The organism is Streptomyces sp. NPDC050164 (assembly GCF_044459945.1).
In the GTDB taxonomy this organism is placed as follows: Bacteria; Actinomycetota; Actinomycetes; order Streptomycetales; family Streptomycetaceae; genus Streptomyces; species Streptomyces coeruleorubidus_A.
Window position 1 is genome coordinate 1 of sequence record NZ_JBITJK010000005.1, and the last position, 57,671, is coordinate 57,671.

The 57,671-nt window shown below is 70.8% G+C and carries 40 protein-coding genes and 2 pseudogenes (1 of these 42 running past the window's edge); 20 read left to right on the forward strand and 22 right to left on the reverse strand.

Going from position 1 to position 57,671, the window contains the following annotated elements:
• Window positions 1-79 precede the first annotated feature (79 nt).
• Genes ACIBNA_RS09890 through ACIBNA_RS09905 form a run of 4 tightly spaced genes read right to left on the reverse strand, consistent with a single transcriptional unit; the run spans window position 80 to window position 13,769 of the window.
• On the reverse strand, window positions 80-328 hold the full coding sequence (locus ACIBNA_RS09890; protein WP_399164725.1) for a hypothetical protein: 249 nt from the start codon (window positions 326-328) through the stop codon (window positions 80-82).
• 33 nt (window positions 329-361) lie between these two features.
• On the reverse strand, window positions 362-4,411 hold the full coding sequence (locus ACIBNA_RS09895; RefSeq protein ID WP_399164726.1) for an Eco57I restriction-modification methylase domain-containing protein: 4,050 nt from the start codon (window positions 4,409-4,411) through the stop codon (window positions 362-364).
• Window positions 4,411-7,383 carry a helicase-related protein gene (locus tag ACIBNA_RS09900; protein ID WP_399164727.1) on the reverse strand — a complete coding sequence of 991 codons (2,973 nt, stop codon included), beginning with the start codon at window positions 7,381-7,383 and terminating at the stop codon, window positions 4,411-4,413. Before ACIBNA_RS09900 ends, ACIBNA_RS09895 begins: the two co-directional genes overlap by 1 nt.
• Before the next feature lie 53 nt (window positions 7,384-7,436).
• On the reverse strand, window positions 7,437-13,769 hold the full coding sequence (locus ACIBNA_RS09905; RefSeq protein WP_399164728.1) for a protein kinase: 6,333 nt from the start codon (window positions 13,767-13,769) through the stop codon (window positions 7,437-7,439).
• 512 nt (window positions 13,770-14,281) lie between these two features.
• Between ACIBNA_RS09905 and ACIBNA_RS09910 the strand changes: the two genes are divergently transcribed.
• Genes ACIBNA_RS09910 through ACIBNA_RS09925 form a run of 4 tightly spaced genes read left to right on the forward strand, consistent with a single transcriptional unit; the run spans window position 14,282 to window position 23,842 of the window.
• On the forward strand, window positions 14,282-17,731 hold the full coding sequence (locus ACIBNA_RS09910) for a sigma-70 family RNA polymerase sigma factor (protein ID WP_399164729.1): 3,450 nt from the start codon (window positions 14,282-14,284) through the stop codon (window positions 17,729-17,731).
• A gap of 53 nt (window positions 17,732-17,784) precedes the next feature.
• The gene (locus tag ACIBNA_RS09915; RefSeq protein ID WP_399164730.1) at window positions 17,785-20,913 is read left to right on the forward strand and encodes a helicase-related protein; all 3,129 of its coding nucleotides are present in this window, start codon (window positions 17,785-17,787) and stop codon (window positions 20,911-20,913) included.
• Window positions 20,910-22,760 (forward strand): DrmB family protein, encoded by a 1,851-nt coding sequence (gene drmB / locus ACIBNA_RS09920; protein ID WP_399164731.1) that lies wholly within the window; start codon window positions 20,910-20,912, stop codon window positions 22,758-22,760. The genes ACIBNA_RS09915 and drmB overlap by 4 nt, the downstream gene beginning before the upstream one ends.
• Complete coding sequence (locus ACIBNA_RS09925) at window positions 22,757-23,842, forward strand: DNA helicase (RefSeq protein WP_399164732.1); 1,086 nt, start codon at window positions 22,757-22,759, stop codon at window positions 23,840-23,842. The genes drmB and ACIBNA_RS09925 overlap by 4 nt, the downstream gene beginning before the upstream one ends.
• Before the next feature lie 327 nt (window positions 23,843-24,169).
• On the opposite strand, the gene ACIBNA_RS09930 is transcribed toward ACIBNA_RS09925, so the two are convergent.
• Window positions 24,170-24,793 (reverse strand): HD domain-containing protein, encoded by a 624-nt coding sequence (locus ACIBNA_RS09930; RefSeq protein WP_399164733.1) that lies wholly within the window; start codon window positions 24,791-24,793, stop codon window positions 24,170-24,172.
• A 170-nt stretch (window positions 24,794-24,963) separates the two neighbouring features.
• Between ACIBNA_RS09930 and ACIBNA_RS09935 the strand changes: the two genes are divergently transcribed.
• On the forward strand, window positions 24,964-25,506 hold the full coding sequence (locus tag ACIBNA_RS09935) for a hypothetical protein (protein WP_399164734.1): 543 nt from the start codon (window positions 24,964-24,966) through the stop codon (window positions 25,504-25,506).
• Window positions 25,507-25,519: 13 nt separating this feature from the next.
• On the opposite strand, the gene ACIBNA_RS09940 is transcribed toward ACIBNA_RS09935, so the two are convergent.
• Both ACIBNA_RS09940 and ACIBNA_RS09945 read right to left on the reverse strand, forming a co-directional pair.
• A complete protein-coding gene (locus ACIBNA_RS09940) occupies window positions 25,520-25,912 on the reverse strand; it encodes an SCO5389 family protein (RefSeq protein WP_399164735.1) in 393 nt (130 codons plus the stop codon).
• Between the two features lie 55 nt (window positions 25,913-25,967).
• Entirely contained in the window at window positions 25,968-26,927 is a 960-nt protein-coding gene (locus ACIBNA_RS09945; RefSeq protein WP_399164736.1) for an AAA family ATPase, read from the reverse strand.
• A gap of 152 nt (window positions 26,928-27,079) precedes the next feature.
• Here ACIBNA_RS09945 and ACIBNA_RS09950 point away from each other — a divergent pair, with 152 nt between their 5' ends.
• The gene (locus ACIBNA_RS09950) at window positions 27,080-28,594 is read left to right on the forward strand and encodes an ABC transporter substrate-binding protein (protein WP_399164737.1); all 1,515 of its coding nucleotides are present in this window, start codon (window positions 27,080-27,082) and stop codon (window positions 28,592-28,594) included.
• Window positions 28,595-28,624: 30 nt separating this feature from the next.
• On the opposite strand, the gene ACIBNA_RS09955 is transcribed toward ACIBNA_RS09950, so the two are convergent.
• Window positions 28,625-29,026: a RidA family protein gene (locus tag ACIBNA_RS09955; RefSeq protein WP_399164738.1), complete on the reverse strand. Its 402-nt coding sequence runs from the start codon at window positions 29,024-29,026 to the stop codon at window positions 28,625-28,627.
• Between the two features lie 113 nt (window positions 29,027-29,139).
• Here ACIBNA_RS09955 and ACIBNA_RS09960 point away from each other — a divergent pair, with 113 nt between their 5' ends.
• Window positions 29,140-29,520, forward strand: coding sequence for a helix-turn-helix domain-containing protein (locus ACIBNA_RS09960; RefSeq protein ID WP_059421625.1), 381 nt, complete (start codon window positions 29,140-29,142; stop codon window positions 29,518-29,520).
• A 12-nt stretch (window positions 29,521-29,532) separates the two neighbouring features.
• Here the strand turns inward: ACIBNA_RS09960 and ACIBNA_RS09965 are convergent, their stop codons facing one another.
• On the reverse strand, window positions 29,533-30,294 hold the full coding sequence (locus tag ACIBNA_RS09965; protein ID WP_399164739.1) for a CDP-alcohol phosphatidyltransferase family protein: 762 nt from the start codon (window positions 30,292-30,294) through the stop codon (window positions 29,533-29,535).
• A gap of 108 nt (window positions 30,295-30,402) precedes the next feature.
• Here ACIBNA_RS09965 and ACIBNA_RS09970 point away from each other — a divergent pair, with 108 nt between their 5' ends.
• From ACIBNA_RS09970 to ACIBNA_RS09990, 5 genes and pseudogenes are all read left to right on the forward strand, one after another.
• Window positions 30,403-31,383, forward strand: coding sequence for a zinc-binding alcohol dehydrogenase (locus ACIBNA_RS09970; RefSeq protein ID WP_399164740.1), 981 nt, complete (start codon window positions 30,403-30,405; stop codon window positions 31,381-31,383).
• A 115-nt stretch (window positions 31,384-31,498) separates the two neighbouring features.
• Window positions 31,499-31,897 (forward strand): 6-carboxytetrahydropterin synthase, encoded by a 399-nt coding sequence (locus ACIBNA_RS09975; RefSeq protein ID WP_010043117.1) that lies wholly within the window; start codon window positions 31,499-31,501, stop codon window positions 31,895-31,897.
• Window positions 31,894-33,099 carry a glycosyltransferase family 4 protein gene (locus ACIBNA_RS09980; protein WP_399164741.1) on the forward strand — a complete coding sequence of 402 codons (1,206 nt, stop codon included), beginning with the start codon at window positions 31,894-31,896 and terminating at the stop codon, window positions 33,097-33,099. Before ACIBNA_RS09975 ends, ACIBNA_RS09980 begins: the two co-directional genes overlap by 4 nt.
• A 197-nt stretch (window positions 33,100-33,296) precedes the next feature.
• Complete coding sequence (locus tag ACIBNA_RS09985; protein ID WP_399165022.1) at window positions 33,297-34,310, forward strand: class I SAM-dependent methyltransferase; 1,014 nt, start codon at window positions 33,297-33,299, stop codon at window positions 34,308-34,310.
• Window positions 34,311-34,681: 371 nt separating this feature from the next.
• Window positions 34,682-35,557: pseudogene (locus ACIBNA_RS09990) on the forward strand (YbhN family protein); the annotation flags it as partial.
• A 155-nt stretch (window positions 35,558-35,712) separates the two neighbouring features.
• On the opposite strand, the gene ACIBNA_RS09995 reads toward ACIBNA_RS09990, so the two are convergent.
• Window positions 35,713-36,441: a creatininase family protein gene (locus tag ACIBNA_RS09995; RefSeq protein ID WP_399164742.1), complete on the reverse strand. Its 729-nt coding sequence runs from the start codon at window positions 36,439-36,441 to the stop codon at window positions 35,713-35,715.
• A 41-nt stretch (window positions 36,442-36,482) separates the two neighbouring features.
• Here ACIBNA_RS09995 and ribA point away from each other — a divergent pair, with 41 nt between their 5' ends.
• The 3 genes from ribA to ACIBNA_RS10010 all read left to right on the forward strand — a co-directional run bounded on the left by ribA (window position 36,483) and on the right by ACIBNA_RS10010 (window position 39,500).
• Entirely contained in the window at window positions 36,483-37,142 is a 660-nt protein-coding gene (ribA, locus tag ACIBNA_RS10000) for a GTP cyclohydrolase II (RefSeq protein ID WP_059421618.1), read from the forward strand.
• Window positions 37,143-37,291: 149 nt separating this feature from the next.
• Window positions 37,292-38,353: a saccharopine dehydrogenase gene (locus tag ACIBNA_RS10005; RefSeq protein WP_399164743.1), complete on the forward strand. Its 1,062-nt coding sequence runs from the start codon at window positions 37,292-37,294 to the stop codon at window positions 38,351-38,353.
• On the forward strand, window positions 38,343-39,500 hold the full coding sequence (locus ACIBNA_RS10010) for a saccharopine dehydrogenase family protein (RefSeq protein ID WP_399164744.1): 1,158 nt from the start codon (window positions 38,343-38,345) through the stop codon (window positions 39,498-39,500). The genes ACIBNA_RS10005 and ACIBNA_RS10010 overlap by 11 nt, the downstream gene beginning before the upstream one ends.
• 6 nt (window positions 39,501-39,506) lie before the next feature.
• Here the strand turns inward: ACIBNA_RS10010 and ACIBNA_RS10015 are convergent, their stop codons facing one another.
• Window positions 39,507-40,739 (reverse strand): serine hydrolase domain-containing protein, encoded by a 1,233-nt coding sequence (locus ACIBNA_RS10015; RefSeq protein ID WP_399164745.1) that lies wholly within the window; start codon window positions 40,737-40,739, stop codon window positions 39,507-39,509.
• A 585-nt stretch (window positions 40,740-41,324) separates the two neighbouring features.
• A pseudogene (locus tag ACIBNA_RS10020) lies at window positions 41,325-42,299 on the reverse strand (hypothetical protein); the annotation flags it as partial.
• Window positions 42,300-42,358: 59 nt separating this feature from the next.
• Between ACIBNA_RS10020 and ACIBNA_RS10025 the strand changes: the two are divergent.
• From ACIBNA_RS10025 to ACIBNA_RS10035, 3 genes are all read left to right on the forward strand, one after another.
• The gene (locus ACIBNA_RS10025) at window positions 42,359-42,652 is read left to right on the forward strand and encodes an ArsR/SmtB family transcription factor (RefSeq protein ID WP_399164746.1); all 294 of its coding nucleotides are present in this window, start codon (window positions 42,359-42,361) and stop codon (window positions 42,650-42,652) included.
• The gene (locus ACIBNA_RS10030; protein ID WP_399164747.1) at window positions 42,649-43,038 is read left to right on the forward strand and encodes a VOC family protein; all 390 of its coding nucleotides are present in this window, start codon (window positions 42,649-42,651) and stop codon (window positions 43,036-43,038) included. Before ACIBNA_RS10025 ends, ACIBNA_RS10030 begins: the two co-directional genes overlap by 4 nt.
• Before the next feature lie 104 nt (window positions 43,039-43,142).
• On the forward strand, window positions 43,143-43,553 hold the full coding sequence (locus ACIBNA_RS10035) for a VOC family protein (protein ID WP_399164748.1): 411 nt from the start codon (window positions 43,143-43,145) through the stop codon (window positions 43,551-43,553).
• Window positions 43,554-43,627: 74 nt separating this feature from the next.
• Here ACIBNA_RS10035 and ACIBNA_RS10040 read toward each other — a convergent pair whose 3' ends face one another.
• Together ACIBNA_RS10040 and ACIBNA_RS10045 are read right to left on the reverse strand one after the other, a co-directional pair.
• Complete coding sequence (locus ACIBNA_RS10040) at window positions 43,628-44,986, reverse strand: MFS transporter (protein WP_399164749.1); 1,359 nt, start codon at window positions 44,984-44,986, stop codon at window positions 43,628-43,630.
• Window positions 44,987-45,163: 177 nt separating this feature from the next.
• Window positions 45,164-45,835 (reverse strand): TetR/AcrR family transcriptional regulator, encoded by a 672-nt coding sequence (locus tag ACIBNA_RS10045; RefSeq protein WP_399164750.1) that lies wholly within the window; start codon window positions 45,833-45,835, stop codon window positions 45,164-45,166.
• A gap of 137 nt (window positions 45,836-45,972) precedes the next feature.
• Between ACIBNA_RS10045 and ACIBNA_RS10050 the strand changes: the two genes are divergently transcribed.
• Window positions 45,973-46,848, forward strand: coding sequence for a shikimate dehydrogenase (locus ACIBNA_RS10050; RefSeq protein WP_399164751.1), 876 nt, complete (start codon window positions 45,973-45,975; stop codon window positions 46,846-46,848).
• 14 nt (window positions 46,849-46,862) lie between these two features.
• Complete coding sequence (locus ACIBNA_RS10055; RefSeq protein WP_399164752.1) at window positions 46,863-48,668, forward strand: bifunctional sugar phosphate isomerase/epimerase/4-hydroxyphenylpyruvate dioxygenase family protein; 1,806 nt, start codon at window positions 46,863-46,865, stop codon at window positions 48,666-48,668.
• Here ACIBNA_RS10055 and ACIBNA_RS10060 read toward each other — a convergent pair.
• The 8 genes from ACIBNA_RS10060 to tkt all read right to left on the reverse strand — a co-directional run.
• Window positions 48,655-50,121, reverse strand: coding sequence for a membrane-associated oxidoreductase (locus ACIBNA_RS10060; protein WP_399164753.1), 1,467 nt, complete (start codon window positions 50,119-50,121; stop codon window positions 48,655-48,657). The genes ACIBNA_RS10055 and ACIBNA_RS10060 overlap by 14 nt on opposite strands.
• A gap of 123 nt (window positions 50,122-50,244) precedes the next feature.
• Window positions 50,245-50,832: a histidine phosphatase family protein gene (locus ACIBNA_RS10065; protein ID WP_399164754.1), complete on the reverse strand. Its 588-nt coding sequence runs from the start codon at window positions 50,830-50,832 to the stop codon at window positions 50,245-50,247.
• A gap of 4 nt (window positions 50,833-50,836) precedes the next feature.
• Window positions 50,837-51,721, reverse strand: a complete 885-nt coding sequence (gene gnd, locus ACIBNA_RS10070) for a phosphogluconate dehydrogenase (NAD(+)-dependent, decarboxylating) (protein ID WP_399164755.1) — start codon at window positions 51,719-51,721, stop codon at window positions 50,837-50,839.
• Window positions 51,722-51,727: 6 nt separating this feature from the next.
• Window positions 51,728-53,386, reverse strand: a complete 1,659-nt coding sequence (pgi, locus tag ACIBNA_RS10075) for a glucose-6-phosphate isomerase (protein WP_399164756.1) — start codon at window positions 53,384-53,386, stop codon at window positions 51,728-51,730.
• Window positions 53,379-54,314, reverse strand: a complete 936-nt coding sequence (gene opcA / locus ACIBNA_RS10080; RefSeq protein WP_399164757.1) for a glucose-6-phosphate dehydrogenase assembly protein OpcA — start codon at window positions 54,312-54,314, stop codon at window positions 53,379-53,381. The genes pgi and opcA overlap by 8 nt, the downstream gene beginning before the upstream one ends.
• Window positions 54,311-55,978 carry a glucose-6-phosphate dehydrogenase gene (gene zwf, locus ACIBNA_RS10085; RefSeq protein ID WP_399164758.1) on the reverse strand — a complete coding sequence of 556 codons (1,668 nt, stop codon included), beginning with the start codon at window positions 55,976-55,978 and terminating at the stop codon, window positions 54,311-54,313. The genes opcA and zwf overlap by 4 nt, the downstream gene beginning before the upstream one ends.
• Window positions 55,975-57,120 (reverse strand): transaldolase, encoded by a 1,146-nt coding sequence (gene tal / locus ACIBNA_RS10090; RefSeq protein ID WP_399164759.1) that lies wholly within the window; start codon window positions 57,118-57,120, stop codon window positions 55,975-55,977. The genes zwf and tal overlap by 4 nt, the downstream gene beginning before the upstream one ends.
• A 19-nt stretch (window positions 57,121-57,139) precedes the next feature.
• A protein-coding gene (gene tkt / locus ACIBNA_RS10095; RefSeq protein WP_399164760.1) for a transketolase crosses the window boundary here: on the reverse strand, window positions 57,140-57,671 show its final stretch. Its footprint extends 1,544 nt past the window's final position; only the last 532 of its 2,076 coding nucleotides appear in the window; its start codon lies off the right edge, out of view; it ends in the stop codon at window positions 57,140-57,142.

Below are 57,671 nucleotides of genomic sequence, written 5' to 3' on the forward strand. Positions count from 1 at the left end.
GAGGCGACATTCGGGCCCTGGGCCTGCACAGCCTTCGTCCACGGCACGAAAACGGTCCGCCGACGGAGCTGGCGGACCGTCATGAAAGGTCGAGGTTAGCAACAAGATCCTGCCCACGCGAAACCGCCGATTGGGCCCGCGGGTGGTTCTCCAGTTGTTTCGCGGCACGCTTGCCGAGTGCCGCGACGCCATTGGTCACGTGCTCGCCGGCGTTACTCATCGCTCGTGACAGTGGACGGCCTTTGAACTGCTGGATGGACTGCCATGCCGCAAACTCATAGTCCGACGGAAGCGGACTGGGCTGCTGCGGGTACTGCGGGTTGCTCATGGGTTGTGGCGCTCCTGTCTCCGGGGCGAGCTGTCAGGCGGGGTGGCGGGGGCCGTGGCCTGGGGGCGGCGTAAGGGTGGAGCTGTAGTTCTCGCCGTCGATGAGAGGGCGCTCCAAGGTGAGGCCGACGGCGGCCATACGGTCATACTCGGCGAGGATCAGTTCCTTGGTGCGGTATGTGCCGTACTTCGCCTCGTCCTTGCGGCGGACGATGGGGAAGGTGCCGAGGATATAGTCGACGTCTTCGCGGGAGACCCCGTAGAGGTGGAAAAAGAGGGCGTCGAGTTCGGCACGGATCACTTGTCGACGAGTCTCGTTCCACCGGAAGGGCTTTCCGGTGTCGTTCATCTCGCGCGCGAATCCCCGCATATCGTAAGCGCTGTATGCAAGTTCAAGCACTCGCGGGTTAACGAAGGGGGCGTGACGTTCGGCCTGCGACGGGAGCAGTGTGGGTAATTGTGCAAAGATGAAAAAGTTAAGGTTCACTCCTCCCAACTTTTGCCGTGCGAAATAATCGAAAACGAAGGAAGACAGTTGGGCGTAGAGAACCGAGGCATGCTCGATATCTCCGGGGAGGATCACGTTCGCTGAATCCGCTACCCCACCTCGTGGGGCGAGGAACGCGATTACGCTCCGTTCGTCCAGGGAGCTAGTGATTTTCCTGAATCCCATGACCCACTCGCTTCTCCACCCCTTCCCGGTTAGCTTCGCGTCAACCGATGCTTCAGGAACCCAGTAGCGAGGTTGCGTGAAGTAGTCTGGAGTGTCGAGTTGGGTGATTGACGGGGTGGGGAGTGCGCGTACGCCTTTCCCTGCTTGAATTTCAGTAAGAGCATAGTCGCCGAATCTGTGATTGTACTGATGTAGCATTTTTGCTTCATGTAGGGGAAGCATTCTCTTGGAGCCGGAGGTCAGTGTGTTCCCATCCCTTCGCCATCCTTCTTCGCATAGTTCGCCACCCTCCCTGAAAAGGTGGGAGTCGGTGTTAGTCATAAACATGAGCTGGAAGTCGAGGTTCCAGGAATTTCCGTGTTTGGCGCCCTCGTTGATTAGCACGGGCAGTCGCCTGTGCACGTCAATTGTGATTCGCGCGTCGCGTGAACTCCTGAAGATTGGGCATGTGCCCGTGTTGGGATTGACGAGTTGGATCTCTTCTGGAGTGACCCGGACGTGTCGACTTGTATCGTCAAGGTCTGCAACAGACTCTAGACGGAAGGCAAGGTTGAGGGGTTTGCCATGAGGTGCCGATTGGGAGACTAGCAAGCAAAACCTATTACCTTGAGCACCTGCGACGTCGCCAAAGAATCCGGTGTTCCGGAAATCGTATAGTGAGACAAGCGACTTCTTGTTAATCAAATCCTTAAAGTAGTGCTGGTTGAATGAGTCGGTGGCGATTCCGGATGGAATGATTTGCCCTACTGTGCCTTGTGGGCTCGCCAAATTTCGGGCAAGTTCAGAGAAGAGAGAATATGTGTTGAGGCGACCGTATGCGGTGAGTGGGAAATTCCCGGAGGAGTGAACAAAGTGCTTGAAGCCATCGTTGATGCGCTGTTCGTTCGCAAAAGCTGCATGCAGTTCAGGATCTTCGCTGGCCAGTTTTTTGATTATGCGGTTCCGGGCTGCCATCGTTGGAGCTTCTGCGATGTCTGCTCGCGTCGCCGCAAAAAATTCTCGTGCGTCAACCTGAACTTGGTCCCACGGGGGGTTCCCGAGAATGCAGTCGAATCCTCCAGTCCATCCAGTGGACTTTTCCGCCGGTGTGTCCAACTCTGGTACGGAGAACACATCAGGAAACTCCAGGTGCCAGTGGAAGAAGGTGTACTGGTCCTTTAGGTGCCTGATTTGATCATGTGTGGACTGCGGTGCCGCGTCGGTCGAGGGGTCCTGGAGGTTTTGGAAGACTTCCTCGGTGACCGCGAGTGGAGCATCGGGTTCTTTCGGCCACACGAACGCCGCGCACCAAGCATCGGCCACATGCAGGGCGTGGACATACTCGGCCGACCGAGACCAGTCGTGGTAGGCGGCCTCCTGGCGGCGGACTTCGGTCAGGGTGTTGGACTCGGCTGCGGTGATGCGGCGCAGCTGGGAGGCGAAGCGGGTGTTAGCTACCTTCTTCTCTGTTCCCAGATCAAATAGTCCGTGCTGGCCGCCGCGCTCCTGCCGGTTCTGCTTTTCCAGCGCCTTGGCGAACTTCTTGTCGTCGCCCTCGATCGGCTTGAACGCTCCGTCAGGAACGCCATTTTTCAGCAGTGCAGGCGGTGCGCCCATCAAAGCGTTACCGTGCTTGATGTGCGCGTCTAGGAAACTCAGCGGCTTGCCTGGCTCTAGCGCCTCCAGCCACAAGGACACCTTGGCCAGGTCCACGGCCATGAGGTTGAGATCAACGCCGTAGATGCACCGAGCGACGACCTCGTGCAGGGCATGGCGGACCGCGTCCAGGGTCGGCTCCGGGTTGCGCTCCCGTACAGCAGCTACCTGCTTGGCGATCCGGCGGGCCGCCGCTACCAGGAAGTGACCTGAACCGCAAGCGGGGTCGCATACCTTAAGTGACAGCAGCTCGTGCACGATTGACTCGGCCGGGTCAGTCTCATCCGACCGTGACGCCGCTTCCTCACCGCGCCGCAAAGCCTCCTGGATCACCGGATCCAGCGTCGAATCCAGCAGGCACTCGATGAGCGACGAAGGGGTGTAGTAACTGCCCGTCGTCTTGCGGGTGTTGCCCGCGACCTCGATGAGCGTGAAGGTGCGGTCGGCCGCGCTGTACTTCGGCTCCAGTTCCAGCAGGGACTCGTACACCGAGCCCAGCTCCTCAGCGTCGAGGTGCCGGTAGTCCACCGCCCGCCAGCGGCCCGAGCTGCCGTCCCGGACCTGGGACAGGTGGCGTACGGCCGTCAACAGCGCTTCGTTGGAGAGCTTCAGGCCGTGCAGCGGGGCGTCCGTGTCCGTGTCGTTGAACAGGCCGCCGAGTCCCGGCAACCCCAGCTCCGGACGGCCCTTCTCGTCACCGAGGGCCGTCAGGACGATGCGCAGGGCCTCGTACAGGTCGCCGTGTGCCGTGCCCCGCCGCTTCCGGGCGTGGGCGCGCAGTCGGGCCGACGAGAAGTACGTCTCGTACCGCTCGCGTGCGATCCCGTCAGCACCCGGCGAGAGTAGCGCCTCGCGGTCCTCCGCCACGAAGACGAACAGGAGCCGGTACACGAGGCGCAGCAGCGCCTTCTGCAAGGCCTTCGGGCGGACGTCCTCACGCAGCGAGCTGTTCTCCGGGTGTCGCAGGAAGCCCGTGCCCAGGGCCGTGATCGCCTCCTGGACGCCCTTCCGCAGCTGGTCGAGCGCCCGCGTACCGGATGCGATGGCCTCGGTGCGCCACTTCTCCAACCAGCACGAAGACGGCGCCGCCCCCTCCGCCACCTCGAACCGCGACACGTGCAGCAGCCGGTACAGCAGGACGAACTCGCTGAACAGCTCGCCGTCGAAGATCGCCTCCAGGTCGAACTCGACGTACGACGCCGTGGCCAGCGCGCTGGAGTCGCGCAGCAGGCGCACCTGGCGGCCGTTCGTCAGGACGCCCCACAGGTGGGCCTCCGTCCGGTTCAGGCACTCCTGGAGCATCGACTGGGGCGGGACCGTGCCCGCGCCGCCCGGGCGCTTGTCCAGCTCGGCGTTCCAGGCCGTCTGGTGGATCAGGGCGTGGCCCCAGCGGTGGGAGACCGGGAACTTCTTCTCCGCGTCCGAGTCGGCCGCGATGCCCGCCGGGCCGACCGGCGTCAGTCGGCCGAAACCCAACTCCCGCCACAGCGGCGCCAGCCAGTCCGTGCCGGCGCGGCCGGTCGGGTCCGTGGCCGGGACGCCCGTCTCCGTGTCCTCGGGCAGGTGCTTGCGCAGATCGCGCCAGAGCGGCTTCAGGTACTCCCAGCTGCGTTCGGCCTCGTCCCGTACTGAACGCGAGGATGGCAGGCCGTAGTCGGCGGGCTTGGAGCCGGGGACGTCCCTGCCCTCGGAGATGCGGACCAGCATGTCGGCCGGCAGCAGGCCGCCGACGGTGTGGACGGCGGTGAACACCTGGTTGCGGGTGGTGGCGGACATCAGGCGGACACTCCAGTGGAAACAGAGGCAGTGGAAGCGGAGACGGGGGAGGGAGCTGCGGGCAGGTAGACGTAGGTGCCGAGGATGTCGGCGGGCTTCTGGGCCGTGACGGACAGGCCCCGGACGATCTCGCCGGAGGCGGCGCGCACCCGGCGGTGGGAGGCGTCCAGCTCGGCGGCCAGTTCGGCGCCGTAGGACTCCAGGTGGGTTGTCACCTCGCCCAGTTGATCCAGGATGCGGGCCATCGTGCGCTCGCCGGCCGCCGCGGCCGTGTTCTCCGTCGCCCGCGCCTCCAGCAGCTCCACCGCGCGCTCCGGCGGCAGCCACACCGCGTTCTTCGGGGCGCCCTCGAAGGCCAGCAGGCGGGCGTCCTCCGCGACCACCTGCTTCTCGCCGTTGCGCGAGGGCAGGGTCAGGTGGAAGCGGTAGCGGACCAGTAGCAGCGTCGTACGCGTCGCTACCGCGTCCGTCGTCACGACGCCGCAGCGGCGGGCCGGGCGGGCGCCGTCCGCCTGCGTGTCCAGTGCCGCGTTCAGCACATGCGAAGCCAGCGCGCCCACCACCGGGTCAGTTCGGACCAGTGCAGCCTCGCCACGCGCCACCGCAGGACTCGACCGGAACGCGATCGGGCGGTCCCGTTCGACCGTCTCCGCTCCCACCACCGGGGCCAGGGCGTCCCGCAGGCCGATCGGCGTGCCGCCGACCTGGGCCGTGAAGTCCGCGCCGGAAGCACCGGAATCGCGAAGGACCGCGCCCAGCGCGTTCAGCGACTCTCGTACGAACGTGTCGATCTCGCCCGCGCCGCCCAGCGCCTCCCGTACGGCGGCGACCTCGCGGGCCACCTCCTCCGGGTGGATGGAGCGCTGCGCGAACCGCGAACGGGACGCCTTCTCCCGGTCGGCTGCCGAGTTCCAGTCCTTCTCCAGGTCCGCGAAGCTCTGCTGGAAGGACTCCGTCTCGAACAGCGCCTCCTGCTCGCCCTGCCGGCCGCGCAGCAGCAGCCATTCCACGATCGCGTCCGTCACGCCGGTCGACATCTCGTCGGGGACGGAGACGGAGACGCCCAGGTCCTTCTTGATCTGGCGGTGCTTCTTGATCAGCACCTCCAGGACCTTGCCGTCAATGCCGTTGTCCTCGCCGTACAGCGTGATGACGCGGACCTCGTCGCGCTTCTGCCCGTACCGGTCGACGCGGCCCTCGCGCTGGTCGTGGCGGGTGGGGTTCCAGGCCAGGTCGTAGTGGACGACGGCGTCGAAGTGGTGCTGGAGGTTCACGCCTTCCGACAGGCAGTCGGTGGCGATCAGGACGCGGCGCGCGGCGGCGTCCTCACCGGCCTCCGCGGCCAGCTCCTCGATACGGTCGAGGCGCTGCTGCGGTGAGAGCGTGCCGGTGACCGCCTTGACGACCGTCTTCGCGCCGAGCGGGCCGCGCTTCTTCGTCTCCGGGTCGTTGCCGAGCTGCTCGGCCAGGTACTCGGCGGTCGGGATGTAGCGGCAGAAGACGATCGGGTTGTGGCCGTTGGCCAGCAGGGCCTTGAGGTACTTGATGAGTGCCTTCAGCTTCAGGTCCTCGGCCGGGCCCTCCAACGCCTGTGCTCGCGCTGCGAGTTCGGCCAGGCGCGAGCCCGCGTTCTCCTCCGTCTCCGCGCCCGGGGCGACGTCCATGCCCTCCAGGGCGTCGCTGTCCGCCGAGTCGCTGGTCAGCGGAGCGCCCAGGCGGTCGGCCTCCTCCGCCGACGCGGCCACCGCCGCCGCGGACCGGGTGCGTAGGGTTTGCGCCGCCGCCCGCGGCGACGACACCATGGAGCGCAGCAGCGCGATCGCCGACCACCAGGCGATACGGGCCTCGCGCCGGCCCTGGCCGCCCGCCTCCTCCACGCGCTCGCTTGCGTACGCGATCGCGTCGTCGAGCAGCGCCCGGTACGCGGGGGACAGCTTGTACGTCTCGTCCTTGAAGTACCGGTCGGAGGGGAACGCCGTGCGCTCGGCGAGGGAGTCGTCCGCCAGGCCGTCCTCCTTGGTGAGGTACTGCCGCACGTCCGCCCGCTTGCGGGCCACGAAGTGCTGGGCGAGGAGCTTGCGGCCCTTCTCCGAGTCCAGGTCCACGTGCGCCAGTTCGGGCTTGACCAGGCCCAGCAGGTTGCGGAACGCGGACTCCTTGCCACTGTGCGGGGTCGCCGTGACGAGGAGCAGATGCCGTTCGGCGTCCTCGGCGACGCGGCGCAGCAGCTCGTAGCGGAGCTGGTTCTGCGTGCTGGTCTTCGTGTCGTCGGCGACCACGCAGGTGTGCGCCTCGTCCACGATCACCAGGTCGGGGCAGTGGCGCACGAAGTCGTCGCGGTGGCGGGTGGACTTGATGAAGTCCGTGGAGACGATCACGTGCGGGTACTTGTCGAACAGGGACTGGCCCAGGTCCAGACCCCGCTCCAGGCGGGAGACGGTCGACGACAGCACCAGTTCCGCGTCGATGCCGAACTTCGACCGCAGCTCCTGCTGCCACTGCTCGGCCAGCGCGGGCGAGCACAGCACCGCCAGGCCCGTCGCCTCGCCCTGCGCCAGCAGCTCGCTCGCGACCAGGCCCGACTCGATCGTCTTGCCGATGCCGACATCGTCGGAGATCAGCATGCGGACCGTCTTCTGCCGCAGTGCCATCAGCAGCGGGACGAGCTGGTACGCACGCGGCTCCACCGCGATCCCGGCCAGCGAGCGGAACGGACCCGCGCCCGAGCGGAAGCCGACGCGTAGCGCGGTGCGCAGCAGGCCCGCGGCCCGCTGGTCGCCGAGATCGCTCGGCTCCGGCTTGGCGAACTCGGCGCCCCTCACCGTCTCGAAGGCCGGGAACACGGCCGCGATGTCGTCGTCCGAGCCGCCCAGCGGGCGCAGCACCAGCAGGTCGGGCTCGCTCTCAGGGAGGACCACCCATTCCCGGCCGCGCGCGGTGACCAGGGAGCCTGCGGAGTACGTGAGTGCCATATCAGTCGTCAGATCCTTGAAACGGGGCGGAAGGGCGCGGGGCGGGTGGGCGGTCAGTCGGCGATGGGGGAGCCGAAGCAGTCGGCGTAGCGGTCGGCGAGCGCGTCCCAGTCGTCGCCGGGACGGAAGCGGACGGGCTCCCAGCCGGCGTCGAGGAGGCGTTCCTCGGCGTCCTCGTCGCGCAGGGCGGTCTGCTCCGTCTCCGGCAGGTCGACGAAGACGGCCAGGCGCATCCCCGGCTGCCGGTAGACGTAGTCGGGCATGGCATTGGCCTCGGTGAGGAGGGCGCCGGTCTCCGTCGGCAGGTGCAGGCCCTTCGCCTTCACCCAGCCGAGGAAGTCGCCCCGCTCGGCCAGCTCCGCCGCCGCGGCGGCCTCGACCGCCGTCGGCTCGGCCGAAGAGGGAGCGGTCTCGGTGACCAGGCGGCGGTACTGCTCCGACCGGGACTCCCCGCGCGCCTCCCGCGTCGCCGTCGCCGACGCGAAGCGGACCAGCAGGGACGCCACCGTGTGGCGGTTGATCCGGGCGTGGTCGAGCTGGTTGCCGTACGTCAGCAGGCACTCGTAGCAGCCGAGCGCGCAGGCGCGGTCGCCGCGGTGGGCCTCGTCGCCCTCGTCCGTGCCGTCGGCGGCGAAGTGGCAGATCTCCAGGGCGCGGCGGGCCGCCTTCGCCAGGGCGTCCTCCTCCGCCTGGAGACGGCGCAGCACGCCCGCGCCGCCCTCCGCGGCTTCCATGAACAGGAAGCGGCGGCGGGGTCCGTCGTCCGGCGGAAGCAGCTCCGCCGTCAGCTCCGCGTCCTCCAGCTCGAAAGCGGCCTCGATGCCCCGCTCCAGCGCGTACATCAGTGTCAGCGCGACCGGCTCGGGCACCGCCTCGTCCAGGGTGACGACGAGGATGTTGCGGCGGTCCTCCACGAACGGGATGACGCGCTTCTTGCGGCGCCGCTCGTTGCCGTCGGCGTCGATCACCGGGAGCTCGCTGGAGTCGCCGGAGGCCTCGGAGGCGTCCTTGTCGTTCATCCAGCGGCCGTCGGCCAGGTCGAGCCAGTAGCCCGGCGGCTCGTCCTTCTTGGCGCGCACCCGGCCGGTGTTGGTGATGCGGACGGTCGCGGAGTCGCCGTACGCGACCTCGGCGAGCTGCGCGCCCGCCGCGTCGGCGACCGTCGCGTTCAGGCGGCCCCGGCGGGCGCCGTGGTCGTGGAAGCGGTACGAGGTCTCCAGCCGGAAACCGGCCCGGCGCCGCTCCTCCTCGTCGGAGGAGATTCGCTCGCGGCGGGTGGTGTACACGGTGTGCAGGTGGAGCAGGCCGTAGGTGGCCGATCCCAGCGGCTCGTCGCAGAAGCCGCAGCGGTCCTCGCGGTCCTTCGGGTCGTGGTGGTAGCCGCAGTGGGCGCAGCGGCGGGCCTCGCCCGTGGTCAGCTCGCCGGAGGAGTCCGGCGGGAGCTGGATGCGGGTCACCTGGTAGCGGGCGCCCTCGTGGTAGATGAGCGCGCCGGGGCCGAACTCGCGGACGGCGAGGAAGCGGGGCCGCTGGAGGTAGTCGCCGTCGCCGCGGCGACGGCCGATCGTCGGGATGTACGCGGCGAGCGGCAGGCGCGGGAAGCTGTAGCCGGGCAGGAAGCCCTCGGAGGCCAGGTAGCGGTACGGGTTGAAGTCGGAGAGGACCGACTTGCTGTCGACGCTCTCGTTCATCAGCAGGTTCAGCTGGGTCTCGGCCTCGCGGCGGCGCGCGTTGGCGCGGTTGCGGTCGGTCTCGGTGAGGCTGTAGTCGAGGCGGCGCTTGTTCTGCACGTACTGGTCGTCGAGGGCGGCGCGGAACAGGCTGCGCCAGCGGTCGAAGGCGCGGTCGAAGCGCTGGGGGACCGTGCGCACCTTGTCCTGGATCCAGTCGTCGTGCCACCAGGTGGTGTCGGCGAACTCCTTCAGCAGCGGGCCGAGGACGGCCAGGGCCGCGTCGACCGTGCGGCGCTGGGCGCCGTCGTCGTACGAGGCCGCCTGGATCTCGGGCAGCAGTTCCAGGGCCGGGTCCGGGCGGTCGCCGGTGTCCGGGTACGACACGTCCAGCACGTCCGGGATGGAGCGGCCCAGCTTCAGGCCCGCCTCGGCGATCCAGATGCCTTGGAGGTGGGAGAGGACAAGGTCCTCGTTGGCCAGGTCCAGGCGGGGCGGGGCGACCGCGCCGGCGACCATGCGTTCGGAGCGGCGGAAGTAGTACTGGTCGTGGCTGTTGCCCGTAGCGCAGTACGTGGTGACCAGCGCGGGCTGGCCGCTGCGGCCCGCGCGGCCCGAGCGCTGCGCGTAGTTGGCGGGGGTGGGCGGGACGTTGCGCATCATCACCGCGTTGAGGGAGGAGATGTCGACGCCCAGCTCCATCGTGGGGGAGCAGTACAGCAGCTTCAGCTCCGCCTTGCGGAAGGCCTCCTCGCGCTTCTCCCGGTCCTCCGGCGCGACCTGCGCGGTGTGCTCGCGGGCGAACAGGCCGGCGAGCGCGTCGGCGGTCTCCCGGTAGAGCTTGAGGAAGAAGGTGTTGATGCGCGGGCCGTCGCCGCTCTGGTAGGTGCGGGTGAGCGGGTCGTGCGCGCCCGACTCGCCCCGACCGGCCCGCCAGACCAGGGACTGGGCGGCGACGCGGTAGCCGGTCGTCGTCGGGCCCGAGGGACGGCGGTAGCGGCCGGGGCGCTGCGGGGCGGTCTCGACCTCCTTCACCAGGCCGGCCTTGGCGAGGACGGTCAGCAGCTGGGCGATGACGGTCTGGAGGTCGTCCTGGTCCAGGTCCGCGAAGGAACCGTCCGCCCGCCGCAGGTACTTGCCGTACTTGCCGCGCGCCGACAGGAACAGGCTGGAGCGGTCGGAGCCCGGCCGGGACGGGTGCGGGTAGGCCGTGCCGACCCGCGGCTTGTCGCCGGTGGACAGCACCCAGGGATCCACCAGCCGTTCCTCGGTGGCCCGTTGCAGCGACTCGAAGGTGTCGTCGCGGAAGTAGGACACGTCGATCGCCAGCGACCGGCGCATCTCGTCGAGGAGCGCCTTGACGATCTCCGCGCGCAGCGCCGGGTCGGCGTCCCGCAGCGCCGGGAGCGTGGTCTCCCAGCGGTCCTGCTTGCCGGCCACCCAGTGCAGGTCCTCGTAGTCGATCTCCAGCAGGCCCGTCTGCTCCAGGTTGGGCATGGTGATGCGCCAGCCGCGCTCCAGGTCCAGGTAGAGCCGGAAGGCGACCACGTCGCGCAGGGTGCGGGCCGCGTTGCGGGCGAGGCCGGGGGAGAGGTCGGTGTCACCGGTGTAGTCGGCGGGGGCGAGCGCCAGGACGTTGGTCACCGCGGTGGCCAGCTCCTCGTGGTGCAGGCCGTCCTCGCCCGCGTCCAGCGCCGCCCGGTACAGCGCCCCGCGCAACTGGGTGATCTGCACGAAGTCGTTGAAGTGGCCCGCCTGGAGGGAGGCGTCCTGCCGGTTGTCGACGAAGGTGAGGAGCTTGCGCGCCTCCTTGTCGAGGGCCTCCTCGGGCACCGACTTCAGCGACCGCACGATGGACGCCGACACCAGTGAGGTCGCCGACGAGCGGCCCTCCTGGTCCAGCGTGGCCAGCTTGGCGAAGTCCTTGCCGCGGGTCTGCTCGTACGCCACCCCGCAGTGCAGGCAGAACAGGAAGGGGGAGGGGATGAACGCGGCCTTCAGCTCGCCCTGGCCTTCCCGGCCGAAGGGGTCGACGGTGACCGCGCGGGGCACCCGGTCGCGGTAGGTTCGCTTGACGACCTCCTGGCCCCGGTCGTCCAGCTCCAGCCAGGACTCGGGAAGCCGGCGGTCGTCCACGGCGTACTGCACGTTCGACGGCCACTCCCGCTCGTGGTCGACGTAGAGGTAGCCGTCGCCCTGCCGGCCGCCGGTCGCCGAGGTGTCGCGGCGGGCCTCGTAGCGGACATCGCCGTCCTGCTCCGTGCGCCACACCGTCAGGTACTCCTGGCCGCACTCCCGGCAGAACGCCAGCGGCATCAGCAACTTGCCGCCGCTGCCGGGCTGTTCGAGCTGGTAGGAGCGGGTGAGGTGGCGGGAGAGCTTGTCCTCCAGGGTGACGTAGACGGTGTCGCCCTTGGAGAGGAACTGGTGCAGCCGGAACGCGAACAGGGGGCGTTCGGTGAGCGGGTGGCGGGCCTGTGAACCCGCTTCCAGGGTCGCGCGGATGGCGGCGACGCAGTCCTTCTCGGGGACGCCGGACTGCTCGCTCAGCTCCTTCGCGGCGATTTCGATCTTCGCCGGCCGCTGCCGGACCAGGCGGCCCGACTCCGTGTCCTCGACCAGGCCGAAGCGGCTCTCGATCCAGCGGGCCAGCGGGTCGCGCACCAGGTCGTCGTAGGCACGCGGGGCGGCGGGGGAGGTGAGGCGCTCGGCCGGGACGCTGTCCGGTGCCTCGCGGGTCGCGCGGACCAGGGTCTCGCCGATGACGTGCTCGGGCCGCACCTTCGTGCCGAACAGGGTGCTCGCGACCTGCGCGACCACGCGGCGCTGGTCCTCCCAGGTGCCCTCGGTCGACATGGTCGCCGAGGTGCCGATGCACTGCAGGTCCTCGGCCTGGCAGGCCTCGCGGACGCGGCGGATGAGCAGGGCCACGTCGGCGCCCTGGCGGCCGCGGTAGGTGTGCAGTTCGTCGAAGACCAGGAACTCCAGGCTCCGCGCCATCCGGATCAGGCTCGCCCGGTCGGCGGGGCGGGTGAGCATCAGCTCCAACATGACGTAGTTGGTGAGCAGGATGTCCGGCGGGTTGTCGCGGATCTCCTTGCGCTTCTCGTCGTCCTCCTGGCCCGTGTAGCGGGCGAAGGTGACGGGCTCCCTGCCGGCGCCGTACCCGTCGCGCAGGTACTTCTCCAGCTCGCGCAGCTGGCTGTTGGCGAGCGCGTTCATCGGGTAGACGATGATCGCCCGCACGCGCTTGGGGGCGTTCGGGCCTTCCTCGTCCCGCTCGTGCAGCACCTTGTCGACGATCGGCACGATGTACGACAGGGACTTGCCGGAGCCCGTGCCGGTCGTCAGCACGTACGAGGCGCCGGAGGCCGCGGCGTCGATGGCGTCGCGCTGGTGGCGGTGCAGGGTGAGCGGGCGGCCGTCGCAGACGGTGCCGCCCTCGGTCTTCTTCGCCTGGAAGATACGGGCGCACTCGGCGTGCAGCACCTTCCGCTGGGCGAGCTCGACGACGGTGCCGCCGCCCTGGAAGAACGGGTTGAGCGACAGCCAGGGGTCCGGCCACTGCGACTTCTCGTCGAGATCCTTCTCCACGAAGTCGGCGATCCGGTCGTCACGGATGACGGTGCCGCCCTCGGTGAAGGAGCGGTAGTCCTTGATGAGGGCTCGGTGGACGCCGAAGACGTCCATGCCGGCTCCGGCGGCCGGGCCCTGCGCGGCGGTGGGCTCCTCGCCGTCGTCGTCGGCGGCGGCAGTGGGGGCGGAGGCCGGGGCGGCCGCTGTCTCGCGCACCGGCACGGTCGGGTCGAGCGCACCCCAGTGCGGCAGCAGCGGCGCCCTCGCGTCGGTCACTGCGAGCGGCAGTAGGGCCTCCCGGACGGTCGCCGCGTCGGCAGGGCGGTCCGCCGGGTCCTTGGCCAGCAGGCGCTCCACCAACCGGGCCAGCTCCACCGGGACCTCGCCGCGGATCGCGCGCACCGGCGCCGGCTGCTGGTTCACGTGCCGGTCGGCGAGTTCGTACGCGGACTCGCTGGTGAACGGGGGAACGCCGACCAGCATCTCGTAGAGCACGCAGCCCAGCGCGTAGAGGTCGGCGGCCTGGGTCACCTGCTTGGCCTGGCACTGCTCCGGAGCCATGTAGCGGGCGGTGCCCACGCTGACGCCCGTGCTGGTCAGCCGGGTCTGGTCCGGATCGTCGACGATGCTGCCCATGCCGAAGTCCAGGACCTTAACTGTGCCGCCCTGCGTGAGCATCACGTTCGCCGGCTTGAGGTCGCGGTGCACGACACCGGCGGTGTGGGCGGCGGCGAGGCCGGCGGCGATCTGCGCGCCGATCGCGGCGGCCCAGGAGACCGGCAGCTGGGACTCCTCCTGGATGAGGTCGCGCAGCGTCTCGCCGTCCAGGAACTCCATGGCCAGGTACGGCAGGCCGCCCGCCTGCTCGTCGATGCCGCCCGCCACGAGACGGGTCAGGTTGGGATGGCGCAGCCTGCGGGTGATGCGCACCTCGCGGGAGAAGCGCTGCACGGCCTTGGTATCGCCACCGGTGTCGATCTGCGTCCCGGTGCGGCGGCGCAGGATCGTCTTGACGGCCACGGCGCGCTCGGGGGTGCCCTCCGGTGCGTGCAGGTCCTCGGCCCGGTGGACCTCCCCCATGTTGCCCCTGCCGATGACCTGTCCGATGCGGAACCTGCCGTCGACCAGCTCCTGGCTCACTGCCCCTCGCTCCTTCGTCCCTCGCACGTTCCCGCGTCCTGCCCTGCCCGGGCGGACGGGAACCCCCTCACGTGTCGCTGCGCCCACTCATCGTGACAGGAGGCAAGCGGCAGTAGGCGCTACCGTACACGAATGACTGAGTAATCGGTAGCGATGTATCTGTTGACATCATCAACACATCGCCCCTAACATTGGGGTTGAAATGGTGGGGAGGGGGCAACATGGCGCGATGGTCGGACGATGGTGGGCCGTCCGGTCTGCGTGCGGCGCTCGGTGAGTTGCTGACGCAGTTGCGGAGTGCGGCCGTGGGTGGTGTCGTACCGGAACGCGTCTTCGCGGAGAGCGTGCGGAACCTCGCGCTGGGGGACTCCGAGCGGGAACGGTTGCGTCACGAGCTGGCCCAGCTGGGCCTGCCCGTGCGGAAATTGCACGTGCACACGGTAGGCGACCGCCGAGACGGTGAAAAGGTTGCACGGAACTGTGGGGAAAGTGTGTTCCCACGGTTGTCCCCGGTGCGGCAACTGCTCGCCCGGTACGCGGACGTCGGCGGCTACGTCACCCCGGGGGTCGTGGACGGCGTGGTGCGGCTCGCCGGGCTCAGTGCGCGTGAGGCCGCGCAGTTGCGGGCGGACACGTTGGTGCGGGCCCCGGAAGGGGAGCGGGGCGTCGGGGACGGAGAGGAAGCCGGTGAGACGGAAACGTCGGCGGCGGGAGAGGCCGCCGGTGATCCGGAGAGCTCCATAGCCGATGATCCGGAGGATGCCGAAGTCGACGGCCCGGACCTGAGGGAGCCGCCTCTGGGGTCGGCGGTGCAGGGGGACCTCGCGGAGTCGGTGGCCGCGGCGCACGCCGTCCTGGACACCGACCGACGCGTGCGGCATCCCGGCAGCCGGTTACTGAGCGCGCAGGCCGAGGTGGGTCTGGCCGTGCTGGTGCGTGGCGGTCCGGACCGTATCGCCGAGGAACCGACCGAGGACGAGCTGAAGGCCCTCCCGCCGGACGACCTCAGAATCCGAGCACGGGACTGCCTCGTCCTGCACAACCAACGACTCGTGCACGCGCTGGTGCGGCCCCATCTGGAGCAAGGGCTCGACTACGAGGACCTCCTCCAGCACGGCTTCCTCGGCCTCCTCAGGGCCGCCCGGAAATTCGATCCCGCCAAGGGCTTCAAGTTCTCCACGTATGCCACCTGGTGGGTCCGGCAGTCCATCACCCGGGCCATCGCCGACGAGGGCGCGCTGATCCGGGTCCCGGTGCACATGCACGAACAGATGCGGAAAGTCGCCAGGGCCGAACGTGCCCTGGCCGCCGAGGGGCGCCGCGCGGGCGACGCCGATGTCGCGGTGCGATGCGACATGACCCTGCAGAAGGTGCAGGAGATCCGACGCCTGACCCACCGCACCGACTCCCTGGACCGTGTCATCGGCGACGGGGCAACGCTGGCGGACTTCGTGGGGGAGACCCACACCCTGCCGCCGGTGGAGGCGCACGTGGTCGGTGCCCGGTATGTGGAGGATGTGCTGGCCGTGGTGGACACGTTCACCGAAAGGGAGGGGCGCATCCTCGTACGGCGGCTCGGTCTCGACGGGGACGAGCCCTCGACGCTGGACGAACTGGGGCGTGAGTTCCGGGTGACGAGGGAGCGCATCCGGCAGATCGAGGTCAAGGCGCGGCCCGCGCTGCGCGTCCGGCTGCGCGAGGCGGGCCTTGTGGGCCTGGACGCCGCGTGCGAGAAGGCCGAGCGCGCGGCGGAAGGCGCAGCCGAGGCCAAGAGGGCGGCACGGATCGCCCGCGCCAATCACGCGGCACGGACCGCCCGAGTCCGACTCGCCCTCCGCAAGCTGAGGGCGGAGCGCCTCGCCCGGCAGGAGGAACTACAGGTCGAGGAGACCGGCGGGACGTCGATCGCCGAGGCGGAGCCGGGACACGCGGTCACGACGGACGCCCATGACGACGCCCGCGCAGACACGGCTCCAGACACGGCCGTCGATGCAGAGGAGACGGTCGACACCAGTGCGGCCGCCCCCAGCGAGGAGGCCGTCAACGGCGATGCGGCGCCGCACGTCGTCACCGCCGACTGGCAGCGTGCCTGCCGACTGGCGGACACACCCGTCGACCAGCTTTGGTGGCTCGCCGACTATGCACGGGCGGCGCTTGGCGATGACGGTCTGGTGGCGCTGTTGGGGCAGCCGGCTGCCGACGCGGTGGTGCGGGACGCCCGAGCAGGCGGGCGCCTGTCACGTCCGGTGCTGACGGCGCTGGAAGTACTGCGCCGTGTCTTCGACGCCCTGGTGGCGGAGGGGCGGCGGCCAGACGAATTCTTCGACCGTCCCGCCGAGGCGCTCGTCGGGGCGACGCCCCGCGACTATTTCGAGCGCAGGCCCTTGGTGAACCGCGAGTCGCGACTGGCCGTACGGGACGCCCTGCGGGAGTTTCTCGTCGATGCAGCCGCCGAGAACCATGACACGGATGGGCGCGAGCAGGCACGAAGGGTGGGGGCGCACGTTCCTGAGGCGCTTCAGCCCGGTGCGAGAGCGGAGACGGTCACGGACATGGTGGAAGAGCCGTCCCACGTCGCGACCGACACACCCGTCGCACCCCCACAGATCACCGCCGACTGGGAGAAGGCCCTGGCGCTGACGGAGCCGCCGCTGGGCGGGGGAGCGGCGTGGCTCGCTGAGTACGCCTTGCTTGCCCTGGGGCATCTGCAGCTGTCCGTGCTCCTCGGCTCACCGGCAGCCGATGCCGTGGTGCGGGCGGCACGACATCGGGGCACGCTCGATCGCCCTGTCATCCAGGCCCTGGAAACGCTCGTCGACGTCTTCTCCGCGGTCAGGCAGAGGGGACTCAGGCCCGAGCACTTCTTCGAGTCGCCCGCCGGCACGCTGGCCGGGGCGACTCCCCGCGCGTACCTGGCCACGAGGCCCCTGGTCCACGCCGGGTCGCGCGTCGCCGTCCGCTCTGCGCTCCGGGGGTTCGTGGCGGCACCGCCAGAGCGGCCCGAGTCCCCGGCGGGAAGGGGCAGCCACGACGTCAATGCGCCTGATGCTCCGGCGGTCGACGCGAGGGACGAGAACCAGGCGTCGGCTCCCACGGACCCTGCGCCGGACGCACAGACGCCGGGCAACACCGAGCGGCTGTCCGCTGAGAACAGTGCCCCGGACGACGCCTGGCTCGCCTCACTGACGCGGGACCACGAGCGTCGGCTGAGCGAGGAGCGGAGCGCGGCGGACGAGCGTGTCGAGGCCGTCCGAGCAGAGGCCGAGCGGGAACTCGACGTGTGGGAAGAGGTGTTGTTCGCGCGCATGGACGCCCTGCTGCTCTGGCGCGAGCGGCGCGTCCGTGCCGAGGCCGAGGAACGTGTCGCGCAGCTGAAGGCGCAGCACCACGCGGCGTACCGGTCGGTGCTGGACAAGACCGAGAAGGCCGAGGAGGCCGCCCGGTCGGCGCAGGAGCAGCGGGACCGGACCGGCGTCCTGGAACTGCGTCTGCGCCAGTACCGCGAGGGTGCCGAGGCGCGCATCGCGGATCTCGAAGCGCGGCTGAGCGAGGCCCAGAAGGCTGCCGCCGAGCGTGAACGCGCCGCCGGGGCGTGGGTCGCCGAACTGGAGACCCGGGTACGGAGGGCCGAGGCTGCCGCCGGTGAGCGGGAGCGCGCTGCCGCGTCGGCGCGGGAGGAATACCGGCAGGGTGCTCAGCTGCGCATCACCGAGCTGGAGGCTCGGCTGCGGGACACCGAGGAGGCCCTCGCACAGCGGGACGCGTTCGTGGACGCGGCCCGCCGGCGCGCCGAGGAGGCCGAGCAGCAGGCGGCCCAGCGTGTCGCTCAGAGCGAGCACGATGCCTGGCTCCGTATCACCGAGTTGCAGACTCAGCTCGGCGAGGCGCAGGCACAACTGGGCGCAGTGCAGGAAGCAGACCGTGGTCGCGGATTCCTCCGGGATCGGTGGCGCCGTTCGTGATCCCTCCGGCCACCCACTTGTCCCCTCTGCCCTTCAAGAAGACCAGGAATGCCATGGACCCCAGACAGGAACTCGTCTCCTACCTGCGGAGGCAACTCGTCGGTCCGGTCGACGGCGACGACGAGACGCTCGACGCACCACCCGACCGGCAGTACCTCATGGGCACCCTCTACCCGCAGGAAGCCGATCTGCAGGGACAGCTGGATCTCGCCAGGGAGGAGTTCGACGGGGCCGGCACCGAGCGGGGAGCCGAGGACACCGCACCGGCGGGCGACCCCGTGCCGGAGTCGAACTCCTGGCTGCCGTCCTCGCTCGGTTTCAGCTTCTACACCGACGCCGAGATCCTCGAAGTCGAGTGCTCCGCCGCTCGCTACCTGACCCGGTCGCGCAGCGGTCATCGCGGCCGCACGTGGCAGCGGGTCGCGATGCCGACCGAGACGCATTTCCTCGGTTTCGGCCGGGGCCAAGTCTCCGTGCTCGACGCGCGAGCCGAACTCCGCGTCACGCGACGCGACTTCGGGGAGGGCAAGCTCGTCACCGTCGCTCTCGTCAACGCGGCCCAGTACGACCCCGCCCTCGGCAAGAGCGCCCATTGGGACGGCATGCTGTTCCAAGTGGAGCTGCAGGCGCGGCCCGTTGACGGACAGGTACTCCAGTACCCGAGCGTGCGTCTGGCCAGTCGCGACCTGGAAGAGCAGGAACTGCGCCTCCAGTACCGTCACGTGCGCACCCACGCCGTCGGCCACGGGTGCGCCGTCGAAGAACTGCGGGACGACAACGGGCAGGCGGTGACCGGACTTCGGGCGGCCGTGATGCCCGAGGCCGAGGTCACGGGCGTACGAGCTGCCGGACTGACCGACACACCGGTGCTCAGCCTCGCCCACCTCGCCGAACCGGCCGTCTCGGTCGACCAGCTCCGTGAGGAGTTGGCTGAGTTCGCCTCCGCATACCGGGCCTGGTACGTCGGTCAGCTCAACACGGAGGTGCCCGAGTGGGGGCGTGAGGCCGCGGAGCGCGTGCTCGGTCGGATCGGCACCGCGGTCTCCCGCATCGAGTCCGGCGTCCGTACGCTCTGCGACCCCCGACGTCCCGAACTGCTGCACGCCTTCCGGGCCGCCAACCACGCCATGGCGCTGCAGATGCGTCACTCCGCCGCCGACCTCGCCGGCACCCGGCGCCCCCGCCGAAACAACGGCGTACCGCTGGCCCCGGCGCCGTTCGAGGACGCCACCTGGCGCCCCTTCCAGCTTGCGTTCTTCCTGCTCGCCGTCGACGGTGCCGTCGACCCCCGGCACCCGGACCGCGCAGTCACGGACCTGATCTGGTTCCCGACCGGTGGTGGCAAGACCGAGGCGTACCTTCTGCTGGCCGCGTTCGTGATGGTGCTGCGCCGGGGCGGACCCGACGGCGGAGGCACCGCCGTACTCAGCCGTTACACGCTCAGCCTGCTGACCACACAGCAGTTCCAGCGTGCCGCCACGACCGTGTGCGCCCTGGAGTCCATGCGCCGGGCCGCCCCGGCCACCTACGGCGAGGAGCCGTTCTCCATCGGGTTGTGGGTCGGTGAGACCACCACCGCGAACAGCTACGACAAGGCGCGCCGCGACTTCGAGACAGCGCGTGCCGCCGCCACCCCGGACGACGTGTTCATCCTCGACCGCTGCCCGTGGTGCGGCACGCGCATCCTGCCCGCCCACAAGTCGCCCGACATCGACGACTACGGGGTGCGTGCCGCCGCCGACTCCTTCGCCTTCTTCTGCCCGAGGGACGAGTGCCTCTTCCACGACGAGCTGCCCGTCGCCGTCGTGGACGAGCACCTGTACGACCGTCCGCCCACCTTTGTCCTCGGCACCGTCGACAAGTTCGCCCGTCTTGCCTGGGAACCCCGTGCGGGACGGCTCTTCGGAGCCAGCACCGGGCACCGCCCGCCGTCCCTCGTCATCCAGGACGAACTGCACCTGCTCACCGGCCCGCTGGGCACCACCGTCGGCCTCTACGAGTCCGCCGTCCTCGGGCTGTGCACCACGCCGGACGGCTGCGGGCCCAAGGTCGTGGCGTCCACGGCCACCATCCGCCGCTCCGGGGAGCAGGTCCGCTCCCTCTACGGGGGAGACGTCCAGCTCTTCCCGCCCGCGGGACTCGACGCCCGCCACTCCTACTTCGCGGAGCCCGACACTTCCCGACCGGGCCGCCACTATGTCGGTGTCATGGCCCAGGGACACACGGCCGGCCGCGCGTCCGTTGCCACTGCCGCCGCCTTGCTCCAGGGCGCGTGGGAACTGCCCGAGGAACACCGGGACGCCTACTGGACCCTCGTCGCCTACCACCACAGCCTGCGGGAACTGGGCCGCACCGTCACCGCCGCCGCCGACGACATCCCCGCCCAGCTCGCCGGACTCGACTCCGGCAGCGGCGTACGTCCCCTGCCGGACCAGCACGTCGAGGAACTCACCAGCAACCTGCCCCGGTCCGAACAGCCCGTGCTGCTCGACCGGCTGGAGAAAAGCTGGGACGACACCAAGTCGGTGTCCTTCCTGCCCTGCACCAACATGCTGTCCGTGGGTGTCGACGTGAAGCGACTCGCGCTGATGCTGATGCAGGGCCAGCCCAAGACGACCGCCGAGTACATCCAGGCCACCAGCCGAGTGGGCCGCCACGCCGTACCCGGTCTGGTCGTGACCTTCTTCAACGCCACCCGGCCCAGAGACCGTTCGCACTACGAGACCTTCGACGTCTACCACCGGGCGCTCTACCGACACGTCGAACCGACCAGCGTCACCCCCTGGTCCGTGCCCTCCCGTCGCCGAGCCCTGCACGCCGTGCTCGTCATCCTCGTACGGCACCGGCTCGGGCTCGCGGCAGAGAACCAAGCCGGCGCGATCCTCGACTGGTTGCCCGAAGCGGAAGCCGTGGTCGAGGAGTTGGCCGAACGCGCCGAGACCGCGGAGCCCGGTGCCTGTGACGCGGTACGCAAGGAACTCGCCGGACTGCTCGCCGACTGGGAGGACCTCGCGCGCCAGGCCCGCAAGGACGGCCGCGACCTGTACTACCGCAGCCAGGGCAAGGGTCAGTCCAACCTCATCAAGAGCTTCGAGCACATCCACGGCCTGTGGGAGACGCCCAACTCGATGCGCAACGTCGACCGGGAATGCCAGGTGACAGTGAAGGGAGTCGAACTGTGAGCCGCACACTCCGGGTACGACAGTCGCAGACCGTGGTGCCCTTCGGGGTCGGGGCCGTCTTCGACATCCAGGGCGAGTCGTTCGTCGCCACCGGCATCGGCGACTGGCCGTCCCGCGGCAGGCAGCCGATCGAATCGGCCCGGCTCGCGAACCGCCTCGGCGTCTCCGGCTTCTACGCCGCGCCCGCCACCGCCAACGACCGCTTCGACGTCGCCGACGCGCCCGGAGCGCCGTACATCCGCTTCCCCTCCTGGCTGTTCTGCGGGGCGTGCCGGCGCATGAAGCGATGGCGGATCGCCGACGAGAAGCACGGGCAGGCGCCGCGCTGTCCATCCTGCTTCCCGGCGCGGACGCTGGCGCCGATGCGGTTCGTGCAGATCTGCCAGGCCGGGCATCTCAGTGACGTCGACTGGTGGTTCTGGGCGCACTCGCGGCGGGACGGGGGCGAGCGGCAGCAGTGCGGGGAGCGCGAGAAGCTGCGGTTCCTCGTCTCCGAACGGGCCTCCGGTCTCGAAGCGCTCTCCGTCGCCTGCACCGCGAAGGGGTGCGGAGCCGTTCGGGACCTGCTCGACGTGCTCGGCACACACGGCCTGCGCTGCTCGGGGCGCAACCCGTGGCAGCGCGCCAGTGAGGCCCTGCAGTGCCCGAGGCCCGTGCAGATCGTGCAGCGCACCGCCGGCAACCTGTACTACCCGATCGTGCACTCGGCGATCGACATCCCCGAGACCGACGCCCCCGCGCACGCCGGCGACGCGCTCGCGGACCAGGTGCGTGAACACCACCTGTGGGTGTCGCTGTGCCGGGACGCCTTGTCACCGCGCGCCGTGCTCTTCCGGCAGATGATCCAGGAGGACACGGGGGCCGATGAGGTGTTGCTGGACGCTCTCCTGGCCGAGGAGACGGGCGGCAAGAGTCCGGCGGCTGCCGCTGCCACGCCCGAAGGACCCACCAGGCCCGACCTGAGCCGGGAGGAATGGGCCGCCTTCACGGCACCCGTCCCACCGGCCACGCGAGACTTCGCCCTGCGCGAGACGACGCTCGGACTGGCGGGCGAGACCGCCGAGCCCTGGGCCGGTCTCGCCCGCCGCTTCGGCCGCATCGTCCTCGCCGACCGGCTCCGCGAGGTCCGCGCCCTGTCGGGCTTCACGCGGGTCTCCCCGGACGCCGTCGTCGTCCCTGCCGACACCTCCCGGCGGTTGAAGTGGCTGCCCGCCGTCGAGGTCTTCGGCGAAGGCATCTTCCTCACCCTGGACCGCGCCGCTCTGAAGGACTGGGAGGACGTTCCAGACGTACGCAGACGCGTCACGGGCATGCGGGCAGACCTCGACCGCTCCTTCCAGAAGGACCGACTGGAGAACGTGACCGGACCGGAACTGTCACCCCGTTTCGTCCTGCTGCACACCCTGGCCCACCTTCTCATTCGCCAGCTGTCCTTCGAGTCCGGCTACACCACGGCGAGCCTGCGCGAACGCATCTACGCCCGCCCTGAGCAGGACCAGTACGGCATCCTCGTGTACACGGCCGCCGGTGACGCCGAGGGAACCCTGGGCGGACTCGTCCGCCAGGGCGAGCCACCGCAGCTGGCCGAAACCCTGCTGCGGATGACCGAGTCGGCCGCCTGGTGCTCCGCCGACCCGCTATGCGCCGAACACACCGGGCAGGGGTTCGGCAACCTCAACCGGGCTGCCTGCCACGCCTGCGCCCTGCTGCCGGAGACCAGCTGCGAGGCCGGGAACAGCCTCCTGGACCGGGCCCTCGTCGTCGGCGGCGAGCGGGTCCCCGGCTACTTACAACCCATCATCAGCGCGGCCCGCGCCGCCGCGGCCCACGCCCTGGAGCAGCCGTGACCATCACCTACCTCGACCTTGCCCCCGACCAGCGCGCGGGACTCGACGGCCTGCCCTTCGACGGCAACCATCTGGTCAGCGGGCCGCCCGGCAGCGGCAAGAGCGTCCTGGCCGCACAGCGCGCCATCATGCTTGCCCTCACTGGCACACCAGCGGTCCTGCTGACCTACTCGAACCTGCTGCGCCAGTCACTCGCGGGGACGGTGCACGCGCTGGGGCCGGCAGATCGCTCCATCCGAGTCATGACCGCCCACGGGTGGCTCGCCGACTGGTACGGTGCCAAACCGCCTCGCACCGGAAACGGCTGGTACGACTGGGACGCCCTCTTCAACCGGGCCGCCGATCCCGCCTCCACCACCGCCCCCACCCTGGTCGTCGACGAAGGCCAGGACCTGCCGCCCGAGTTCTACCTGCTCTGCCGCATGCTAGAAGCCCGTACGACCGTCTTCGCGGACGAGTGTCAGCGGCTCACCGACACCAACTCCACCCTCGGTGAGATCGCCCGCAACCTCGGCAGGTGCACGCAGCAGGGACTCGACGGAAATCACCGCAATACCGAGCAGATTGCGTCCTTCGCGGCCCACTTCCACACCGGCGCCAACGTGCCGGTTCTGCCCGGCCGTCAAGGACCGGCGCCGCGCCTGCATCGCTTTCACGAACGGGGTGTCGTGGATCTGCTCATCCTTCTCGCGGAGCAACAGCCCAGGAAGACGATCGGTGTGATCGCCGGGTCCAAGCACACGCAGTTCTCCCTGCTCACCAGCATTCAGAATCGTGCCTCTCGGCTGAAGCCCCAGCTGTACACATCCGAGTCCAAGGGACGTCTGTACCGCAATCTCGACCTCGGCCGTCCAGGCATCGTGATCGTGCACCGTGCCAGTGCGAAGGGGCTGGGCTTCGACACGGTCGTCATCCCGGACGCACACAGGGACGCGGCGACCGATCCCACCTCCGCCACGCTGCGCATGTCCTACTACGTCATGGCCACCCGGGCGCGACAAGAGCTCCACCTCGGCTACGAGGGGGAGTCGGAGCCGCCCCTCCTGGCCCACGTGAACCGCGGGGACCTGCAGAGGGGGTGACAGCAACGGCCGCCCGGTTCGGGTGAACCGGTGTCACGGGCATTGAGTGGTCTGAACAGGCCCTCGCTCGCGAGATCCCGGAGGAATTGCGCGTGGACTTGCACCGTGGGTAGTGCCCTGCGTCGCGCGCATCCCGACGACTTCGACGATCTGCGCAGGATCGTGCTGTGGCTCAGCGCTCGTACGACGGCCGTGGGCACGGTGGGGTACTTCCGCTTCTACGAAGCGCACCATCCCGGCGTGCTGATCGCGGAGGCCGGACCGTACGCAGAGAGATCTTGTGTGTCGAGGAGGTCGTCGAGACGGCGGACCAGGTGGTCCCGACTTCTACGCCTGAACGGCGGCCCTCGTGGTGCCCCCTTCCGCCTTTAAGCCCGACACCGGCCCGGTGAGATCCGGGTCGCCGAACTCCGCGCGCAGTGCCTGGAAGGCGGTCACCTTGTCCTCGCCGAAGCGGCGGACGTGGGTGGCGTACTCGTCGGGGGAGAGGAACGCCGACGGCCTGGACTTGGTGTGGAACTTGTCCGCGTACATCACCAGCCTTTCCTCCTCTGTGACCGCCAGGTAGTCGGCGGGCGGGAGGGGCAGTCCCTGGCTCACGATGTCGTGCCGCGTGAGTCCCACTCCGGTGTGGTGGGAGCAGAAGCGGCGGAGGGTTTCGGGGAAGCCCTCCGCTTCGAGGATCTCGTGGCCGAGTAGTCCGTGTCGGATGTAGTTCTCGTGGTCCAGCCGTCCGTCGTCCCCGTAGAGGCGGTAGACGCCGATGTCGTGAAGGAGGCAGCCGGCGCGGACCAGTTCGGCATCGAGGTGAGCGAGGTGGGGCGCGGAGAGGAGCTGCTCGGCGATTCCCCAGACGATCTCGCAGTGCGTGTGGACGAGCGTGAACGCTTCGGCGGTGGGGGCGTGCTTCTCGTGCAGCGCTTGGATCTCTGCGGGGCTCGGAATCCTCACCGGAAGAGCGTAACAACCGTCGATCCCGCTTGGTCGGCCAGTTCCCACGCCACCCGTTTCACGCTATCGGGTGATGCTGCGGAACAGCGGGCACGGGCTGGCTTTGCAGGCCGTTCGAGCAGGTGACGGGGACTTCTCGTCCATTGTCATCACAGCAGCGGGAGCACACCATGGGCCTGCACTTCCACCGCAACCCCGACGGCACGACGACCGGGCGCAACGAGGCCAACGGCTTCACCGTGACGCATGCCGAAGAAGAAGAGGTGAAGCGGCAGTTGTACGAGGACGCCGGGTGGGAGTACACGCCACCACCGCCTCCGGTTCCGCCCGGGTTCCATCGGTTCTCTTTGGTGCACGACGAGTTCCGGGCCTCCGGGTTCGGGGACGAGAGGTATGCGCGGCTGCTGGCGCGTCCGCCGGAGGGGTGCGTGCCGGTCGACCGGGGGGGCTTCGCCCTGGAGTGCGAGCGGCCGGGCAAGACGCTCATGGACGCGGTCGCCGGTACCGTCGCGGAGGTCCGCCGAGAGCACGGGCTGGTGATGAACAGCCTGGGTGTCGAGAAGCCCCAGGAATGGCTCGACGCGGACAACAAGAACGGATACGCGGCGAAGAGCGTCGCGCACTTGGTGCTGATGGCCGCTGACCGCGCCCGACTGCTCGGATACGGGCGCAAGGACGTGGTCCGGCTACTCGATGCCACGGGGATCGAGTAGCCGGTGCGGTGAGTCAGCAGTCCCTGAACTCCGGCGACTGGTTCAGGACCTGGGACCGCACGGACGTGAAGCGCGCGTACGTCTCCCCGCCCCGCGCCCCCGGGCGGAACGCCGCCACGCGGTGGCAGTTCTGGAAGGCCAGGGTGATGCCGAAGTGGCGTTCCAGGCTGGTGCGGATCGCGTCGCTGGCGAGGGCGCGCAGGAGTTGGCCGCGCTCCTGTTCGGAGGGGGGAGGGGTCTGGTTGTCGGTGAAGTCGGTCTGTCCGTCGTGGAGTTCGGTGGCGAGGGAGGCGATCAGGTCGTAGGCGTAGGGGAGGGAGGTGCGGACCGTGTCCACGAAGTCCTCCTCACGGATGTCACCCTGCTCGGCTTCGGCGAGGAGCTTCGGGGAGACGTCGAGAGACATGGGGGAGTGGCGTCCTGTCTGGTTGGGGGTAGGGCGATAAGGGCGCGGGAGGAGTTCAGGTCTTTGGCCGGGCGCCGGGGACGTAGTCCGGGTCGACCTGGGCGGTCAGGTCCTCGCCCGTGCGGGCGTCCGCCCACGCTCGGGCGTTGCGCAGGTGGAACTCGACGGCATGGCGGTGGAGCCGGTCCCAGTCGCGGGGGTGGGAGTCGACGGCCTCGCGGAGGATCGTGAGTGCGTGGCGGTTGTGCGGCTCCAGGGAATCCAGTGCGTCCAGGCCGCCCTCGGTGCGGCCCTGTTCGGCCGCGCGGACCCAGGGGGACTGGACCAGGTAGGTCAGGAGGTCGTCCCCTACCTGTTCCTTGAGGTAGAGGAGGTCGTCCTCGCAGGTCACCTTGTTGCCGATGACGGCGATGCGGATGCCGAACTGTTCCGCGTGGTCGCGGTACTGGCGGTAGACCGAGACGCCCTTGCGGGTGGGTTCCGCCACCAGGAAGGTGATGTCGAAGCGGGTGAACAGGCCGGAGGCGAAGGCGTCCGCGCCCGCCGTCATGTCGACCACGACGTACTCGCCGGCGCCGTCCGCCAGGTGGCCGAGGTAGAGCTCGACCGCGCCCAGCTTGGAGTGGTAGCAGGCCACGCCCAGGTCGGACTCGTCGAACTCGCCCGTGACCATCAGCGGGACGCCGCCCGCCCGGCCGACGTGCCGCGTGTGCAGTTCGTCGTCGCCCAGTGGGCGCAGGAGGCGGGAGCCGCGTCCCGGGGGAGTTGTTTTGATCATCGCCTCGCGGGAGGTGATGCGTGGGTTCGTGCCGCGCAGGAAGTCCTTGATCTCGGCCAGGTGCTCGCCCAGGGGAGGGGCGGACTTCTCCTCCTCGCCGAGCGCCTCGGCCAGGTGCTGGTTGATGTCGCCGTCGATGGCGAGGACCGGGGCGCCGGAGCGCGCCAGGTGGCGGGAGAAGAGCGCCGACAGCGTGGTCTTGCCGCTGCCGCCCTTGCCGACGAACGCGACCCTCACGACCGCACCGCCTTTTTGAAAATGAATGTCATGTGGTTAGGTTTAGGGAGTGATCGTCATCGCTGTCAAATCGCCTACGCCGTATGGGGTTTGCGGTGGTGTCCGAGGGTGGTCCCCCGGCCGATCAGTGCCTCGTCCTTGGTGCATATGCTGTGCAAGTGCGTGATCTGAGCATCAAGAGCCCCCTCCGGTTCCTCGCCGTCCTCGTCCTCGTCCCAGGTCTGGCGGGCTGTTTCGCCTCCCCCGGCGGGGAGTCGTCGTCGGACGGCGGGCAGCCGGGCTCGCGGCTGCGTGTCGCCCTCGCCTTCCCGCCCGCCGAGAACTTCTCGCCGTACGGAGCCGACGCCACGCTCCTCAGCCGGCTCGGCGTCACCGAGGGGCTGACCGCCCTGGACGCCAACGGCGCCGCGGCCCCGGCGCTCGCCGAGTCCTGGCGTCGCGAGAACGACCGCACCTGGCGGTTCACCCTGCGCGAGGCCACCTTCCAGGACGGCGCGGACGTCACTCCGGCCGCCGTGGCCGACGCGCTCACCCGCGCCACCAAGGCGAAGCCCCTGCCCGCCGCCCTCGCTGGTGTCACCCTCGATGCCGAGCCCGACGGCAGCCGCGGCATACGTATCTCCACCGCCGCGGCCGACCCCGTCCTGCCCATGCGCCTGTCCAGCCCGAGCCTGGCGATCCTCTCCCCGAAGGCGTACGAGAAGAAGGGCGCGCCCACGCCCGTCGGCACCGCCACCGGGCCCTTCGAGATCACCAAGGCCAACAGCGGCGGCTCCGCGACCCTCGACCGCTTCGACGACTACTGGGGCGGGCGCGCCCATGCCTCCGGCATCGACGCGCGCTTCGTCAAGGACGGCACCGCGCGCGCCAACGCGGTGCGCACCGGCGACGTGGACATCGCTGAGGCGATCCCCGTCGCCCAGGCCGCCACCCTCGACAAGGCGACCCTGAAGGAAGCCGGCACCACCCGGACGACCAGCCTTCACCTCAACACCAGGACCGGCCCGCTCAAGGACCCGAAGCTGCGCGCCGCCGCGCGCACGGCGGTCGACTCCTCCGTCATCGTCAAGGGCGTCTTCGAGGGGTACGCCGACCCGGGCGCCGGCATCTACGGTCCCGCCGTCACCTGGGCCGAGAGCAAGCGGGTGAAGCCGACGGGGCGCGCGGCCGCCGCCCGGCCCGACGGCACGCGGATCACCCTCGCCACCTACGACAACCGGCCCGAACTCCCCGAGGTCGCCCAGGTCGTGCAGCAGCAGCTCGAAAAGGCCGGCTTCACGGTGCAGCTGGAAGTGCGCGAGTACTCACGGCTGGAGAGCGACGCGCTGGCCGGGAAGTTCGACGCGTTCATCGGCGCCCGCAACAGCCTGCTGGACACCGGCGACCCCGTCGGCGTCCTCGCCAGTGACTACACCTGCGACGGCGGCTACAACCTGGCCCTGCTGTGCGACGAGAACGTCGACCGGGCCGTCGAGAAGGCCGACGGGACCGACGGCACGGGCGAGCGACAGGACGCGGCCATGGCCGCCGAGGCCGCGATCCTCGGCACGGACGCGGTCGTGCCGCTGGCCCATCAGCAGATCATCGCCGGCGTCTCCACCAAGGTCAGGGGAGTCGTCCTCGACCCGTACGAGCGGACGCTGGTGGGCACCGGGACGCGTCGCTGACCGTCTCCCGCCCGGGCCCGCCGTCCCGGCTCACGCCGGCAGCTTCGTGTCGATCACGCAGCTGATCTCCACCGCCTGTCCGGGGAAGGTGAGTTCGGTGACGCCCAGGGCCGTGCTGACCGGGCGGTGGGTACCGAAGTACGCCCGGTTGCCCTCCGCCACCACGTCGGCGTTCTTCACCAGGTCCACCACGTACAGCGTCTGCGAGACGATCTGGTTGCGCGTGACGCCGTAGTGGGCCAGCACCTTGTCGATGTTGACGTAGGTCCCCTCCAGCTGAGTGGCGACGTCGTCCTCGGGGTGGAAGTCGCCCGCCTCGTCGAACGAGAGCTGTCCGGAGACGTGGATCAGATCGCCGGACCTGATCGCCTGCGCGTAACCGAAGTGGCTCTCGGCCGGTATGGCGTGGTCGTAGACATCGCTCGCGGTCATGGTTCCCGTCCTTCCGTCGAGCGCGAACCCGCGCTCTCTTGCGGTTACTCGGGAACTGTAAGAGAGTGTGCGCCGACCTGGAAGAACGCACTTTTCGGTGACTGGGGAACCAGATGGTGACCAAGCAGTTGAGGGACCTGCCGGAGAACGCGGACCTGCGCCGGGCCGACTCCCTGGCCCGGGAGATCTTCTCGGACGTGGCCAACAAGTGGGCGCTGCTGATCATCGAGGCCCTCGGTGAACGCACCCTGCGCTTCAGCGAGTTGCGCGACGAGGTCGAGGGCGTCAGTCACAAGATGCTCACGCAGAACCTGCGGATGCTGGAGCGCAACGGCCTGGTCGACCGGAAGGTGCACCCCACCGTGCCGCCGAAGGTCGAGTACACCCTCACCGAACCGGGCCGGGCCCTGCGCGCCACGGTCGATCTGATCTGCGGCTGGACCCATGAGTACCTCGGGCACATCGAGTCGGCGCGCGACCGGTTCGACGCCTGACCGGTCGGGGCGTCAGCTCGCGACCAGTTCCCGCACCTGGCGCCGGGCCGGGGCCTCCTCGACCCGCGAGGTGCGGTACAGCCACAGCACATCACGCCCGAACGACCACACCAGCAGGCCCAGGGCCAGGGCCGCGACCCCGAAGTTGGCCGCGTACGGCAGCAGATCGGCGCCCGCCAGCAGCAGAAGCACACCCTGGAGTGCCGCGACCGTCTTGCGGGCGGTGCTCGGCGGGAGGGCGGCGGTCAGCCAGGGCCAGATGCGGGCCGCGCCGACGAACACGTACCGCATACCGCCGATCAGCAGCACCCACGGGCCCAGTTGCATCGACACGTACACGCTCAGCACCAGGATCAGGAACGCGTCGACCTCCATGTCGAAGCGCGCGCCCAGCGGGGTGGAGGTGCCGGTGCGGCGGGCGACCTTGCCGTCGACGCCGTCGAGGATCAGGGCCACCGCCGTCAGGCCGACGAACAACGACACGGGCGGCGAGCTCTGGAAGGAGTCCGCGACCAGCGCGGTGACGCCGCCGACGAGAGTGGCCCGGCCGAGGGTGACCCGGTTCGCCGCGCCGAACGAGCGCAGCCGGGAGCGGTGCAGGGCCCGGGAGAGCACCGCCCAGGTGGCGATCGCGAACGCGAGGCCGGTCAGCCAGCCCGCCGGGCCCATCCCGATCGCCGTGCCGATCAGGGCCAGCAGCAGGATCTGCACGCCCGCCCCCAGGGCGGTCTCCTGCTGTACGAGCCTCGCGTCGTAAGTGTTGTTCAGGGCCACCGAACACCCTCCGGCCGTGTGACAGAGTCGATCAACGCCGCTACCTTGTGCGCGGCCTGTGCACCCCTCGGTACGCAAGCAGCTTCCCGATCGTTCAGGAGGACTTCGATGAAGCACACCGCACGGTCGTTCTGGATCGACTCGCCTGGGCGAGGGGAGATCCAGGACGTCATCCTGCCGGACCCCGGCGAGGGCGAGGTACTGGTCCGCACTCTCTTCTCCGGCGTGAGCCGCGGCACGGAGACGCTGGTCTTCCGCGGCGGCGTGCCCGTCAGCCAGCACTCGGCCATGCGGGCGCCGTTCCAGGAGGGCGACTTCCCGGGACCGGTGAAGTACGGCTACCTCAACGTCGGTGTGGTGGAGGAGGGACCCGAGGCGCTCGCCGGCCGTACGGTGTTCTGCCTCTACCCGCACCAGACCCGGTACGTCGTCCCGGCGAGCGCCGTCACGCCCGTACCGGACGCCGTGCCGGCCGAACGGGCCGTGCTCGCGGGGACCGTGGAGACCGCCGTCAACGCCCTGTGGGACGCCGCGCCCCTGGTCGGCGACCGGATCGCCGTGGTCGGCGGCGGCATGGTCGGCTCCTCCGTGGCCGCCTTGCTCGCCCGGTTCCCCGGCGTCCGTGTCCAGTTGGTCGACGCCGACCCGGGCCGGGCCGAGATCGCAAAGGCGCTGGGCGTGGGCTTCGCCTCTCCCGAGGACGCCCTCGGCGAGTGCGATCTGGTCGTCCACGCCAGCGCCACCGAGCAGGGGCTCGCCCGGTCCCTGGAACTCCTCGCCGCCGAAGGGACCGTGCTCGAACTGAGCTGGTACGGCGACCGGCGGGTGAGCGTGCCGCTCGGCGAGGCCTTCCACTCCCGGCGGCTCGTCATCCGATCCAGCCAGGTCGGCACGGTCTCCCCGGCCCGGCCGAACCGCACCTACGCCGACCGGCTCGCCCTCGCCCTCGACCTGCTCGCCGACCCGGCCCTCGACGCCCTCGTCACCGGCGAGTCCGCCTTCGAGGACCTGCCGGACGTGCTGCCGATGCTCGCCTCCGGCGAGATTCCGGCGCTGTGCCACCGGGTCCGTTACGACGAGAGCGCCTGACCTGAGAAAAGACGTACCGGAGACTGAACAGGGGAAGGCAAGGAGCCGTAATACACGGCATCCCCGGCAGCCATGGCGGGGGAGCAGAGACGCGCCGCACCTGGAGGGTCGTCCGTTGTTCAGCATCACCGTCCGCGATCACATCATGATCGCCCACAGCTTCCGTGGCGAGGTCTTCGGACCGGCGCAGCGCCTGCACGGGGCCACGTTCCTCGTGGACGCCACGTTCCGGCGCGAACAGCTGGACGAGGACAACATCGTCGTCGACATCGGGCTGGCTACCCAGGAACTCGGGGCGGTGGTCAGCGAGCTGAACTACCGCAACCTCGACAACGAGCCCGACTTCGCCGGTGTCAACACCTCCACGGAGTTCCTCGCCAAGGTCATCGCCGACCGGCTCGCCGAGCGCATCCACAAGGGCGCGCTGGGTGAGGGCGCCAAGGGCATCGCGGGCCTGACCGTCACCCTGCACGAGTCGCACATCGCGTGGGCGAGTTACGAGCGTGCGCTGTGACCGACACGACGATCGAACGGCCCGGGCAGAGCGGACCGGCACCGGCGCGGCTGAATTATGTACCCGTGCAGCACGCCGCCCTGAAGAACGCCGAGATCATCCCCATGTCCCTGCGCACCGTGCACTTCGTGCTGCCGGGCGGCATCGACGACCCGGCCACGCCCAGCGGCGGCAACGCCTACGACCGGCGCGTGTGCCTGGACCTGCCCGGCTTCGGCTGGCAGGTGACCAAGCACGCCGTGGCCGGTGACTGGCCCCGGCCGGGGGCGGCGGCCCGTACGGAACTCGCCCGCGCCCTGAGCGGCTTGCCCGACGGTGCCGTCGTCCTGCTCGACGGGCTGGTCGCCTGCGGCGTCCCGGAGATCGTCATGCCCGAGGCGGAACGTTTGCGCATGGCCGTCCTCGTCCACCTTCCGCTCGGCGACGAGACCGGGCTCGATCCGGCCGTGGCCGCCGAACTCGACGCCAAGGAGCGGGCGGTGCTGCGAGCGGTGTCGGCGGTGATCGCCACCAGCGACTGGGCGGTCCGCCGTCTTGTCGCCCACCACGGCCTTCCCCCGGAGCGGGTGCACGTCGCGGCCCCAGGCGCCGACATCGCGCCGCTCGCGCCCGGCACCGACGGTGTCTCACGGCTGCTGTGCGTGGCCGCCGTGACCCCGCGCAAGGGACAGCACCGGCTGGTGGAGGCGCTGGCCACGGTGACCGACCTGCCGTGGAGCTGCGTGTGCGTCGGCAGCCTCACCCAGGACCCGGAGTACGTCGCCCATCTGCGGTCCCTCATCGCCGAGCACGGCCTTCAGGACCGGCTGGAGCTGGCGGGCCCGCAGTCCGGCGCCGCACTGGACGCCAGTTACGCCACCGCCGACCTGATGGTGCTCACCTCCTATGCCGAGACGTACGGCATGGCCGTGACCGAGGCACTGGCGCGCGGCATCCCTGTCATGGCCACGGACGTCGGCGGGCTCCCCGAGGCGGTCGGCCGCGCCCCCGACGGCGGTGTGCCCGGCATCCTCGTCCCGCCGGAGAACTCCGCCGCCCTCGCCGCAGAGCTGCGCTGCTGGTTCGGCGAGGCGGACGTACGCCGTCGCCTCAAGGCCGCCGCCCGCAGCCGCCGCGCCGCCCTCGGCGGCTGGGCGGCGACCGCACAGAGCCTGGCGGCGGTACTGCGCCGGCTCCCGACCGACCCCCGGAGGGCCGCATGACGAACCCGGCGACGACCCACCACAGCGGGACGATTCCGGCCCAACCCGGGCCGAGGGAGGCTGCCGAGTCGATGGACGGCGTGATTCCGGGCGCGGGACCGAGCGGGAATCCCGGGCCGGGGGAGGGTGCCCGGTCGGCGGGTGCCGCGATCCCGGGCGGGGGTGCCGGCGGGCAGGCGGCCCGGTCGACGGACGCCATGATTCCGGGCCGGGGTCCCGGCGGACAGGTGGCCGGGTCGGCGGATGCCGTGATCCCTGGGGCCTTCAGCGGGCAGTCCGGGCCGGCGCAGACCGCGGACGCGGTCATCCCGGGCGCCGGCCCCAGCGGGTACCCCGGCGCACGGCCCACCGTGAAGCTGCGTGAGGCCGACCCCGAGGATCCGCCCCGTTACGCGCCCGAGTGGCTGGAGTTGCGGGAGCCGGCCGACGCCGCCGCGCGGGCGCACGATCTGCTCGACCCGCTGCGCATCCGGCTCGCCAACCTGCCGGGCAAGTCCGGCGGTGTCGTCATCCACGACCTCGGGTGCGGTACCGGCTCGATGGGCCGCTGGCTCGCCCCCTGCCTGGACGGCGCGCAGCACTGGATCCTGCACGACCGCGACCCCTACCTGCTGCACTTCGCCGCCGTCACCTCCCCGCGCTCCGCCGCCGACGGCAGCCGGGTCACGGCGGAGACGCGGCGCGGTGACGTCGCCCGCCTCACCGCGGACGCCCTGCTCGGCGCGTCCCTGGTGACGGCGTCCGCGCTGCTGGACGTCCTCACCCGCGAGGAGGTCGACACCCTCGCCGCCGCCTGCGCCGGAGCCGGCTGCCCGGCCCTGCTGACGCTGTCCGTCGCCGGCCGCGTGGAGCTGACGCCGTCACACCCGCTGGACTCGGAGATCGCCCAGGCGTTCAACGACCACCAACGCCGCGACGGCCTGCTCGGTCCCGACGCGGTGACGGCGGCGACCGAGGCGTTCTCCGAGCACGGCGCGACGGTACGGCTGCATCCGAGCCCGTGGCGGCTCGGCCCCGAGCAGGCCGCGCTCACCGAGCAGTGGCTGCGCGGCTGGGTCGGCGCCGCCGTCGAGGAGCGCCCCGACCTGCGGGCCGCCGCCGACGCCTATCTGGCCGAACGCCTGGCCGCCTGCACCGCCGGCCAGTTGCGCGTCACCGTCCACCACACCGACCTACTGGCCCTGTGCCGCCCGGCGGGCGGAGCGTCATGAGCCCGCGGGCGGGAGTGGACGTCGCGCCACGGGGCGCGGGGGCGGGGACGCGTGTGCGGCTGAAACCCGCTGACACCGCCCGGTTGCCGGAGACCGCCGACGGCCCGGGCCGGCTCGGTGGAACCGGTGCTCCGGCGCCGTCCTCGGCCGCCGCCGAACCGTCGCGCCCGCTCGCCGCCACGGTCCCGGACGGGCCGTCGGCGACCGGCAGCGGCCGGCGTTCGCCCGCCGGGGCAGGGACGAGCAGCGCGATCGCGCCCCTGGCCGATCCGGACGTGCCGTGCCCGGTCGCCGACGGCACGGCCGTGCGCCGACTCGGCGAGCCGGCCCTCTCCCCACGCCCCGCCACCGACGCCGAGACCCGGACGCCCATGACCCGCCCGGAGGCCTCCCGTCCCGGCCCCGTCCGTACCGCCCTCGCCCGGCTCGGCTCCCCCAAGGCCCGTACGCACCTCGGCACCTTCGCCGGAGTCGTCATCCTCGGCGTGCTGCTGTGGCGGCTGGGCACCGGGGTCTTCCTGGACGGGCTGCGCCGCATCGACGGGACGTCCCTGGTGCTGGCCCTCGGAATCGGGCTCGTCACCACCGTGTTCAGCGCGTGGCGATGGGCGCTCGTGGCCCGGAGCCTCAGGATCCGGCTGCCGTTCAGACCGGCCGTCGCCGACTACTACCGGGCGCTGTTCCTGAACGCGGCGCTGCCCGGCGGTGTGCTCGGCGACGTGCACCGGGCGGTGCGGCACGGGCAGAGCGAGGGGGACGTGCGGCGGGGCGTGAAGGCCGTCGTCCTCGAACGGGCCGCCGGGCAGATCGCGTTGTTCGCCGTCGGGGCCGTGGTCCTGCTGACCATGCCGTCCCCGGTGCTGGCGGAAGCCCGGCACGCCGCGCCGCTCGCGGTCCTGGCCGCACTCGGCGCACTCGCCGTCGTCCTCGCCCTGCGCATGAACCGCGCGGCGCCCTCCCGCCGGGGCCGGGCGCTGCGCGCCACGCTCGCCGAGGCGCGCGAGGGGCTGCTGTCCCGCCGCAACGGGCCCGGAGTCATCGTCTCCTCCGTGGTCGTCCTGGCAGGCTACGTCGCCATGTTCCTACTCGCCGCCCGCGTCGCCGGAGCCGCCGCCTCCGTGGCCGTCCTGGTGCCGCTCGCCGTACTGGCGCTGCTGGCCATGGGCCTGCCGCTGAACGTCGGCGGCTGGGGACCGAGGGAGGGCGTCACCGCCTGGGCGTTCGGCGCCGCGGGCCTGGGCGCCGGCCGGGGACTCGCCGTCGCGGTCGTCTACGGGGTGCTCAGCCTCGTGGCGAGCCTGCCCGGCCTGGTCGTGCTCGTCGCCCGCTGGTACGCGGGTCTGCGCGCCGGGTCCCCGCCCGCCTCACCGGCACCTGGACCCGGCCCCGCGGCCGTGGCCGACTACTCGTCGGAGGTCAGCAGCGAGAAATACGCCCCGAAGGAATCCGCCAGGCTCGCCAGGAGTTCCTTCCCCTTTTCCGCCGAACCCAGCGAAGGACGGCCGATGACACCGGAATCGGTATAACCGGACATGCCGAGGGTGAGCAGATGACGCCGGTCGTCAGCGACAAAATCGCAAGTCTCATAACCGGGTCGGAGCATTTCGGGATGAGCGTGCAGAAGGATGGAGGTCTCTATTTCCCCCGCGTGCATGTCGGTGAGCAGCGAGGTGAGCACACCCGCCCGCTCCCGCGCCGCCTCCCAGTCCTCCGGGGCCGGGAACAGCGCCATCCGCTCGCCGCGGGCGGAGGATTCCTGAACGACGTTGCCCAGCACGTAGTTTCCGCCGTGCCCGTTGACCACCACCAGGGCGTCGACGCCCGACCGGCGCAGCGAAGCCGCTATGTCCCGTACCACCGCATGAAGGGTCACCGAGGAGATGCTCACGGTCCCCGGCCAGGCCGCGTGCTCGTGCGAGCAGGAGATCGTCACCGGAGGAAGGAGGTGCACCGGGTACGCGCCGGCTATCTCCCGCGCGACGGCACAGGCGACGAGCGTGTCGGTCGCCAGCGGAAGATACGGACCGTGCTGCTCGAAGCTCCCCACGGGAAGCACCGCGACCTGCCGTGAGACACCGGCGCCCCGCGTCCGTACGTCTTCCGTGGTGTCCGCCGGCACCAGATCACTCATAACGACACGGCCTTTCGTCTCTGCTTAGGAACTCGAGAATCATGACAGAAAAAATTGGCGTACTCGGCAAGAAGTCCCCGCAGCGGACCGGCGTGGAACGCGTCGTGAATGCGCCCTTGCCCACCGTGTACGGGAAATTCCAGGCGGTCGGCTACCTGGACCACGACCGCGGTGACGAACAAGTGGCGCTGGTCTACGGCGACCTCGGCACCGACGACGTGCTCATCCGGCTGCACTCGGAATGCCTGACCGGCGACGCCTTCGGCTCCCAGCACTGCGAGTGCGGCGACCAGCTCGACGCCGCCCTGCGCGCGGTCGTCGCCGAGGGCGCCGGTGTCGTCGTCTACCTCAGAGGGCATGAGGGCCGCGGCATCGGCCTGCTCGCCAAGCTGCGCGCGATGGCCCTCCAGGCGGAGGGTCTGGACACCGTCGAGGCCAACCTCGCCCTCGGCCTGCCGGTGGACGCCCGCGACTACGGCGTGGCGGCCCGGATACTCGACGACCTGGGCGTCAAGTCCGTGCGCCTGATGTCCAACAACCCGCGCAAGCGCGAGGCGCTGGTGAACCACGGCATCGAGGTCGCCGAGCAGGTGCCGCTGCTGATCCCGCCGTGCGAGAACAACATCACCTATCTTCGGACCAAGCGGGAGCGCCTCGACCACCACCTGCCCCACCTCGACGCGGTGGTCAGCTCCTCCTGAGACGCCGGGGCAGGTTCCGGTGCCCCTCGACGTGACCTGGGCGCATGGGCGCGCGACCCGCGGGCGGGCCGCGTACCCTTCGTGGATGTCCGTCCCTTGAGCGTCGGTCCTCAGCGGCCGACGCCTCACGTCCTTGAGGCCCAACTGGTATGACCGAGCTCCATCTGTGGCTGCGCCACGAGGCCCGAACGACCGAGCGACGCACGCCGGTCGTGCCCGACGACGCCCGGCGGCTCGTCGGGAACGGAGTGGCACTGACCGTCGAGGACTCCCCGCAGCGGGTCTTCCCGATCGAGGAGTACGAGGCGGCCGGCTGCCGCGTCGCCCCCGCGGGCTCCTGGGCGTCGGCCCCGCGGGACGCCGTCGTGCTCGGCCTGAAGGAACTGCCCGACGAACCGGCCGAACTGACGCACCGGCACATCTTCTTCGGCCACGCCTACAAGGACCAGCCCCAAGCGGCCGGACTGCTGCGCCGGTTCGCCGCCGGGGGCGGGGCGCTGTTCGACCTGGAGTACCTGGTGGACGACACCGGGCGGCGCCTCGCCGCCTTCGGGTTCTGGGCCGGCTACCTGGGCGCGGCCCTGGCGGTGCTCCAGCACCGCGGCCGGCTGCGGGCACCGCTGACGCCCACGACGAAGGAGGCCCTGGACGAGACGCTGAAGCCCGCCCCGGACGACGCCGAGTTCACCGGCCTGGTCATCGGCGCCCTGGGACGCAGCGGCCGCGGTGCCCGCGCGGCCTTCGCAACCGCCGGTGCGGACCCGACCTGCTGGGACCTCGCCGAGACCCGCGACCTGGACCGCCGCGCCCTGCTGGAGCACGACGCGATGGTGAACGCGGTGCTCGCCACCAGCCCCGTCCCGCCCTTCCTCCGCGAGCAGGACCTCGACACCCAAGACCGCCGCCTGCGCACCCTGTGCGACGTGACGTGCGACGTCGGCTCCCCGCTCAACGTCCTTCCGGTGTACGACGAGACCACCGACTGGGACGAGCCCGTCCGCCGACTGCGCGAGAATCCCCCGCTCGACCTGATCGCCATCGACAACCTGCCCTCCCTGCTGCCGCTGGAGTCCAGCACCGACTTCTCGGCCGCCCTCCTGCCCCACCTGCTCGACTTCGGCGTCACCGGGCCCTGGGGACGCTGCCTGGACCGGTTCCGCCAGGCATGCCGCGAACACGGCCTCGACAAGGGGGAGATCCTTGACCACTGATCTGGTACCCGCGAGCGGCACCGTCCACTGGGTCGGCGCCGGCCTGTCCACGGGCAGCGGCCTGGCCACGCTGTGCGACACCGCCGAGCGCGTACGGCTCTGGCACCGCACCGAGAGCCGCGCGGCCGACGCCCTCGACCGGCTGGGCCTCGCCGGACGGGCCGGGCCCCGCGCCTACACGCTGCCCGCCCTCGCCGCCGAACTGACGCCCGGCGACATCGTGGTGTCCATGCTGCCCGCACCGGAGCATGCGCCGCTGCTCGCCGAGTGCGTCCGGCTCGGGGCGCACTTCGCCTGCTCCAGCTATGTGTCCGAGGCGGTCCTCGAGCAGGTGCCCGCCGCCGAGAAGGCCGGGGTCGTCGTCCTCACCGAGGCCGGGCTCGACCCGGGCATCGACCATCTCTTCGCCCACGCCCTCGTCGCCCGCGCCCGGGAGGCCATCGGCGAGGAGACGCCCGCCTCGTACACCCTCACGTCGTACTGCGGCGGCGTCCCGGCCGTCCCGAACGACTTCACGTACCGCTTCAGCTGGGCACCGGCGGGGGTCCTCAACGCCCTGCGCTCCCCGGCCCGTTACATCGAGGGCGGCGCCGAGACGGTCGCCGACCGGCCGTGGGAGGCGACCCGGCGGCACGTCGTCGACGGGGAGACCTTCGAGGTCTACCCCAACCGCGACAGCGTCCCCTTCGTCGCACAGTACGGACTGCCGGACGCCTGGACACCGCGCACGTTCGTCCGCGGCACCCTGCGTCTGGAGGGTTGGCTGCGCGCCTGGGACGGCGTCTTCGAGGAGCTGAAGAGGGGCGACGACGCCCGGATCACCGCCCTGGCCCGGGAACTGGCCGCCGCCTACCCCACCACGGACGACGACCGGGACCGGGTCGTCCTCGCCGTGTCGCTGGACGTCCGGGCCGGGACCGGGCGGACCTGGGCGGGCGGCTACCTCCTGGACCTGGTGGGCGACGCGCGCGAGAGCGCGATGGCCCGCTGCGTCTCGCGCACCCTCGCCCTGGGCGTCCGCCACGTCCTGGACGGCTCCCTGCCGCCGGGCCTGAACCGCGCCGCCGAGACGGCGGCCCGGTCCGAACAGTGGCTGAGTGAACTGGCCAGGGACGGCGTCGAGTTCACGCTCCGCGTCGACCAGTAGCGGGGGTCAGCCCGAGACGGCCTCGTGGACGAACTTCTTGAGGTCGCGGAAGACCGAGTGGGAGGACCTGGGCCGCACCTGCGTCATGAACTGCACCGTCAGGTCGCGGCCCGGGTCGACCCAGAACGTCGTCGTGGCCACCCCGCTCCAGCCGTAGGCGCCGAGCCCGGACGGCACCTGGGTGCGGGACGGGTCGATCACCACGGAGACGTTGAGCCCGAAGCCGACGCCCTCGTTGCCGGGCTCGTCGTGGGCCGGGCGGCTGCCGAAGGCGCGCAGGTCGGCGCCGCCGGGCAGGTGGTTGCGGGTCATCAGGTCCACCGTCTTGGGGGCGAGCAGCCGGACGCCGTCGAGCTCGCCACGGCGGCGCAGGAACTCCATGAAGCGGTGGTAGTCGTGGGCGGAGGCCACCATGCCGCCACTGCCGGACAGGAACCGCGGCCGGCCGCCGCGCAGCGGCAGCCCGGCGATCCGCTCGATGCCGCCGCCCTCCTTCTCCCCGTACATCTCGGACAGCCGGGGCGCCTGCTCGTCCGTGACGTGGAATCCCGCGTCCGTCATACCGAGTGGCCCGAAGACCCGCTCGGCACAGAACACGTCGAGCGGCTGCCCCGACACCACCTCGACGACCCGGCCCAGGACATTGCTCGCCACCGAGTAGTTCCACTGCGTGCCCGGCTCGAACTGCAACGGCAGACTCGCGTACACCTCGATCGTCTCGGCCAGGTCCGCGCCCGGCCGCACCGACGACTCCAGACCGGCCTCGCGGTACAGGGCGTCCACCGGGTGGGTGTGGTAGAAGCCGAAGGTCAGGCCCGAGGTGTGGGTCATCAGGTGCCGGACGAGTATCGGGCCGGTGGCCGGGCGGGTCCGGACGTCGGGCCCGGAGCCGCCGACGTAGACCCGCGGGTCGGCGAAGGCAGGCAGGTGGTCGGCGACCGGGTCGTCCAGTGACAGCCGGCCCTCCTCCACCAGCAGCAGCGCGGCGACCGCGGTGACCGGTTTCGTCATGGAGTAGACCCGCCACAGCGTGTCCGGCTCGACGGGCTGCCCGGCCCCGATGTCGCGCAGGCCGTGCGTCGTGAGGTGGGCGACGCGTCCGGCGCGGGCCACTGACACGAGGAAGCCCGGAAGCCGGCCCTCGTCGACGAGCCGGGCGAAGTGCCGGTCCAGACGGCCCAGCGCCCGCGGATCCAGCCCGGCCTCACCCCGGTCGACCTCTTGTCGCAGCTGTGCCATCGCTCATCCTCCGTCGCACTCGTCGAGGTGAGATCCGGCATACCCCGACCGGACCGCCTCAGACCTCATCCTCGTGCAGGAACCATTCGTGATCACGCAGGAACCGGTGAACGACCGTCCGCGTCGTGGTGACCATGGTGGACGAGCTCTGATGACTGCCCATCAGGCCGCCCCGCACCGGCTAGGGTTGATCCACCCCAACGACCACGTGGGGGGAGTGCGGCCGCATGCTGGACCCGATCTCGCTGGGCGCGATCGGCGCGGTACCCGGAGCCGTCGACAGCCGGCATGGCCAACGAGGCCGGCAGGTGGGCCTGGGAATCGGCCGGCGGACTGGTCCGCCGGATCACCGGACGCGAGGTGCCCGCACTCACCACGCACGGGCAGGTCGACGACGTGGACCGCCTGGTCCACGAACGGGTCCGCGACAACCCCGAACTGGCTCGCGCCTGGGCGGACTTCGCGCGCGGCGTACGCGGCACCCCCGGATTCCCCACCGCCCCACCGCCCCTCCATCCTCGCCGTCCACTGGGGCTGGCGGCAGTCGGCCCGCTTCCCCGGCGGCCAGCTCCCCGCCGACGCGTGGACGGGGGCGTCGGGGTCGAGGCCGGACAGGGGAGCGGCGCCCGGGAGTACCGGTGTGCCGAGGGCGGCGGCGTAGTAGGTGACCGAGCCGTGGTCGCCGATCACGGCGTCGGCGGCGAGCAGCGCCTGGCGCCAGCCGGCCAGGGGGTCGACGAGCGTCAGGCCGGACCGGCGGGCGCGGATCTGGCCGGGGCCGTGCCCGTGCCAGACGTTGGGGTGCGGCACGGCCGCGAGACGGTACTCGTCGGCCGGGAACTCCGAGGTCAGCCGGGGCAGCAGGGACGGCAGCACGTCATCGCCGCCGTCGCCGAACAGCGACTCGGGGTTCCAGGTGGAGCTGAGGACGATCAGGCGCCGGCCCCGGCCCACACCGAGGGCGCGGCGGAAACGCTCGCGGTACGGACGGGCCGCCAGTATCCGGTGCCAGCAGGGGTCTCCGGCGATGACGGCCGTGGGCGCGGCCGCGGGGCAGACGGCACGCAGCCGTTCGTACTGCTCGGGGTGCGACAGCACGAGCACGTTCGCGATCGGCGACCCGTCCTCGCCGAGCAGCCACTCGGGCGACATCCCGAAGACGGGCGCAGGCTCCCGGCACCGCCAGCCTCTTGGTGTATCCACAGTCATGGGACGATACGGTCAACTCCCCTTGTCCTGAATGTAGTTGACCGCCAAAGCTGCTCGAAAGCGCGAGTGAGAGGACCGGAGTCCGGACCGCCTGCTCCCACGGCAGCACGGGAACGCCCGTGCCGGCCTGCAGCTCGGCGACACCGGCGCCGAACGCGGACGAGCCCGGGCAGGTCGCCGGCAACTGCACGCGCAGGTCGTCGTGAAGAGGGGCAGGACGTCGCGGAGGCGGGTCGCGGCGGTGACGTTGTGGACGACGAGGAGCACCTTGCGACTGTGGCCCCGCGTGGCCCACCGCGCCGCGTCGTCCCCGACCGGCACCCGTATCCACCCGGCCCCCGACACCGGCATCGGTCCGACGCCGGAGCCCGGTCTTGATAGGCAAGCCGTTACTTGCCTATCGTGGGGTCATGGCGGAGGATGTCTTCAAGGCGCTGGCCGACCCCACCCGTCGGCGCATCCTGGACGAGCTGGCCGAACGGGACGGCCAGAGCCTGTTCGAGATCTGCACGCGGCTGGTGACCAAGCACGGTCTGGGGCTGTCGCGCCAGGCGGTCAGTCAGCATCTGGCCGTACTGGAATCGGCAGGTCTGGTCGTTTCACGGCGCGAGGGCCGCTACAAGTTCCACGACCTGAACACCGAACCCCTTGAGCGCGTCATGACCCGATGGCTCAAGCCCGACGCAGCGGAGGAGATCTCATGAGGATTCACATCACCAGCGTCTTCGTCGACGACCAGGACAAGGCCATGCGCTTCTACACCGAGGTACTGGGCTTCGTGAAGAAGCACGACGTCCCCGTGGGCGCGGACCGGTGGCTGACCGTGGTCTCGCCGGAGGAACCCGACGGGACGGAGCTCCTGCTCGAGCCGTCCGGCCATCCCGCGGTGCAGCCGTACAAGACGGCGCTGGTCGAGGACGGCATCCCGGCCGCCTCCTTCGCCGTGGACGACGTCCAGGCGGAGTTCCAGCGGTTGCGGGGTCTGGGTGTGCGGTTCACCCAGGAGCCACTGGAGATGGGCAGCATCACCTCGGCGGTGCTGGACGACACCTGCGGCAACCTGATCCAGCTCGTCCACACCAAGGCCTAGGCTCCGGGGCCCAGGACCGAAGGCCGATGTCACGCGGCGGCCGGTTTCCTAGGCTGCGAGGCGGATCGCCGCCGCGGACCAGGACGCCACGAGAAGAGGTCGCCATGCCCGTGAACGGTCGCAGCCACATCCGGATCGCCCGCCCGTCCAGGGACCTCGCGGCGGCCGAGCGGTTCTGGCGCGAGGGGCTCGGGCTCAGTGTCGTGTGGCGGTCCGAGGGCGGAGCCGAACAGGGACACCACGACCTGCTGATGCTCGGCTGGCCCGACGCCGACTGGCATCTGGAGCTCGTGCACGAGTCGGCCCGGCCGGTGGAGCCCCGCCCCACCGAGGAGGATCTGCTGGTCGTGTACGCCGACGACCCGGTGCCGGACGATCTGATCGCCCGCTTGGAGCGGCACGGCGGCAAGCGGGTCGCATCCCCCAACCCCTACTGGAACGAATGGGGCGTCACCGTCGAGGACCCCGACGGCTATCGCCTGGTGCTGTGCCGCCGGGCGTGGTCCAACAGCTGAACGACCAGCTACCCCGCACCCGGCCGACCACCCGCCACCGGACCCGGGAGGACCCGGCAGGGAGTGGTCCGGGCTCAGGCCGTCACCTTCTCCGGCTGGGTCGTCGCCCGGGCCGGGCGTTCCCCCAGCACCTGAGTCGGAACCCGGTGCGTCTCGCGAGCCGACAGCGCGGCGATGACCGGCGGCACGCACAGGGCCGCCGTGAACAGGGCCACCGCCGACCAGTCGTCACCGCCCGGCCCCGCGATCTGCGCGGCGAACGTCACCGCGAAGCCGGCCGCCGCGAAGCCGATCTGCGTGCCGATGGCCACGCCGGACAGCCGGACCCGGGTCGTGAACATCTCGCCGTAGAAGGCGGGCCACACACCGTTCGCGGCGCTGTAGACCACGCCGAAGCAGAGGATGCCCAGCAGGAACGTCAGCAGGTACGAGCCCGTGGAGACGGCCCACAGGTACAGGAACATCGTCACCGCGCTGCCGACCGCACCGATCAGGTACACCGGGCGGCGGCCGATCCGGTCGGACAGCGTGGCCCACAGCGGGATCGCGGCGAGCGCGACGAGGTTGGCCAGGGCGCCCACCCACAGCATGGCCGTGCGCGACATGCCGACCGCGTCGCTCGTGGCGTACGCCAGCGCCCACACCGTGAAGATGGTGCTGACCGAGGCGATGAGCGCGCCCGCGATGACCCGCAGCACATCCGTCCAGTGCTCGCGCAGCAGCACGACCAGCGGCAGTTCGACGACGCCCTCCTCGGCGGCCTGCTGGGCGAAGGCCGGGGTCTCGTCCAGCTTGCGCCGGATGACGTAGCCGACGACGGCGACCGCGACGCTCAGCCAGAACGGCACCCGCCAGCCCCACGACAGCAACTGCTCCTCGGGCATCGCGGCGACCGGGATGAAGACCAGCGTGGCCAGCAACTGCCCGCCCTGCGTGCCGCTGAGGGTGAAGCTGGTGAAGAAGCCGCGCCGGCCCGGCGGCGCGTGTTCCAGCGTCATGGAGTTGGCGCCGGCCTGTTCGCCCGCCGCCGAGATGCCCTGGAGCACCCGGCACAGCACGAGCAGGACCGGGGCGAGCGTGCCGACCTGGTCCCGGGTCGGCAGACAGCCGATCAGGAACGTCGACAGGCCCATCAGCATCAGCGTGAAGACCATGATCTTCTTGCGGCCCAGCTTGTCGCCGAAGTGGCCGAGGACCAGCGCGCCGACCGGGCGGGCGGCGTACGCGACGCCGAACGTGGCCAGTGACAGCAGGGTCGCGGTGGCCGGGTCCGACTCGTCGAAGAACACCTCGGGGAAGACCAGCGCGGCGGCGCTGCCGTAGATGAAGAAGTCGTAGTACTCCAGCGCGCTGCCGATCCAGGCGGCGGTCGCGGCTTTCCTGGGCTGACCGGGCGGGGCTGCGGCCCCTTGGGGCGTGGCGGGGACGGACACGGCGGCTCCTTAGCGGGCTCCACCATAGGCGGAGTGAACAGAAGGACGAGCGAAGGGGGAAGTGCCGGATCGCGGCTAATTAACCCACTGGATAGTTAGTAGGGGTTGGCTAGGGATGCTGCGCCCGAGTGCCGCCGGTGTCAAGGGGTCGCGCGCCGGACCTTCGGCGCCGGACGTTCAGCCCGCCGCGCGCTCCGCCGTCAGATACGCGATCACCATGTCGCCCAGCATGGTGCGGTAGTGCGCGCGCTGTGCCGGGTCGACCAGGTCGCGGCCGAACAGCGCACCGAAGGTGTGCCGGTTGGAGACCCGGAAAAAGCAGAAGGAGGAGATCATCGCGTGCAGGTCCACGGCGTCGACATCCGCGGTGAACAGCCCTGACCTGCGGCCTTCCTCGAGGATGCGGCGGATGACGTCCAGCGCGGGGGAGCCGATCTTCCCGAGTTTCTCGGAGGCGGCGATGTGCTGCGCCTTGTGGATGTTCTCGATGCTGACCAGGCGGATGAAGTCCGGGTGCTGCTCGTGGTGGTCGAAGGTCAGCTCGGCGAGGCGCCGGATGGCCGCCACCGGGTCGAGGTGGTCGACGTCGAGCTGCTGCTCGGCCTCCCGGATCACGCCGTAGGCCCGCTCCAGCACGGCTGTGAACAGCTGTTGCTTGCCGCCGAAGTAGTAGTAGATCATTCGCTTCGTGGTGCGGGTGCGGGCGGCGATCTCGTCCACCCGGGCCCCGTCGTAGCCGGCCCGGGCGAACTCCTGCGTGGCGACGTCGAGGATCTCGGCCTGGGTGCGGGCGGCGTCACGGATGCGCTCGCGTTCGCCAGGACGTGCCGGTTCTTCGACGCTGGTCATCAGGTTCCTTCGGGCGGAGGGGCCGGTGCCGGTGATTGTAGAAGCAGGGCCCGCGCCCCACCGAGGGCTTCCCGGGGTCACACTCGGCTGATATAGCTAACGTACTAGTTCGTACATTAGTGAGCCGGGAGGCCCGTGTGCCGAAGGACTCGTATCTCGCCGGACTGATCGGTTCCGGTATCGGCCCGTCGCTCAGCCCGGCGCTGCACGAGCGGGAGGGCGACCGGCAGGGCCTGCGCCTGCTGTACCGGCTGATCGACATCGACCCGCTCGGGGTGCCGCCCGAGGCGGTGGGCGATCTGGTGCGGGCCGCCCGTGACCTCGGGTTCGACGGGCTCAACATCACGCATCCCTGCAAGCAGCTCGTCATCGAGCACCTGGACGCGCTCGCCCCGCAGGCCAAGGCGCTGGGCGCGGTCAACACCGTCGTCTTCGAGGACGGTCGCGCGGTCGGCCACAACACGGACGTCACCGGTTTCGCCGCGTCCTTCGCGCGCGGGCTGCCCGACGCGCCGCTGGAGCGGGTCGTGCAGCTCGGCGCCGGCGGCGCGGGCGCGGCCGTCGCGCACGCCATGCTCACCCTCGGCGCCGAGCGGGTCACCGTCGTAGACGCCCTGCCCGAACGGGCCGCCGCCCTGGCCGACTCCCTGAACCGCGCCTTCGGCCGGGGCCGTGCCGCCGCCGTGACCCCGGACCGGCAGGCGCGGCTCCTCGCACACGCCGACGGCATCGTCCACGCCACGCCCACCGGCATGGCGGCCCACCCCGGACTGCCGCTGCCCGCCGAGCTGCTCCACCCCGGGCTGTGGGTCGCCGAGGTCGTCTACCGCCCGTTGGAGACCGAACTGCTGCGCACCGCACGCGCGCTGGGCTGCGCCACCCTCGACGGCGGCGGCATGGCCGCCTTCCAGGCCGCCGACGCGTTCCGCCTGTTCACCGGGCGGGAACCGGACGCCGCCCGGATGCTGGCGGACCTGACCGAACTGGCCGGAGCCGTAGGGGCACCGAACTAGGAAGGGGTACCGACGTGCGTACGTCCATCGCCACCGTCTCCCTCAGCGGATCCCTCACCGAGAAGCTCACGGCCGCCGCCCGCGCCGGTTTCGACGGGGTGGAGATCTTCGAGAACGACCTGCTGGCCAGCCCCCTCACACCCGAGGAGATCCGCGCCCGCTGCGCCGACCTCGGCCTCACCATCGACCTGTACCAGCCGATGCGGGACATCGAGGCCGTCCCCGAGGACGAGTTCGCCCGGAACCTGCGGCGGGCCCGCCACAAGTTCGAGCTGATGCGCAGGCTAGGTGCCGACACGGTCCTCGTCTGCTCCAGCGTCTCCCCGCAGGCGGTGGACGACGACGCCCTCGCCGCCGAGCAGCTGAACCGGCTCGCCGACCTCGCCCGGGACTCCGGGATCCGGGTGGCCTACGAGGCGCTCGCCTGGGGGCGGCACGTCAGCACGTACGACCACGCCTGGCGCATCGTGGAGTCGGCCGGCCACCCCGCCCTCGGCACCTGCCTGGACAGCTTCCACATCCTCTCGCGCGGCTCTGAACCCAAGGACCTCGAAGGCATTGCGGCCATCCCCGGCGAGAAGATCTTCTTCCTCCAGCTCGCCGACGCCCCGCTGCTCGCCATGGACGTCCTCCAGTGGAGCCGCCACTACCGCTGCTTCCCCGGCCAGGGCGGCTTCGACGTCACCGGCCTGGTACGGCACGTGCTGCGCACCGGCTACGAAGGACCGCTCTCCCTGGAGGTCTTCAACGACGTCTTCCGGCAGGCCGAGGCCGGTCCGACCGCCGTCGACGCCCGGCGTTCCCTGCTGGTCCTTGAGGAGACGGTGGGCCGGGCCGCCCTGCCCGAGCCCGTCGTCCCCACCGGCGTCGCCTTCGCCGAACTGGTCACGCCGGACGCCGAACTTCTCACCACCCTGCTCGGCGCCCTCGGCTTCACCCGCACCGCCCGCCATCGCGGCAAGCCCGTCGCCCTGTGGGAGCAGGGGGACGCCCGGATCCTGGTCAACACCGGGCCGGCCGTCCGCCGGGACGGCACCCAGCTCGCCGCGATCGGGCTGGAGTCACCGGACCCGGGCGCGGCGGCCCGGCGTGCCGAGGCGCTGCTGGCCCCCGTCCTGCCGCGCCGCCGCGCACCCGAGGACGCCCCGCTCGACGCGGTCGCCGCCCCCGACGGCACGGAGCTCTTCTTCTGCGCCACCGGCCGCCCGGGCCTGCCCGACTGGCGGGCCGACTTCGAGGACACCGACCCGGCGCCCGCGCCCGCGACCGTCCGCCGCATCGACCATCTCGCGCTCACCCAGCCCTGGCACCACTTCGACGAGGCGGCCCTCTTCCACCACGGTGTGCTCGGCCTGCGGGCCCAGGAGAGCGTGGACGTCGCCGACCCCTACGGTCTGCTGCGCAGCCGTGCCGTGACCAACACCGACGGCGGCGTCCGGATCGCCCTCACCGTCGGCCCCGCGCCCACGGACGACACCGTCCACGCCCAGCACATCGCCCTGGCCACCGACGACGTGGTCGCCTCGGCCCGCCGCTTCCGGGCGGCCGGCGGCAGTCTGCTGCCCGTCCCGGCGAACTACTACGACGATCTCGCGGCCCGCTTCGAGTTCGCCGACGGCGAGCTGGAGACCTACCGCGACCTCGGCATCCTCTACGACCGCGACGCCCACGGCGTCTTCCGCCACTGTTACACCCGCACCGTCGGCCGCGTCTTCTTCGAACTGGTCCAGCGCGACGACGGCTACCGGGGCTACGGCGCCGCGAACGCCCCGGTGCGGCTGGCGGCACAGCACGCGGTGCGGGCGCTCACTGGCGGCTGACGGTCCGGGTGATGCCGGTGACGACGGTCGTGGCGAGGATCCAGCCGGTGAGGACGAGGGTGTAGGAGAGCCACTGGTATCCGTCGGTGGGTGCGAACGCGCCCTCCTGCCCGAAGGAGATCACCGGCAGCAGCAGGTCGAGGGTGTAGAAGACCGGGTTGAACTGCGGGGCCTCGTCCGCCTTCAGCGGCTGGGGGTGGTGCAGCGCGTAGGCGAGGGAGCCGATCACCAGCAGCGACACCAGCCAGCCCGCGGCGCGCAGGGGGCGGAAGCCATAGCCGACGGTGGCGTCCTGGACGTAGCCCCACAGCCGGCCGTACCAGGGCAGGGTGCCGCGGTGGCGGCGCTGCTTGGCGAGCTGGACGATCCGGGCGGCCCGGTCGTCGCCGATGCGGCGGTAGGCGGCGGTCAACTGCTCATAGGCGTGCGGGACATAGCCCTCGCGGTCCCGCTCCAGCATCGCCAGGCGCTGCTCGGCGGGCTCATGCGGGGAGAGGGAGGCGTAGACGAGGCTGTCGAGCAGGACCTCGTCGGGCACCGAATCCGCTTCCAGGAAGAGGACATCCAACTGGGCGCGACGCAGGTTGAGAGTGCCCGACATGGGCGGGCTCTTGCGCAGCCAGAGCTCCCCGATCGTGCAACTGCTCGCCCGCAGCGCCGCGTCACCGGGGTTCACCAGGCGGGCGCGGGAGAGGTCCAGACGGCCCGCGATGCGGGCGCCGCGCAGGCCGATCCAGCCGCGCACGTCCGCGTCGCGAAGCAGGACATCGCCCTCCACCGTGAGGGTGACCGCGTCGAGGGCGGCCTCACCGGCACCGGCTGTCAGCCGCGCCGCCGTGAGGTCGATCGTGCCGGCGGTCGACGCGCCCGTCAGGCGCACCTCGCCGCGTGTCCGCATGCCCTGTGCGGACAGGCCGTCGCCGATGGTCACGTGGTTGAGCTGGAGCGCGGGCTGTCCGGCGGGCGGTTCGCCGATGTCGGCCCCGTCCATGAACAGCGCCCCGGAGATCTGCGCGCCGCCGAGCCGCACGGGCCCGTCGAACAGGCAGTCCGACATGCGCAGCACGCCGTCCACGCGCAGGGTGGCGGCGTCCAGTCCGGGCAGGACGGAGTCGCGCAGGTTCAGCTGGCGCAGCCGCGCCCCGTACAGGACGGGCACGTCCTCGAAGAAGCAGTCGCTGAGGCGCACGGCGTGGTCGACCTCTGCGTACTTGAGGTCCAGCACGCCCGTGATCCGCGCGCCCGCCAGCCGGAGGGCGGCCGTCTCCCCGTCCTCTTGCGGGGCGCTCAGCAGCAGGGCCCGCAACACGGCCGCCCGTACGGTCCGTTCGGGTCCCCAGTCAGCGCCCCGCGCCGGGTCCTCGTCCGCCGGCCCCCGGAAGCCCACGTCGTCCCCGCGCGGAAAGGCCCGCCACACCCGCTCCTCGGCGGGTGTCATGTCGTCGATCTGCATCGACCTGGACTCTGACGCGCCCGGCCGGAGGCTGTCAACTCACCTCCGGCCGGGGCCGGTCAGGGCCTGTTGCGAGAGTGCGTGCCGGGCGTCGCGCGGCAGGCGGCACTTTCGTAACAGGCCCTATGCCCTGGTGTTCCACTCCGCGATCACAGGCCGCCCGTGCTCGGTCGACAGCCGGCAGACCGTGCCCGTCTCCAGGCGGAACAGCCGCCCCTCCGACGGCGGCAGGCCCAGCCGGCGGGCGGTCAGGACGCGGAGGAAATGGCCGTGCGCCACCAGCAGCACATCGCCCCCGGGCAGCGCGTCGGCCACCCGGGACAGCACCCGGTCGGCCCGCTCGCCGACCTCCTCGGGGGACTCGCCCGGCTTGCCGTCGGGGCCGGGCGGGCCTCCGTCGGTCCACAGGTCCCAGTCGGGACGGGTGCGGTGTATCTCCTCGGTGGTGACGCCCTCGTAGGCGCCGTAGTACCACTCGTGCAGGTCCGCGTCCCGCACGGCCCCCGTCAGGCCCGCGAGTTCGGCGGTGCGCACCGCGCGGCCGAGCGGGCTGGTGAGGACCAGCGCGAAGGAACGGCCCGCCAGGAGCGGAGTCAGCGACTTGGCCTGCTCCTCGCCGTTCGAGGTGAGGGGCAGGTCGGTGAAGCTGGTGTGCTGTCCGCTCCGGCTCCACTCCGTCTCGCCGTGGCGGACCAGCAGCAGATCGCCCACGGTGCTACGCCTTCTTCGCCGACTCGACGGCGTGGCCGCCGAACTGGTTGCGCAGCGCCGCGATCATCTTCATCTGCGGCGAGTCGTCCTGCCGGGAGGCGAACCGGGAGAAGAGGGAGGCGGTGATCGCGGGCAGCGGCACGGAGTTGTCGATCGCGGCCTCCACGGTCCAGCGTCCCTCGCCGGAGTCCTGGGCGTAGCCCCGCAGGGTCTCCAGGTGCTCGTCCTCGTCGAGCGCGTTGACCGCGAGGTCGAGCAGCCAGGAGCGGATGACGGTGCCGTCCTGCCAGGAGCGGAACACCTCGCGGACGTTGTCCACCGAGTCCACGGCCTCCAGCAGCTCCCAGCCCTCGGCGTAGGCCTGCATCATCGCGTACTCGATGCCGTTGTGGACCATCTTCGCGAAGTGCCCGGCGCCCACCCGGCCCGCGTGCACGAAGCCGTACGGGCCCTCCGGCTTGAGCGCCTCGAAGATCGGCCGGAGCCGGTCGACGTACTCCTTCTCGCCGCCGACCATCAGGGCGTAGCCGTTTTTCAGGCCCCACACGCCGCCCGAGACGCCCGCGTCGACGAAGCCGATGCCGCGCTTGCTCAGCTCCTCGGCGTGCTTCTCGTCGTCCGTCCAGCGGGAGTTGCCGCCGTCGACCACCGTGTCGTACGGCTTGAGGAGGTCCGCCAGACGGTCGATGACGTGCTGGGTGGGGTCGCCGGCCGGGACCATGACCCAGACCGTGCGCGGCGCCTGAAGCTGGTCGACGAGGTCGGCGAGGCTGGCGACGTCGGACTTCTCCGGGTCGGTGTCGTAGCCGACGACTGTGTGGCCGGCGTTGCGCAGGCGCTCGCGCATGTTGCCGCCCATCTTGCCGAGACCCACAAGACCGATCTGCATGTCAGTTCACTTCCCGAGTTTGCGGTAGGCGGCCACCAGAGCGGCCGTGGACGAATCGAGACCGGGGACATTCGCGCCCTCGGTCAGGGCGGGCTCGACGCGCTTGGCGAGGACCTTGCCGAGCTCGACGCCCCACTGGTCGAAGGAGTCGATGTTCCAGACCGCGCCCTGCACGAACACCTTGTGCTCGTAGAGGGCGACCAGCTGGCCGAGGACCGACGGGGTCAGTTCGGTGGCCAGGATCGTCGTGGTGGGGCGGTTGCCCTTGAACGTGCGGTGCGGCACCTGCTCCCCGGGCACACCCTCGGCCCGCACCTCCTCGGCGGTCTTGCCGAAGGCGAGCGCCTGCCCCTGCGCGAACAGGTTGGCCATCAGCAGGTCGTGCTGCGCCTTCAGTTCGTCGCCCAGCTCGGCGACGGGCCGCGCGAAGCCGATCAGGTCGGCGGGGATGAGCTTGGTGCCCTGGTGGATCAACTGGTAGTAGGCGTGCTGCCCGTTGGTGCCCGGCGTGCCCCACACGACCGGCCCCGTCTGCCACTGGACGGGACGGCCGTCGCGGTCCACCGACTTGCCGTTGGACTCCATGTCGAGCTGCTGGAGGTAGGCGGTGAACTTCGACAGGTAGTGGCTGTACGGCAGGACGGCGTGCGACTGGGCGCCGTGGAAGTTGCCGTACCAGATGCCGAGCAGGCCCATGATGAGCGGGGCGTTGGCCTGGGCGGGGGCGTTGCGGAAGTGCTCGTCGACGATGCGGAAGCCGTCGAGCATCTCCCGGAAGCGGTCCGGGCCGATCGCGATCATCAGGGAGAGGCCGATCGCGGAGTCGTACGAGTAGCGGCCGCCGACCCAGTCCCAGAACTCGAACATGTTGTCGACGTCGATGCCGAAGTCCGCGACCTTCTCGGCGTTCGTGGACAGCGCCACGAAGTGCTTGGCCACCGCCTTCTCGTCGCCCCCGAGCCCTTCCAGCAGCCAGGAGCGAGCCGAGGTCGCGTTCGTGATGGTCTCGATCGTGGTGAAGGTCTTGGACGCGACGATGAACAGCGTCTGTGCCGGGTCCAGGTCGCGGATGGCCTCGTGCAGGTCGGAGCCGTCCACGTTCGACACGAAGCGGAACGTCAGCTCCCGGGCGGTGAACGGCCGCAGCGCGTCGTACGCCATCGCCGGGCCGAGATCGGAGCCGCCGATGCCGATGTTGACGACGTTCCGGATGCGCTTGCCGGTGTGCCCGGTCCACTCCCCGGAGCGCACCCGGTTCGCGAAGCCGGACATCTTCTCGAGCACGGCGTGCACACCCGGGACGACGTTCTCGCCGTCGACCTCGATCACCGCGTTCCGCGGGGCGCGCAGCGCGGTGTGCAGCACGGCCCGGTTCTCGGTGACGTTGATCTTCTCGCCGCGGAACATGGCGTCGCGCTGCCCGAACACGTCGGTGGCGGTGGCCAGCTCCTGGAGCAGCGCCAGCGTCTCGTCGGTGACCAGGTGCTTGGAGTAGTCGATGCGCAGGTCGCCCACGTGCACGACGTAGCGCTCGGCGCGCCCCGGGTCCGCGGCGAACAGCTCACGCAGGTCCGGCTGCGGCAGGGCGTCCGTGCGGTGGTCCTCCAGGGCGGTCCACTCGGGCCGCCGCGTGAGCTTGGGGGAGCCGGAGGGGGAGTCAGACATGAGCAGGGGTCTCCTCGGTTGCCTCGCCGTTCAGGGCGATGGCGTACATCTCGTCCGCGTCGAGGCGCCTCAGCTCCTCGGCGATGAGTTCGGAGGTGGCACGGACCTTCAACGCGAGGGTGCGGGAGGGCTGGCCCGGCAGGGAGAGCGTGGCCAGCGGCCCCTCGGGGCGGTCGATGAGGATCTCGCCGTTCTCCGTGCCCAGGCGGACGGCCGTCACGACCGGCCCGGCGGTGACCACGCGGTCGACCTGGACGTGCAGCCGGGCCTCCAGCCAGCGGGCGAGCAGCTCGGCGGCCGGGTTCTCGGCCTCGGCCTCCACGGCCGCCGAGACGACCCGCGCCCGGGCCTGGTCCAGCGCCGCCGCCAGCATCGAACGCCAGGGCGTCAGCCGGGTCCAGGCGAGGTCGGTGTCGCCGGGCGCGTAGGAGCGGACCCGGGCCTCGAGCATCGTCAGGGGGTCCTCGACGGCGTACAGGTCGGTGATCCGCCGCTGGGCCAGCGCCCCGAGCGGGTCCTTCGAGGGCACCTCCGGGGCGTCCACCGGCCACCAGACCACCACCGGGGCGTCCGGCAGCAGCAGCGGCAGCACCACCGAGTCGGCGTGGTCGGACACCTCGCCGTAGGTCCGCAGCACCACGGTCTCACCGGTGCCCGCGTCGGCGCCGACCCGGACTTCGGCGTCGAGCCGGGACTGGGTGCGGTCGCGCGGGGTGCGGGCGTGCCGCTTGATGACGACCAGGGTGCGCGAGGGGTGCTCGTGCGAGGCCTCCTCGGCCGCCTTGATCGCGTCGTAGGCGTTCTCCTCGTCCGTGACGATCACCATCGTCAGGACCATGCCCACGGCGGGCGTGCCGATGGCGCGGCGGCCCTGCACCAGCGCCTTGTTGATCTTGCTTGCCGTGGTGTCGGTCAGGTCGATCTTCATGGCCTGCGCCAGCTCCGTCCGTCTCGTGCGAGCATCTCGTCGGCTTCCGCGGGTCCCCAGCTGCCCGAGGAGTACTGCGCGGGCCGGCCGTGCGTGGCCCAGTACTGCTCGATCGGGTCGAGGATCTTCCAGGACTCTTCCACTTCCTGGTGACGGGGGAACAGATTGGCGTCGCCCAGGAGGACGTCCAGGATCAGCCGTTCGTACGCCTCCGGGCTCGATTCGGTGAACGACTCGCCGTAGGCGAAGTCCATCGTCACGTCCCGGATCTCCATCGACGTGCCCGGCACCTTGGAGCCGAACCGCACCGTCATGCCCTCGTCCGGCTGGACGCGGATGACGATCGCGTTCTGGCCCAGCTCCTCGGTCGCGGTGGAGTCGAAGGGGGAGTGCGGAGCCCGCTGGAAGACCACCGCGATCTCCGTCACCCGGCGGCCCAGCCGCTTGCCGGTGCGCAGATAGAACGGCACACCCGCCCAGCGGCGGTTGTCCACCTGGAGCTTGATCGCGGCGTAGGTGTCGGTCGAGGAGGCCTGGTCGATGCCCTCCTCCTCCAGATAGCCGCGGACCTTCGTGCCGCCCTGCCAGGCCGCCGCGTACTGCCCGCGCACGGTGTGCCTGCCCAGGTCCTCGGGCAGCCGCACGGCCCGCAGCACCTTCAGCTTCTCGGTGAGCAGCGACGCCGCGTCGAAGGCGGCGGGCTCCTCCATCGCGGTGAGCGCCATCAGCTGCAGGAGATGGTTCTGGATGACGTCACGGGCGGCGCCGATGCCGTCGTAGTACCCCGCCCGGCCGCCGATGCCGATGTCCTCGGCCATGGTGATCTGCACATGGTCGACGTACGACCGGTTCCAGATCGGTTCGAACATCTGGTTGGCGAAGCGCAGCGCCAGGATGTTCTGGACGGTCTCCTTGCCGAGGTAGTGGTCGATGCGGAAGACCTGCTCCGGGTCGAACACGTCGTGCACGATCGCGTTCAGCTCGCAGGCGCTGTCGAGGTCGTGCCCGAACGGCTTTTCGATGACCGCGCGGCGCCAGGAGCCCTCCTGGGCGTCAGCCAGCTTGTGCTTCTTCAGCTGCTGGACGACCTTGGGGAAGAACTTCGGCGGCACCGAGAGGTAGAAGGCGTAGTTGCCGCTGGTGCCCCGGGAGGCGTCCAGCTCCTCGACGGCCGAGCGCAGCTGCTTGAACGCCGTGTCGTCGTCGAAGTCACCCGGGATGAACCGCATGCCCTCGGCGAGCTGCTGCCAGACCTCCTCGCGGAACGGGGTGCGCGCGTGCTCACGGACCGCGTCGTGCACCACCTGCGCGAAGTCCTGGTCCTCCCAGTCCCGGCGGGCGAAACCCACCAGCGAGAAGCCCGGCGGCAGCAGACCCCGGTTGGCCAGGTCGTACACGGCCGGCATCAGCTTCTTGCGGGACAGGTCGCCGGTCACACCGAAGATGACGAGCCCGGACGGACCCGCGATCCTGGGCAGACGGCGGTCGCGCGCGTCACGCAGCGGATTGGTGAAGTCGGGGGCGGTGTGCTCCGTGCGCGGGGCGGCATGGCCGCTCACCCCGGTCTGCTCGACCCCGGCGGCCTCCTGGGCGGCCCGGGCCTCCTTTTCCTCCCTGGTTCCAATGGTCTCCTGCTCGGCCGTCTGGGGGATGCCCTCACTCATGCCGCGTCAACTCCCTTGCTGTTCAAGGACTTGGTGACCGCCTCCAGCAGGTCCTGCCAGGCCACCTCGAACTTGGCGACGCCTTCGTCCTCCAGTTGCCGCACCACCTCGTCGTAGGAAATGCCGAGCCGCTCGACGGCCGCCAGGTCGGCGCGCGCCTGGGCGTAACCGCCGGTGACGGTGTCGCCCTGGACGTCACCGTGGTCGGCGACGGCGTTCAGCGTGGCCTCCGGCATGGTGTTGACCGTGCCGGGGGCGACCAGTTCGTCCACGTACAGGGTGTCCTTGTAAGCGGGGTCCTTCACACCGGTGGAGGCCCAAAGGGGGCGCTGCCGGTTCGCACGGGCACCGCTCAGGGCCTGCCAGCGCGGCCCGGCGAAGACCTGTTCGTACGCCTCGTAGGCGAGCCGCGCGTTGGCCAGGGCCGCCCTGCCCTTCAGGGCGAGGGCCTCGTCCGTGCCCAGCAGCGTCAGCCGCTTGTCGATCTCGGAGTCGACACGGGAGACGAAGAAGGACGCGACCGAGTGGACGGCCGACAGGTCGAGACCGGCCGCCTGCGCCTTCTCCAGGCCGGCGATATAGGCGTCCATCACCTCGCGGTAGCGCTCCAGGGAGAAGATCAGCGTCACGTTCACGCTGATGCCCGCGCCGATCACCTCGGTGATCGCCGGCAGGCCGGCCTTCGTCGCCGGGATCTTGATCATCACATTGGGGCGGTCCACCAGCCAGGCCAGCTGCCGGGCCTCGGCGACGGTCGCCGCGGTGTTGTGGGCCAGCCGCGGGTCGACCTCGATGGACACCCGGCCGTCCTGGCCGCCGGTGGCGTCGTACACCGGCCGCAGGACGTCGGCGGCGGCCCGGACGTCGGCCGTCGTCATCATCCGGACGGCCTCGTCGACGGTGACGCCCCGCACCGCCAGGTCGGCGAGCTGTTCCTCGTAGCCCTCACCGGAGCCGATGGCGGCCTGGAAGATGGACGGGTTGGTGGTGACGCCGACGACGTTCCCCGTCGCCACGAGCCCGGCCAGGTCGCCGGACTCGATCCGCCGGCGGGACAGGTCGTCCAGCCAGATCGACACGCCCTCGTCGGACAGGCGCTTGAGTGCTCCCGCGCTCGCGGTCGCTTCGGTCACAGTGATCATCTTCTTTCGGGCGGTCGGATCAGCCACGGGCGGCGGCGAGGGATTCCCGCGCCGCGGCCACCACGTTCTCGGGGGTGAAGCCGTACTCGGCGAACAGGGTCTTGGCGTCGGCGGAGGCGCCGAAGTGCTCCAGGGAGACGATGCGTCCCGCGTCCCCCACGAACCGGTGCCAGGTCAGGCCGATACCGGCCTCGACCGCCACCCGGGCCTTCACGGACGGCGGCAGGACACTGTCCCGGTACGCGCGGGGCTGCTCCTCGAACCACTCCACGGACGGCATGGACACCACCCGCGTGGGCACGCCCGCCGCCTGGAGCTGCTCACGCGCCTCGACGGCGACGTGCACCTCGGAACCGGTGGCGATCAGGATCATCCGCGGCTCGCCGCCTTCCGCCTCGGCCAGCACATAACCGCCGCGTGCCACGTCCGGGTTCGGCTCGTACGTGGGCACGCCCTGGCGGGTGAGCGCGAGACCGTGCGGGGCCGGGTCGGTGGTGTGCCGCCTGAGGATCTCGGCCCAGGCGACCGCGGTCTCGCCCGCGTCGGCCGGG

What these genes read in the sequence shown, in the direction of transcription:
- ACIBNA_RS09895 (WP_399164726.1), bottom strand. Translation starts at nt 4,411, where the DNA reads ATGTCCGCCACCACCCGCAACCAGGTGTTCACCGCCGTCCACACCGTC.
- pgi (WP_399164756.1), bottom strand. Translation starts at nt 53,386, where the DNA reads ATGTCTGACTCCCCCTCCGGCTCCCCCAAGCTCACGCGGCGGCCCGAG.
- ACIBNA_RS09890 (WP_399164725.1), bottom strand. Translation starts at nt 328, where the DNA reads ATGAGCAACCCGCAGTACCCGCAGCAGCCCAGTCCGCTTCCGTCGGAC.
- ACIBNA_RS10015 (WP_399164745.1), bottom strand. Translation starts at nt 40,739, where the DNA reads ATGGCACAGCTGCGACAAGAGGTCGACCGGGGTGAGGCCGGGCTGGAT.
- ACIBNA_RS09955 (WP_399164738.1), bottom strand. Translation starts at nt 29,026, where the DNA reads ATGACCGCGAGCGATGTCTACGACCACGCCATACCGGCCGAGAGCCAC.
- ACIBNA_RS10030 (WP_399164747.1), top strand. Translation starts at nt 42,649, where the DNA reads ATGAGGATTCACATCACCAGCGTCTTCGTCGACGACCAGGACAAGGCC.
- ACIBNA_RS10060 (WP_399164753.1), bottom strand. Translation starts at nt 50,121, where the DNA reads ATGCAGATCGACGACATGACACCCGCCGAGGAGCGGGTGTGGCGGGCC.
- ACIBNA_RS09970 (WP_399164740.1), top strand. Translation starts at nt 30,403, where the DNA reads ATGAAGCACACCGCACGGTCGTTCTGGATCGACTCGCCTGGGCGAGGG.
- ACIBNA_RS09960 (WP_059421625.1), top strand. Translation starts at nt 29,140, where the DNA reads ATGGTGACCAAGCAGTTGAGGGACCTGCCGGAGAACGCGGACCTGCGC.
- opcA (WP_399164757.1), bottom strand. Translation starts at nt 54,314, where the DNA reads ATGAAGATCGACCTGACCGACACCACGGCAAGCAAGATCAACAAGGCG.
- ribA (WP_059421618.1), top strand. Translation starts at nt 36,483, where the DNA reads ATGACAGAAAAAATTGGCGTACTCGGCAAGAAGTCCCCGCAGCGGACC.
- ACIBNA_RS09995 (WP_399164742.1), bottom strand. Translation starts at nt 36,441, where the DNA reads ATGAGTGATCTGGTGCCGGCGGACACCACGGAAGACGTACGGACGCGG.
- ACIBNA_RS09935 (WP_399164734.1), top strand. Translation starts at nt 24,964, where the DNA reads ATGGGCCTGCACTTCCACCGCAACCCCGACGGCACGACGACCGGGCGC.
- ACIBNA_RS09900 (WP_399164727.1), bottom strand. Translation starts at nt 7,383, where the DNA reads ATGGCACTCACGTACTCCGCAGGCTCCCTGGTCACCGCGCGCGGCCGG.
- ACIBNA_RS09940 (WP_399164735.1), bottom strand. Translation starts at nt 25,912, where the DNA reads ATGTCTCTCGACGTCTCCCCGAAGCTCCTCGCCGAAGCCGAGCAGGGT.
- tal (WP_399164759.1), bottom strand. Translation starts at nt 57,120, where the DNA reads ATGATCACTGTGACCGAAGCGACCGCGAGCGCGGGAGCACTCAAGCGC.
- ACIBNA_RS10025 (WP_399164746.1), top strand. Translation starts at nt 42,359, where the DNA reads ATGGCGGAGGATGTCTTCAAGGCGCTGGCCGACCCCACCCGTCGGCGC.
- ACIBNA_RS09985 (WP_399165022.1), top strand. Translation starts at nt 33,297, where the DNA reads ATGATTCCGGGCCGGGGTCCCGGCGGACAGGTGGCCGGGTCGGCGGAT.
- ACIBNA_RS09915 (WP_399164730.1), top strand. Translation starts at nt 17,785, where the DNA reads ATGGACCCCAGACAGGAACTCGTCTCCTACCTGCGGAGGCAACTCGTC.
- zwf (WP_399164758.1), bottom strand. Translation starts at nt 55,978, where the DNA reads ATGAGTGAGGGCATCCCCCAGACGGCCGAGCAGGAGACCATTGGAACC.
- ACIBNA_RS10005 (WP_399164743.1), top strand. Translation starts at nt 37,292, where the DNA reads ATGACCGAGCTCCATCTGTGGCTGCGCCACGAGGCCCGAACGACCGAG.
- ACIBNA_RS10045 (WP_399164750.1), bottom strand. Translation starts at nt 45,835, where the DNA reads ATGACCAGCGTCGAAGAACCGGCACGTCCTGGCGAACGCGAGCGCATC.
- ACIBNA_RS10035 (WP_399164748.1), top strand. Translation starts at nt 43,143, where the DNA reads ATGCCCGTGAACGGTCGCAGCCACATCCGGATCGCCCGCCCGTCCAGG.
- gnd (WP_399164755.1), bottom strand. Translation starts at nt 51,721, where the DNA reads ATGCAGATCGGTCTTGTGGGTCTCGGCAAGATGGGCGGCAACATGCGC.